Genomic DNA, 57,107 nt, shown 5'->3' on the forward strand with positions numbered 1-57,107 from the left:
GGCGCCTGACCTCGGAAATGGTCATCAAGACCGCCCTCATGGGTATCCCCGCCCTCGCCTCACGCTCCGGCTTCACCGCCTGGGGGGTCGAGATCGCCCGCGAGGTCGGCCTTACCCTCATCGGCCGGATGCGCGGGCGGCGGTTCGTCTGCCTTGCGGGCGAAGAGCGGCTAGTACGCGACGCCGATCCCTCCTCGATTCCGGACGAAGACAAGAAACACCGCCGTAAAGGTCACGAGACTTGAAACAGTCCATTGAACTGAAATACCGGGTTTCGCCCGAGTTGATCCTGGCCGCCGCCTATTCCACCTCGCTCAATCCGAAGGCAAAGCGTAAGGGCGATTCTGGAAAGGCCAAACGCCTTGGTTTGGTTGCACTGTGGACCGCGCTGTTCCTTGTTTTTCTTTACATCTTCAACCTTCAGTTAATCGACGCAACAAGCGGAGCGATCCTCGGCGTTTTTGTCGGCCTGGCCGCCGCCGTAGTCATAGCCTTGATCTACAACGCGCGGTTGAACGCAAGGCTCAGAAGGTTCGCCGCATCGCACGAAGACCTTCGCGGAGAATCCGTGGCAACCTTCGATAAGGACGGCGTCACATATCGTAACAGGCACGAGCGGTTCGAGGCGCGATGGGCAGCGGTGGATCATATCGTTGAACTGCATGAAGGCACCGGGTTGCGGATGGGTATCGGAACCATGCCCGTGCCCGACAGCGCGCTGCCGAAAGACATGTCGCCGGACGCGTTTCGGCACAAGTTGTTCCTTTGGAAAGCATCGCAATGACCAAACCCTTGGGCGTGATCCTCGCGGGCGGCCTCGCCACGCGCATGGGCGGCGGAGACAAGGGCCTTTTGCCCTTGGGCGACGGCACGATACTGGATCAGGTCATTTCGCGCCTCGGGCCGCAGGCTGCAGGCATGACCCTGAACGCGAACGGCGATCCCGACCGCTTCGCGCATCTCGGCCTGCCTGTTTTGCCCGACCCCCTGCCCGATTTCCCCGGGCCGCTGGTGGGCGTGCTGGCCGGTCTCGACTGGGCCGCGACGCAAGGCGCGGACACAATCGTTACCGTCGCCGCAGACACACCGTTTTTTCCCGAAAATCTCGTATCTCACCTGACCGAAACCGCGGCGGACATGGCCCACCCCCTCGTCCTCGCCGCCACCCCGCGCAGCGCGGACGAGAAAACCAAGTCCATGTCCCGCTCCGGCCTGATCCGCCATCCCACCTTCGGCCTCTGGCCCACAGCTCTGCGCGACGACCTGCGCGCGGCCCTGCAGGACGGGCTGCGGAAGGTCGTCCTCTGGACCGAAAAGCATGGCGGCCGCGAGGCGCTGTTTGACATCCCCGGCGATCCGTTCTTCAACGTGAACACGCCCGAGGACCTGGCGCACGCGCAAGAGCTCATGAAAGACCACAGATGAAAATATACGGTGTCGTAGGGTGGAAGAACGCCGGCAAGACCGGCCTGATGGAACGCCTCGTGACCGAGATCACTGGCCGCGGTTTCTCCGTCTCCACCGTAAAGCACGCCCATCACCGCTTTGACGTCGATCATCCCGGCAAGGACAGCCACCGCCACCGCGTCGCCGGCGCGACCGAGGTGCTGCTGGCCTCCCGCGCGCGTTTCGCCCTGATGCACGAGTTGCGCGACGAGGATGAACCCTCACTCGACACGCTTTTGTCCAAGCTCTCGCCGGTCGATCTCGTGCTGGTCGAAGGCTACAAGCGCGACGCCCATCCCAAGGTCGAGGCGCACCGCTCGGTCACCGGCAACCCGCTGATTGCACCGGACGATCCGACGATCCACGCCGTGGCCAGCGACACGCCGCTCGGCCTCGATCGCCCCGTCTTCGACCTCGACCACACAAAGGCCATCGCAGATTTCATTCTAAAAGAGGTGGACCTGTGAGTGCGTTTGACACTTTCGCCGTTGTTGATTGGTCGGCCAGATCCGGTCCTTCGCGCAAGCGCCCCTCGCAAGATGCAATCTGGCTGGGGATTTCGCGCCAAGGGCAGCTTGCCGAGCCACTCTATTTTTGGACCCGAGCCAAGGCCGAGGAACATCTTGCTTGTATGGTAAAGGAAGAAGCTGCCGCTGGTCGGCGAATGCTACTCACATTTGATTTCCCGTTCGGCTACCCGCTTGGATTTGCGAAGGCTCTGACCGGCGAAGATGATCCGTTTGCCGTGTGGGATTGGATCGCAGAACGCATTGAGGACAAACAGGACACTGAAAGGTCAAACAACCGCTTCGAAGTCGCAGAAGAAATGAACCGCAAGTTCTCAGGGCTCGGCCCTTTCTGGGGTAAATCCCACGAGGATCGTTGGCCTGACCTGCCCTATCGGAAGGCTGGAATTTCCTACGATACAATCCCGGAGAAGCGTGAATGCGATAAAGTCGCGCGCACCGCCTCCAGTTGCTTTCAGTTGTTCTACAACCCAACTGTCGGCTCTCAGGTGCTGATGGGCCTTCCAATGTTGAATCGCCTGCGCACCCTGCCCGGCGTGGCAGTCTGGCCTTTTGAAGAACATGATGCCGCCAATGTCGTGCTTGCTGAAATCTGGCCCGGACTGATCGAGGACGCCATTCGAGAAGACACCGGCGGCGTCATCCGCGACGCTTTGCAAGTCACACGGCTTGCACTGGCGCTTTCCCGGCTCGACCCGGCCCGTCTTGAGCACCTGTTGAAAGACCTTCCGTATCAGGCGCGCGAAGAGGCATGGATCCTCGGCGCAGGCGCGACGAAAGATTTGACAGAACTAGCACGCGGGGAAATATCGGTTGTCATACCGGCAAGGCCCAACCAACGTGTCGCAGGCAACAATGAGCCTCTCGCGCCCCCACCCCTGCGCGACGACTGCTTCGCGCTGCCTGCCGGCGTGGACTGGACCCCGGTGGACGATGCCCTCGCCATGCTGCAGGACAGGCTTCACCCGGTCGTTGCGACCCAAACCCTGCCGCTCGACCGCGCACTTGGCCGCACCCTTGCCGCCGATGTCACCGCTAAACGGGCCAATCCCCCCCATGCCAACACCGCCGTCGACGGCTACGGCTTTGCTCATGCCAGCCTGACGGAAGGCGACCAGACCCTGCCGCTGACGCCCGGCCGCGCCGCCGCGGGCAAGGCCTTCGAGGGGGCCGTGCCTCACGGCCATGCCATCCGCATCCTCACCGGCGCCGCCCTGCCACAGGGCGTCGACACCGTGATCCTGCAAGAGGACGTCACCGCCAGCGACACCGCCATCGCCTTTCACCCCGGCATCAAACCCGGCGCCAACACCCGCAAGGCGGGCGAAGACGTCTCGGCCGGCGATACGATCCTGTCGAAGGGCCGCAAGCTCACCCCCACCGACCTCGCGCTCCTGTCCGCCACCGGCAACACAGACCTCACCGTCCACGCCCCCCTGCGCGTCGCGGTCCTGTCCACCGGTGACGAACTGGTCGAACCGGGCGCATCCGCGGCACCCGGCCAGATTTTCGACGCCAACCGCCCAATGCTTCTCGGCCTGACCGAACGCTTCGGCTTCACGCCCATAGACCTCGGCCGCGTCCCCGACAACCGCGAGACCCTCCGCGCCACGCTCGACAGGGGCGCGGCAAAGGCCGACGTCATCCTGACGTCCGGCGGTGCCTCCTCGGGCGACGAAGACCATGTCTCGGCCCTGCTGAACGAGACCGGCGCCATGTCCCAATGGCGCATCGCAGTCAAACCGGGCCGTCCGCTCGCGCTCGGGCTCTGGAAGGGCACACCCGTCTTCGGCCTCCCAGGAAATCCGGTCGCCGCACTTGTCTGCACGCTCGTCTTCGCCCGCCCCGCTATGGGACTTCTGTCGGGTCAGGGCTGGCACCGCCCGCAGAGCTTCACTCTGCCCGCGGCCTTCTCGAAATCCAAGAAGCCCGGCCGCCGTGAATACCTCCGCGCCAGGGTTACCGACGGACAGGCCGAGGTCTTCAAATCCGAAGGCTCCGGGCGCATCAGCGGCCTCAGCTGGGCCGAAGGGTTGGTCGAACTTCCCGACCACGCGGTCACGATCTCGCCCGGCGACCCGGTCTCCTACATCCCCTTCGCCAGCTTTCTCTGAACACCCGCTTTCACTGTTCCCCAAATACTCCCGCCGGAGGCACCGGCCACACGCTCTACGCGCGGTATCAAGGCGTCGCGGCAGACACTGACCCGAGGCGGCGGCCAAAAGGCCGACGCCGAGACAAACCTGCGCGGCGCAGCCGCACCGATTACCTGCCGTCATAGCCCTTTTTCTGCGCCTGGTAGAGCCGCGCATAAAGCCCGTTCTCGGCCAGCAACTCCTCGTGTCGCCCCTGCTCCACCAACTCCCCCGATTCCAGCACGAAGATCCGGTCCGCATCCGCAATCGAGCTCAGCCGGTGCGCCACCACGATCGTCGTCTTTCCCTTGGTCAGCCGCGCCAGCGCCGACTTGATGCGTTCTTCTGTCGCCTGGTCCAGCGCCGAGGTCGCCTCGTCCAGCAGCAATATCGGCGCATCCCGCAGGAAGGCACGCGCAATGGCGATGCGCTGCTTCTGGCCGCCGGACAACTGCGCGCCCTTGGGTCCCACCGGCGTCTCGCCTCGCGCGCGGATCAGCTCGGCGATCTCGGCATCTTCCGCGGCCTGCCAGACCTCCGCCTCGCTCGCCTGGGGGTTCACGTAACGGATATTGTCCCAGATCGACGCGTTGAAGATCACGATATCCTGCGCCACCACGGAAAACGCCCCGCGTAGGGCCGCCACCTGCAACTCCCGGATGGGCGTGCCGCCAAAGGTGATGTCCCCGCCCTTCACATCGTAAAGCCGCGACAACAGCGACAGGATCGTGGTCTTGCCCGACCCCGTGGAGCCGACGATGGCCGAAACCTTGCCCCCTGCGAACTCCATGTTCAGCCCGGCGAAAAGCGGATGATCGGCCGAGTAGGAAAAGTCCACATCCTTCAGAACGATATCGCCGCCAGTGTCGAACTCGGTCTTGGCGCCATCCGCGTCCCTGATGCTGGACTGCTGGTCATAGAGGTTCCGAACCCGGTCCAGCAGCACAAGGTTCGACTGTAACCCGCCAAAGAACTGCGCCAGCAGGCGTGCCGGGTCGAACACCATCACCATCCCCAGAAGGAAGGTGATGATTCCCGCACCGTCCACATCGTAGTCCGGCGACAGGACCATATACCCTCCGCCGCCGATCACCAGCACGTAAACGAAGGCCGAGCTCAGGTCGATCGACGGCAATATCAAGGCCTGCGTCACCTGCACTCGGTTCATCAGCCGCCGGATCGCGTCGGTCCCGGCCATCAGCCGATCCTTCTCGACCTCCTCCTGCCGGGCGATCTTCACGGTGCGCATTCCGTTCACCGTCTCCTCGATCCCGTTCATGTAGCCGCCAAGCGCCTCCTCGGCCTCGCCCTGCGCCTGTTTCACCCGGTCGGAGACGAAATTCATCACCACGATGATGAACGGCAGCACCACGATGGCCGAAACGAACAGGATCGGATTCTTCCAGATGAGATATCCCGACACCACGACGACAGTTACCGCATCGCGCAGAGCCCCGGCGACGCCCAAGCCCACGAAGACCCCGATCTGCTGCGTTTGAGTTACCAGTTTCTGGATGATTTCACCCGATTTCGTGCGCTCGAAATAGGCCAGGTCCAGCGACATCAGGTGCCCGATCAGGTCCCGCCGCATCTCATAGATCGCCTGGTTCGAGACTTTCACCGTGATCATCGGCGCCACGAAAGACACCAAACCGCGCACCGTAAAAAGCACGAAAACCACAATGCAGACCTCTATCAGGTCGCGCATCGCGCCGGATTCGAAGATCACCCGCAAGCCATCCTCGGTCATCGCCAGGAACTGCTGGTAGACCAGCCCTTGCACAAGGATCAGGACCAGCACCAGCAACAGCTTGCCCGAGTGCTTCCGCAGATACTTCTGCCAGAACCACCGCATGTTCCGCTTGTCCGCCGCGCTGTAAAGCGGCTGACGTTTCCTTGCTGAGGTATCGCTCATTTGGGCTGCAATCCGATCGCTTCTCGATTGAGGCCTATAGAGGGTTCAATCCCAAAGGTCAGCCCCCCGCGTGGACGCCCCCTTTTCCTCTGGCCAAAAAAATCCTGGGGGAGGCCCGGGCCTTCCCGGGACGGGGGCAAAGCCCCCAAAACCTTCAGCGCAACCCGTCCTCTCCGGTCACCTCGTCCACCGTCAACCCGCCCATCCGGTCATGGATACGCCCGCCGCGGCTCATGGCCAGCACGAACAACAGCTCATCGGCCCGTGGCCCGTCGGGCAGGCCCACTTCCATGCCGTCGAAATGACTGCGCACATAGGCGGCATTGATATGGCCCAGCGGCACGTCGATCCGGGCACCCGGCCCGCCCTGCTTCATCGACGAAGGCACGATCGCCTTGGCCTCGCCCAGCCGCGCGCGCATCGCGTAACCGCCGGGCACGTGCCAGAGCGCCGTATGCTCCAGCTCCCCGGCCTCACCCGCCATGGCGGCCTTGCCATAGCCGTCGATGCCCCCGATACCGCCCATCGCCTCGATCAGCCGGTCTGTCATCATCAGACCCAGCGGCTTCAGATCCTCCATCGCCGACTGCAGATCCTCGGCGTAGCTGCCCGCAAACGGGTTTTTGACCAAAGCCGACATCGCGGCGCGGCGGCGGGGCAGCTTCGCCGCCGGCCCGCCGTCATGGTGGATCTCCTCGACGAACAGCGCAGTCTTGCGCAGGGTGAATTCAGGCATGTTCAGAGTCCTTTTCTTCGATCATGACAGTCTCGCCAACGGTCACGACAGCGCCCCGCAGGCTCAGGCAGGCGGCCTGAATGATACTGCGTGCGACCAGTCTCGCGGCATAGGAGCGCCCAGCCTCCAACGCCGCCGCGATCTCGCAAGCGGTCAGCGTGCCGACCTCTTGCGTCACCGCGCGCGCGCCAAGATCACTGTCGGGGGACACCTCACAGGCCGGAACGCGGACAATCTCCGGATGCCCCGGCAGGTCCACGGCATTGGCGATCATCGTCGCGGCGGCATCCGCCGTTGCCGCACTTTGCGCCAGCACCGTCACCGCATCCGCGATGCCCAGAGAATGGCTGCGCCCGCCTGCGCCCGAGGTTGCCACGCCACGCACCGGATCGCCTGCCCGCAACATGACAGTACCCGGAACCGGGCTTGCGATAGCCGCCGTCATTTTCTCACACGGCGCGATGTGAAACGCCACGTCCCCGCCGTTGTTGACAAATGCCTTGGACACGTCCGGCCCGTCCAGAATGGCGGCCAGGATCGTCTCCGCTCCTGCACCCGCCACCGCCGCCATCGGCGTGACAAACTCGGGCGCAAAGGGTCGGACTGCCTCGACCATGCGCCGTGCCGTCTCTCCTTCGACGGCCCCGCCACCGGGTCTGCGCAAGCGCGGCAACTCCGCCACCAATTCATCCATCAACGTTCCGAACCGCGCCACCGCTCTATTAAACGCCGCATCGCGTCCCGCGCCCTCGATGCCCACGATCATGTCGATTGGCCCGTGATGCATGTGCAGCCTTTGCCCGTCCGGCAACCAGCTCGCCTGCGCGACCGACATCACTCGCCCTCCACGAAACGCACTGCGCTGCCGTAGTCGCCGCCATGTTCCAGGATATCGCTCACCGTCCGCACAGAAGCGTCATGCCCGCCCAGCGCTCGGTAATCCTCGCGGCTGAGCGTGAACTCCAGCGGCGCCACCAGGGCCGGGGTCGGCACATGCCCAAACGACCCCTCTGGCATCGCCAACACGTCCACCATCAGGGTGATTCCACCCCCGGGCCAAACAAACGCCGGCGCCCCTCCACAGGTCACCCGCGTCTTCAGCGCCTGCACCGACCGGGTCAGCTGCACCGGGTTCTGCGTCACGCCCGACCGCAGCGACCCGCCCGCGCCCGCCTGGAACATCACCGTGCACAGCGCCGGCTCGCAATTTTCGGCGATCAGGTCCGCGGATGGCCGCAAGGCCTCCGGCAACGCCGCCTCTCGCGGCTGCAGATCGTCATCCAACACATAGTACCCGTGATGCTCGCCCGTGGTGCTGACCATCAACAGGGTCAGCCCCGGTCTCGCGCCCTTCTTCTCCAACCACGGGTTCAAAATCGCCAACGGATCGTCCAGGTCCGTCCCGCCCCAGCCCTGCCCCGGCTCGGCCACCTTGAAATACCGCCCCGGCGTCGACCGGCGTCCCTTGATCCGTATCCCCGTATCGGGCCAGCCCAGCACTTTCCCAGCCTGATGTTCGCTGACGACGCCGGTGATATGGTCGTCCACCACCACCACCTCGTCCACCAGCCCGCGCCACTGGCTTGCGAACATCCCGATCGTGGCCGAGCCGCAGCCCACGCGCATCCGTTCCTCGCGCTGGCCGTTGACCACGGGCGCCTGCCCCGCCTGTACCACCACGGTCGCGCCGTCGTCGATCTCCAACTCCACCGCCTCACGGTTGCACAGCCGCAGCAACGCATCGCAGGTCGCACGCCCCTCGGGTTTGCCGCCCCCGGTCAGATGATCCACCCCGCCCAAAGACAACATCTGCGAGCCATATTCGGACGTGGTCACATGCCCCACCGCCTCGCCATTGCTGCGCACGGTCGCGGTCTCGTGCCCGAGGTGCCGGTCGGTGTCGATCTTCACTTTCACACCGCAATAGGAATAGATCGCCTCGGTCACCACGGTGACGAAATCCGCGCCCTTGACGTCGCGGCTCACGATGAACGGCGCTGGCTTGTAATCGGGATAGGTCGTGCCCGCCCCCACGCCGCTGACGAACACCTCCTCGCCGCCCAATATCTCGCCATCCCATTCGGGTCCAAGGAATGGCTTCACCGCATCGCCCTTCGCCACCCTACGGTCAAGTATGGTCAGAGGATCGCACCGCACGATCCGGCCATCCTCGTTGGCATAGCGATCACACGCCCCGATCTTGCCCGGCGCGATATAGCACATCACCGGACACGCATCGCAGCGGATCTTCTCCTCGCGCCCGCGCTCAGCCATTTCCGGCCTCGCGGATCGCCGCCAGCACCCGGTGCGGCAACGCCGGCAGGCGCGTCACCAGCGCCCCGGTGGCATCCCGGATCGCGTTCAATATCGCGGGGGCGGTCGGGATCAGCACATGCTCCCCCAGCCCTTTCGCCCCCATCGGCCCTTCCGGGTCCGGCACCTCCAGAAAGATCGTCTCGATTTCCGGCATATCGCCCGTCGTGGGGATCAGGTAATCATGCAGGTTCTCTGTCCGCCCGGGAATGAATTCCTCCATCAACGCCAGTCCCAACCCCTGCGCGATACCGCCCTCGACCTGCCCTTCGGCCAGTTGCGGGTTGATCACCCGGCCCAGATCATGCGCCGCGGTAATCTTGAGCACCTTCACCGTGCCAAGGCCCATGTCCACCGACAGTTCCACCAGTTGCGCGCCATAGCCATAGACGGCATAAGGAACACCCTGCCCGTCCTCGTCCAAGGGTTGCGTCGGCGGATCATAGCTTTCCTCGGCGCACAGGACATACCCATGCGCTTGCTCGGAAAGCGCTGCCAGATCAATCGCTTGCTCCCGCGCGCCATCGCTCACGCGCAAAATCGAGCCCTCAAGATGCAGAACCGCGTCCGGCCCCATGTTCGTCTGCTTCAGGATCAGCGCCCGCAGCGCCTGCCCGGCCCTCAATGCCGCGCTTCCGGTCACATAGGTCTGGCGCGACCCGGACGTTTTCCCGCAATCCGGCGTCAGCGCGGTATCCGCCCCGATGATCTGCATCTGCGCCAGCGGCAACCCCAACGCATCCGCCGCGATCTGCGGGATCACCGTGTTCGATCCCTGCCCGATATCAACCGCCCCCTGGTGCAAGCACAGATGCCCATCTGACGTCAGCCCGATCCGAATGGTCGACGGATTGGCAATCGCCGTATTCCCGCAGCCATACCAGCAGGACGCGATGCCAACCCCATGCCGGACACTCCCGCCCCCCGCATTGGCCCGCTCGGCCCGTTCCAGCGCATCGGTCCAAGGTCCTTCCAGCACCTCCAGGCAAGCCGCGATCCCCACACCATGAAGCGTCTGACCAAACACCGTCTCCTGCCCGTCGCGCAGCGCGTTCAGCTTGCGAAAGGCCAGCCGGTCGATGCCCAACTTGCCCGCCAGATCATCGAACAGCGTCTCCTGCATGATCGCCGCCTGCGGCACACCGAACCCCCTGAACGCGCCGGAGATCGGCTCGTAGGTGTAATTCGCCCGCGCCTCGGCGTGGTAGTTCGGGATGAAGTACGGCCCCGACGCGTGGACAGGCACGCGCCCTGCCACGGTCGGCCCCCAGCTTGCATACGCTCCCGTATTGAAATCTCCATCGAACTCCATCGCCACGATCCGCCCGTCGGCGTCGGCGCCAAGGGTGCAACGCATGTCGGACGGGTGCCGCTTGGTGGTCGCAGCCATGCTCTCGGCCCGGCTATAGACCATCCGCGCTGGTTGACCGGTTTTCAACGCCACCAGCCCGACCAACGGCTGCAAAGACACATCCAGCTTAGATCCGAACCCCCCGCCCGTGGCCGCCGGAATGTTCCGCACGGCCTCCGGCGGCAGGCCCAGCACGGCCGCGGTATCGTCGCGATCCATGACGGGCGCCTGCGTGCAGGCCCGGATCACCAGCGTCTCACCCTCCATCCATGCGACACCGGCCTCGGGTTCGATATAGGCGTGCTCGACATATCCCGTCTGCATCGCGCCACTGACGGTAAAGGCGGCGTCCTGCATCGCTTGTCGCGCCGCGCCGCGCCGGACCTTGCCGGCGATCAACAGGTTTTGGGGATGCGCGTCATGCACGGGCCGGTCCGCCGGGTCCTCGCGCCACGTGATCGGAAAGTCCGACAGGTCCAGCGCCTCGACCACCGCAGGTTCACCGGCAACCAGCGCCACCGCTTCGCCCGCCAGACGTGCGCGGTCCTCCGCCAGCGCCGGCTGGTCGCGAAAGGCGGGAATCACGCCAAAGCGGTTGGTCCCGGCGATATCCTGCGCGGTGAACACCTGCACGCCCCGCGCTGCGGCCCAGTCCGCGATCTCTCCGAACTGAAAGGATACGGGTGCGTATGGCGCACGTACCGCCCGCACCAGCAAAGCACGATCCGGCACGTGATCCGCGCCATAGGCCTCGGTCCCATCCACCTTCGCGGCACCGTCCAATCTTGCGACGGCCGCGCCTACGGCCTCTCCGGCGTCGGGCATCCTCGCCACGTCGCCGGGGGCGGCATCCAGCACCGCGTCGATGATCTTGGTGTACCCGGTGCACCGGCACAGCACGCCCCCCAAGGCCTCCTCGACCTCGGAGCGCGTTGGCTCCGGCGTGTCGCGCAGTAACGCCTCCGCCGTCATCACCATGCCGGGCGTGCAGATCCCGCATTGCGCCGCCCCATGCCGCAGAAAGGCCTGCTGCAAAGGCGTGTGCGCCTGCCCCTCGATCGTCTCAACTTTGCGCCCTGCCGCCTGGCCCAGCGGCGTCATGCAGGCACAGACCGGCGCGCCGTCCAGCAACACGGTGCAGGCCCCGCAATCGCCCGCGTCACAACCCACCTTCGTGCCGCGCAGGCGAAGGCCGTCGCGCAGGACCTCCGACAAGCGTCGTGCCGGATCGGCGGGCAGCACGTGGCGCTGCCCGTTGACCGTCAGAGTGCAGGTGTCCAACGGACGGTTCACGACCCACCCTCTGCACCGACCGCATCCGTCACCGCCCGGCGCAAAAGCTCCGTCGCCGCGTGCCCGCGATAGCCGGCCGTCGCCCGGATGTCGTCCAGCGGCGACAAGACTGCGCAAACCACATCCTCGGAAATCGCATCCGCCAGCGTATGGTCTGCCGCAAGTCCTGTCAGCGCAGCCTCCACCTGTGGCAATCGCGTGGCCACGGCACTACACGCACCCACGGCCACCGCGGCGTCGCCGACGCGCCCGTCTTCCACCACCAGACGCACAGCGACCATGGCGATGGAAATCACCAGATAGCGCCGCGCGCCGAGTTTGAGAAACCGCGACCGTCCCTCCAGCGCCGATCGCGGCACGTGAACACTTGTCACGATCTCGCCGGGGTTAAGCGCCGTGCGGCGTGGCCCGACAATGAAATCCTCCAGCGGCAATCTCCGCACCCCATGCGCCGAGGCCAGTTCCACCTCTGCATCGAGCGCCAGCAGGCACGGCACCCCGTCCGCCGCGGGCGAGGCGTTGCACAGATTGCCCGCGATCGTTCCCGCGTTCTGTATCTGAATCGAGCCGACCTCCCGCGCCGCCTGTTTCAGCATGTCGCAAGCCGGTGGCAGCTCCGCTTTCAAGATATCTGTCCATGTCGTCGCCGCCCCGATGCGCAACCCGGCATCGGTCAAGGCGACCCCGCGCAAACCGGCCAGCCCGGTGATATCCACCACCGGACCCTGCAAGGCCCGCGCGTCCGTCGCCGGAAAGAGGTCGGTACAGCCTGCCGCCACGCGCCCGCCTGTCTCCGCCAGCAGCGCCAGCGCGTCGTCCAGGGTTTCGGGCCGTGTGTATCCGGTCACGCCGCTCTCCATGTCGGGGTGCGCTTATCGTGCGACGCCATGTTTCACCCTGTCAACTCAAAGCGTTTTGCCTTTGACTTGAGGCATCAGCAAAAGGCGAAACGCGCGCAACGATTGAATGTTGCGCCGCGTTTCACACTCCCACGTAGCGGTCCACGATCGAGTGATCCTGCCGCAGCGCCTCCGCGCTCAGCACCTCGCCGTTGCGTCCGTTCTCGATAAACGCCACCCTGTCTGCCACCGACAGAACCGCATCCACCCGCTGCTCGACCAGCAATATCGCCACGCCCTGCGCGCGCATCTTGACGATCACTTGCCGGATCGCCTCGATCATCGAGGGTTGTAGCCCCTCGGTCGGCTCATCGAGCAGCAGCGCTTTGGGCTGGATACACAACGCCCGCGCCGTGGCCAGCATCTGCTGCTCTCCGCCCGAAAGGGTCTGCGCCGGCTGGTCCATCCGCTCGCGCAGACGCGGGAACAGATCCAGCACCTCTTCCAGAACGTCCTTGCCCGCGCCGCGCACCTGCAACCCAATCTCGAGGTTCTGCGCCACGCTGAGGCCCGCAAACAGCCGCCGCCCCTGCGGGATATAGCCAATCCCCGCGCGCGGCACCTCGTGCGCGGGCAGGCTGCCAACATCCTGCCCGTCCAGCGTGATCCGCCCCGACATCAGCGGCAGCAGACCCATGATCGTCTGCATCGTGGTGGTCTTGCCCGCCCCGTTTCGGCCCAGCAGGCACAGGATCTCTCCCGCCTCGACCCGCAGCGACAGGTCGCGCAGCACTTGCGCCGCGCCATAGCCCGAGTTGACCCCCTGCAATTCCAGCATCATCCGGTCCCCAGATAGGCCGCCTGCACGTCGGCATTCTCGTGGATCTGCTGCGGCGTCCCCTCGGCCAGCATCTCTCCGAAGTTCAGCACGCTCACCATGTCTGCGGTCTCCATCACCACCTTCATGTTGTGCTCGATCAGCAGGATCGTCGTCTCGCCCGCCAAATCCCGGATCAACGCCTTGAACGCGTCGATCTCGCCTTCCGACAGACCCTGCGTCGGCTCGTCCAAGATCAGCAGCCGCGGCGCCTGCACCAACCCCATCGCGATCTCCAGCAGGCGTTGATGCCCATAGCTGAGGTTCCCCGCCTCCTCGTCCGCCTGCCCCTCCAGGCCGACACGGCCTAGCGCCTCCGCCGCAGCGTCACCCACCGCGCGGCCCTGCAACCGCCGCCTAGCGGCCAGCGCCACGTTCTCCTGCACCGGCAGACGCGGAAAGATCGAGGTGATCTGGAATGTATAGGCCATCCCCTTCAGGATGCGCTTGTGTGCCGGCAACCGCGTGATGTCTTCACCGTCGAACGTCACCGTCCCAGAGGTCGGCGGAATACGCCCGCAGATCATCCCCACCAGCGTCGTCTTGCCCGCCCCGTTGGGGCCTATCAAGGCCCGCACCTCGCCTTGCGGCAAATCGAAATCCACGCCGGTCACCGCCTGCAACCCGTCGAACGACTTGGACAGCCCCCGCACCTTCAGCAGCATCACGGCAACCCTTTCCACAGCCGTCGCCGCACTTCCCCGGTCAGGCCCTGCGGCGCGAACAACGTCAGCGCCACCAGCGCCACGCCCGCGATCAGCATATAGGCCGAGGTCACGCCGGAGCTGAGGTCGATCAGGTAGAACATAAAGAGCGTGCCCACGAACGGCCCCAGCACCGTGCCCGCCCCGCCCAACAGAACCCACAACAGCGGAAAGATCGAATACTGCACCGAGCCGAATGTCGCCCCGGCATAACCGAACAGCAGTCCATAGAACGCCCCCGCCGCGGCCGAGATCGTGCCCGACACGACCATCGCCCCCAGCTTGTGCGCATAGGTGTCATACCCCAGCATCCGCACCCGCTCCTCGTTCTCGCGGATGGCAATCAGCGTCCGCCCGAACCGGCTCCGCACCAGCCACAGCGACATGAGGAAGCAGACCGAGAACAGCCCCCACGCCGCGAAATACCGCGCTGTCGGGTCGCTCAGGTCGATCCCCCACAGCACCCTCTGCGCCTGCTGAATGACGAACCCCTCGTCGCCCCGCGTGTACTCCCCGAAATACAGGATCGTCAGGTAGCCCGCCTGCGCGAACATCAGCGTCACGATCATGAACGCCACGCCCGCCGTGCGCAGCGCCAACAGCGCCAGCCCCCCGGCCACCAGCGCGCCCGCCACGATTCCCACGACCAACGCAGGCGCAGGCGTGAATCCGGCATGCTGGATGGTCAGCCCCATCCCGTACATGCCAGCCGCAAAGAACAGCGCATGCCCGAGGCTCAAAAGCCCCGTATAGCCAAAGAGGATGTTATATCCGACAGCGTAAGACGCCAGCACCATGATCCGCGCGATATTCCCGTGATGGTACGCCGGCAGCACGAATTGCAACGCGAACAGGATTACCAGCAGCCCCAGATGCAGGCCCAGAACGCGCCCTCCCATGCTCATGCCGTCCGCGTCCCGAACAGGCCCTGGGGTCTGAACACCAGCACCAACCCCACCAGCAGCGTCGCCAAAATCTTCGCCAGCGTCGGCGAGAAGAAGACCGAGATGATCCCGTCGCTCAACCCGATGAACAGCGCCGCCAACACCGTGCCCGGCAGGCTCCCCAGCCCCCCGATGATCACCACGATGAAGGCCAGCAGCAGCGGCTCGACCCCCATCAGGTAATGCGCCTGCTGGATCGGCACGATCAGCACCGCCCCCAGCGCCGCCAGCCCCGCGCCGATCCCGAACACCAGCGCATAGACCCGCTCCACCGGGATACCGAACGCCAGAGCCATGTCCCGATCCGCCTGCGTCGCCCGCATCAGCAGGCCAATCTTTGTCCGCGCCATCATCGCCCAGACGCCGCAAAGCACCGCGCCCGCGGCAAAGATCACGAACAGCTTGTAGGACGTGATGCTCCACCCCCAGGGCTGCGCCATGCCGAACAGCGTCTCGAACCAGTCGAACCATGGCAGCTCAACTCTTGTATTAAACGGCGCCTCCACGGGCCGCGCCTCGGGGCCATAGGTCATCAACGTCAATTGCTGGATGATATAGAGCAAGCCAATCGTCGCCACGATCGTCCGCTCGGGATCATACTCAATACGCTTGAGTATGGTCACATCCGCCGCCGCGGCAAGCGCCCCCACCACCAGAGGCGCGATCACAAGTGCTGCAACAAACCCCAGCGCCGGATGCCCGCCCACCATCTGCGCCACGTACCAGGCGATGACCGCGCCCAGCATGTAGAACTCGCCATGCGCGATGTTCACCACCCGCATCACGCCGAAGACAAGGCTCAGCCCCACGGCGGTCAGCGCCAGCACTGCCGCCGTCACCGCGCCTTCCAGCGTGGCGAGGATAAGATGAGGTCCGAACTCCATCAGGTCAGGTCACACACCTCACCCAACCGCCGAGATCAAAGCGGCTGCGTGGTATAGTCCACCTCGTCGGGATAAAGCGTGTCGTCAATCGACGTCGTATGCACCCGCACAAGACGCCCGTTCTCGACCCGGCTGATATGCTGATGCCCGAACACCTGGTGCGTCTTGCCGTTGAACCGCTTGGCCCCCTGCGGATGCGCCTGGCTTTCGGGCATCTCGCCCATTGCCTCGACCGCCTCGATAAGCGCGGGCCTGTCCTCCGGCCCGGCATAGCCCGACGCCTCCATCCCGGCCTTGATGACGTGCAGCGTCTCCCAGCAGCCGAACATATGCGCATAGGTCGACACGTCGCTCGGGTCGCTCACCGACGCGCCGTTCTCGTCCACGCCCACCGCCTCGCGATAGAACTTCTCGTGCTCGCTCTGATCCTCCTGCGCATAGCGCGGCATCCCTTCCCAGAAATATGTCCCTTCCAAAAACTCCAGGCCCGGGCTGGAAATATCCACCGCCTCCAGGCTGTCGATAAAGCCGAAAATCTCCGGCCCCTGGTCGCCGAAGAACTCGCCCAGCTCCTTCACGAAGGTCAGCACGGCCGGACCCACCATCACGTGATACAGCACCTCGGTATCGCGCGGGATTTGCGGGAAATACTTGGTAAAGCTCGTCTCGCTCGGCGGAATGGCGATCTGCTCCAGCACCTCGCCCCCCTGTTCCTTGATCGCGGCGGAAAAGAAATCGCGGTGGTCGTGGCCGAATGCGAAATCGGGGAAAATCATCGTGACCTTCTTGCCAAGGTTCTCCGACACGTAAGGCGCCATCGCCTGCACCTGGCTCTTCACATCGGTGATGCCGGGTTGCAGCGTATAGCGGTTCAGCATTCCGCTCGCCACGTGATGCCCTTCCGACACCACGAAATAGGGCAGCTTCAACTCGCCTGCCCGCGGCGCGGACCCGATCACAACATGCGAAAACAGCGTGCCAAAGCCCACGTCACAGCCATGCTGGTTGGCGAACTTCTCCACCACCTCGGCGCCACGCTTGGGGTCCGTGCCGTCGTCCTCGGCGATGATCTCGATCATCCGGCCATTGATGCCGCCGCCCTCGTTGATCAGCTTGACCGCCGCCTCGGTGGTGCGCCCGTACCAGCGGCCATAGGCGGCCCCGATGCCGGTGCTGTGCTGCTGAAACCCGATCTTGATCGGCTCCGCGCTTTGCGCCTGTGCATACCGCGCCCAAAGCGGAAGGCTCGCCGCCCCCGCCGCTGCTCCGGCCAGTGTTTTCAACGCGCCCCGGCGCGAGGTGCCCTTGATCAGCTTGGTCATCGCGAACTCTCCCTGTTTCTCGATACGGATTGGCACGATCCTGCGAAGCCCACCCCGGTTTGTCCAGTGTTTTGACCAACACGCCCTCAGCCGCGCGGCGATGCCAGCAGCCAAAGCCCGAAAAAGGTATAGGCCACCATGAACACCGCCAGTGGTGCTTGCCCCAACACCGCCCGCCTCCGGTCGGCCCGGTCCCGCATGGCCAGCGCGTGCGCCATCAGAATCGCCACGACATGCCCCAACACCACGGCCCCGGCCTGGCTCAGCCAGATCCGCCGCACGGTATCCTGCGTATTGAAAAACCCGGTGGTCACATAAAACCCGTCGAGGCCCAGCAGATGCGCGCCATTGGACAGCGGATCGTCCAGCATCTGCAACACGTACTGCACCTCCACAAGGAACGTCGGCAGGTAATGCGCCACGTGGTAGCCCAGCGCGATTGGCAGGATCGACGGTGCGAAAAGACAGAACGCGGCACGCAAGCTCCGCCCCGTCCCGGCGATCCGCTCCCCCAGCCAAAGGCAAGTCGCGAACACCGCCAAAAGCCCAAGATTCGCCACAGCCAGCCCGATCAGGTTCGGCACCACCACCGCCGACCGCCCGGGAAACTCCAGCGGGTTGACCCCGATCACCCCCATCCACCAGAAGGTCTCGTTCACCCCGTCGAAACTGCCCGTCCCCAGCAGCAGCACCATCAGAACGGCCAAAGCCAAGGGCGGCGCCCGCCGGATCACGCCCTGCCACCCCCACAGGCCCAGAGCCAGCCGCCCGCGCTCCGGGGCAAGCACCCCCATGCGCCCATAGGCCCGCATCATCACCGTCACCATCTCGCCCCGCAGCAGGAACGCAGGCCCGAACAGCAGCACCCCGAACAGCACCGCGTACCAGTAAAGCCCCACGACACTGGCCAATCGCGCCGGATCCGCCGGCGCCGGGTCGCACAGCAGGAACGCCGCGAACGCCAGGAACAGCACGACCGCCGGCCAATACCCCCAGCCGCGCGGATACCGCATCAACGCCCGCATCCCCGTCCACCGGGCCAACACCGCGATCACCCCCGTCCACGGATTCGTCCAGCGCCAGTGATTGCCGACAACCCCCTGCAGGCTCACCAACGCCACCCACCACACCGTCCAGACCAAAAGCGGCATCGGGTTCTCCATCGGCGTGCGCGGCCCGGCAAAGCCCTGCCAAACCGCAACCGCCAGCACCCCCGTCGCCAGCAGGCTCGTCCCATGCCGAAATGCCCAGCGCGGCCGCCGCACCAACGGCACCGGCGCAAACACCGCCTCCCCCGCCCGCGCAGGCAACACCGCCAGCAACAGCACCGTCAGGACGACACTCGCCACCCCCGCCAAGATGTAGACATCCGTCGGCAGCAACAGCACAAAGCCCTGCTCCGACGCATGCGCCCATGCCATCCCGCCCCAGAACAGGACGAGGCAAACCAGCACCCCCCGCATCACGATCTCTTCTTCTGGCCAGAAATATCCCGGGGTGAGCGTTGAAACGCAGTTTCAACGTGAGGGGCTGGCCCCTCCTCACACCAATGGAGCGTGGCGCAGCCACTCATTCAGGTCACCCCGGGTCGCGGATCAGGCTCTGGCACATGCAATGCACGCCGCCACCCCCTTGGGTGATCATGCTCAGGTCCGGATCGTAAATCTCGAATCCCAACGCCCTCAGCTTCTCTTTCAGCGTTTTCGACCCTTCCGGCAACAGCACCCGGTCCTGCCCCAGCGCCACCACGTTGCACCCCAGCGCGATGGTCTCCTGGAACGGCACCTCGACGATCTCGATGTTCTTGGCGCGCAGCCAATCCACGATCTCGGGATCGGTGCAATCGGTGCAGACAGCCGCCAGCTTCGGCGCCAGCATCACCACCATCAGGTCGATATGCACATAGAAAGGGTCGATATCGGCCAGTTTCACTTCCCAGCCCTCGGCCTCCATCCACGACGCCACCTGGCGCGCGCCCTCATGCATCGACCGGCCTTCTTCGCCTTCCCAGCCGATCAGAACACACCCCGGCTCGATCACGTTGAAATCGCCCCCCTCGAAGGTGCCCGCCGTGACGAAATCGTAAATCGGAATGCCAAGGCCCTGATAGGTCTCGATCGCCCGGAAATTCTCGCCCCGGCGCCAGTGTTGCGACATATGCGTGATGATCGCGCCATATGGCGTCATCACCGAACTGTCCCGTGCATAAACCTGGTAGGGCAGTTCCGGATCCGGCACATGGGTATGCACCTCGACGCCCGCGCTTTCATAGGCGCTCACCATCTCGGCATGCTGCTTTTTGGCAATAACAGGGTCGAACTCCACGCCCCGCCGCAACGTCTTCTTGCTCACGGACGATGTCTTCAGCCAGCGGTAATTCTCGACCGGCCCCAGCAGGACCGACCGCAACGTGCCATAGTCGCTATCCGCACCCCAGTCGTTCAGCTTGGGCGTGCCCCCGACCTCGCGCCGCGCGCGCAGGGTAAAGATGTCAGCCGGTTGATCTTTCATGACGGGTCTCCTTTGCGCGAAAGGCTGAGCCGATGCCGCGCCCAAGTCAAGCGCGACCGCGCCACCGCCGCAGTGGCCATTGTCGATTGCGCAAATTGAAGCCGCCACAGCCGTGGAACCTTACGGCTCGTACCGCTCCGCCAGGTCCTCGGTATCCCCGATCGACGCCAGCTTCACCTCCCGGATCAGTTTCAGCGTCGGCTTCAGGCAAAAGAACACCGATCCCACGATAAACAGCCAGATCGCCACGGTTTCCGTCTCTTTCCACAGAAACAGGACCGACCCAATCAGGAACGAGAACGCCGCGATGAAATCCGCGAGCGTGTGCAGCAGCTCGAATATCGCATAAAGCCGCCGCGTCTCGGCGCTCACGTGGCGCTTGTCCTTGAACATCTGCATGGGGTGCCTCCGGGGTTTGACTGTCGCACCCTAGAAAAAGCAAGCTCGCCATTTTGGCAAGACGCAGACCCTAATCCTGCCGAAAAGGCACCACGCCATCCGCTGCCAGCCGATTGAAAAAGCCCAGCACTTCATCCTCGGTCGCCTGCTCGACCGCGCCCGCGCGCACGGCCTCGCGGCTCCAGATCCAGGATTGCGCCGGGTCATCCCGCATCGCCCAGGCGGGGAAGAGGCGCGTCTTTATGCTGCGCGTCATCAGGTTGCGCGGCTCGATATGCCGGTCGTCCCGCTTGATCCGGGCATAGCACGCCTCGACCGCCCGGTCGGGCCCTTCCAGCAATTGCAGGTACAGATCCGCCCGACAGATCAGCGCCCCGGTGATATCATCGCGTTCATTGCATCGCCGCGCATCCAGCAGGATACCGGCCAGCATCGCGTCGTCATATCCGAAGGGTCGAGAGGCATAGATCAACTGGGTGAGCGCCATGGCGGGGCTCCTTTCCGCCTCAGCCTAGGCGACAGCGCCGCAACTGTCCACGCGCCTCACGCGCCGCGCTTCGCCCGAAACACCTCGGCATTGGGAATCTGCCCCGCACCCGCGTTCAGCTTCAGGTCGTCACGCATCTTCACGTTCAACTCGACCAACTTGGCCTCCAGCGCCTGCTTCGCCGCCTCGATCCGCGCCGCGCCTTGGCCTTCGCTCCTGGCATGGTGATACGCCAACACCGCCTCGTAGGCCTCCGTGCTGGCCCGCATCACCGCGAAGGACGCGATCACGTCGATCGCCTTGTCCGCCCCCGGCGCCCGCTCGGGCAGATCCTCCCCGTGGTTCAGCGCATGCGCTATCTCGTGAAGGTGGGTCAAATGCTCGGTATAGAGCCTGATCCGCGCCTCTGTCAGCCGCCCGAACGCCCGCGTCGCCTTGACCGCGATATAGGCCAGCAGCGCGCTGATGACGCCAAGAAGTGCGAGGAGGCCTTGCCCGACGCTCAACGGCTAAGGCCACCATGCAGCGTCGGCACGTCCAGCGCCGCAAAGCCATAGTGCCGAAGCCACCGCAGATCACTGTCAAAGAACGCCCGCAGGTCCGGAATTCCGTATTTCAGCATCGCGATCCGGTCGATCCCCATGCCAAATGCAAAGCCCTGCCATTCATTCGGGTCGATATTCCCGGCCTCCAGCACCTTGGGATGCACCATGCCGGACCCAAGGATCTCCAGCCAGTCGTCGCCTTCCCCGATCTTCAGCGTGCCACCCTCCCACGAACACCGGATATCGACTTCCGCCGACGGTTCCGTGAACGGGAAATGCGACGCGCGGAACCGCAGTTCGACCTCGTCCACTTCGAAAAACGACTTCACGAACTCTTCCAGAACCCATTTCAGGTTCGCCATGCTGATGTCACGGTCGATGGCCAAGCCCTCGACCTGGTGGAACATCGGCGTATGCGTCTGGTCATAGTCGGCGCGGTACACCCGTCCCGGCGCGATCACCCGGATCGGCGCGCCCTGCGCCTGCATCGCGCGGATCTGCACCGGGCTGGTGTGGGTCCGCAGCACATGCGGCGGGCGATTATCGCCTTCCGCGCGGTGGGTATAAAACGTGTCCATTTCTGCCCGCGCCGGGTGGTGGCTGGGGATGTTCAGCGCGTCGAAATTGTACCAGTCGCTTTCGATCTGCGGCCCCTCGGCCACGGCAAAGCCCATATCGGCGAAAATCGCTGTGACTTCCTCGGTCACCTGGCTGATCGGGTGAATGGTGCCCTCCCGCCGCGGCCGCCCCGGCAGGGTCACGTCCAGCCATTCGCCGCGCAGCCGCTCGTCCAGCGCGGCATCCGCCAGCGCCACCTTCTTGGCGGCCAGCGCGCTGTTGATCTCGTCCTTCAGCGCGTTCAGCTTCGGCCCCATTTCCTGCCGCTCTTCGGGCGTCATCTTGCCCAGCTCGCGCATCTTCAGGGCGACCTCGCCCTTCTTGCCGACGGCCTGCACGCGCAAATCCTCCAGCGCGGCCTCGTCACCGGCCTCGGCAATGGCTTTCAGGTACTTGTCTCTCAGGTCATCCATGTCGTCTGTCCGGGCTGTCTCGTTGCGGCGGAGTTACCGCGCCCGGCCCATCAGCGCAAGCGTCAGACCGCTCAGCGCCAAAAGAGTCCCATGAAGCGATCCCACAGGCTTGGGTTTTCCATTCGGCGCGCAATTTGCTCCGCCGCCCGCGCCATCTCTTCGATCTGTGCCAACTCTTCGTCGGTCGGCTCTGGCTGGGTGTCCCGCATCCACTTGGCAAACGGGTCGGTAACAGGCTCGTCCCAAGTACGCGCCGGATAGGGCAGGAAATCGGATGCGCGTGCCGGCGTGTCGATGCCATGCACCTCTTTCAGATAGGTCTGAAAGGCCCGCGGCGGATAGGGCAGCGCATAATACGCGTCCACGACCTCCCCGGCTTCCAATTGATCGGCAAGGTCTTCGGCCAGCTCGTCCCGCTTCTCCCTGAAATCCTCGATGCCGTCGGCGCCCTCGACGCGCTGTTCGGCAATCATCTGCGCCATGTGAAAGATCGAGTCGGCACCATTCGCGGCCAACGCATCTTCCATCGGCGTGCGGTCATGCGCTTCCGAGAAAGCCGGCTCCACATACCCGATCGCCATCAGCCGCAAAAGATCCTTTGGATTGTCGGAAATCAGCCCCCACCAGTCAGAGCCAGACCCGGATCCATGATGCACGATCCACTGCTTGCCAGAGTCATCCAGCCAGAACCCAGCATAGGATCCGTCGCCACCAGTGTTGACGAACAAAAACACCCGCTCGGTTTCGTCAGCCACGGACGGCTGTGGGCCATTCAGCGAAAACGGGCCATAATACCCAAACGCCACAAGCGTTGCCCCGGGTGTCTGCCATTCCTCAACCCGATAAAGGGCCAATGATTGACGCTCGAAGGGCAGCGCCTCTCCCCGCCATGTGGTCTGTCGCCCGCCCAGCGCCTCCAACCAATCCATGACTTCCACGAGGATACGCGGCATTTCCATGCCCGCGGGCATCCTTTCGATTAACTCTTCCGAAAACCGTTTCACCATCGCCTAGACCCGAAAACCCCTTGTGTAGTCTCTGTTGAAGGTGGCATAGCCCTCTGACGTGACCCCGTGATGGCCCTGCATCATCCCATGCAATTCCGGCAGCCGGTGAAACGGCACCTGAGGCAGGGCATGATGCTCGGTGTGATAGGGCATGTTCCACGCCAGGAACCGCACGAGGCGATTTGTGTAGGTCGTCCGCGTGTTCCGGAACATGTCCGCGACGAAGGCACAGCGCCCGTGTTCCGCCAACAGGTAGAGCCGCAGGAACGGCTGCCCCAGCAGCGCCGGCACGATCCAGACCCAGAACAGCACCGCGGTCACCGCAGGACTGGCCAGCGCCACGGCGTAGAGGGTCAGCATCACCCGCGCCTCCCGCACCACGCGCGGCCGCGCGCGCTCGGGCACATAATCGCACGGATCACGTCCCGCTGCATTACGCAGGGTCTGACCGATCATGGCCCACCAGAACGGCAGGCCGGTCACATGCCACAGATAGGCGCGCCAGCCTTCTGGCTTCGCCCCGGCCAAAAGCTCGGGGTCCTTGCCGGGAATGTTGGTGTGTCTGTGATGGCCCAGGTGAAAATACCGGAACCACTCGAATGGCTGCACGATCAGCAGGCCACAGACCCGCCCGACCCATTCATTCAGCCAAGCCGACCGGAACGGTGTCTTGTGAGTCGCCTCATGCTCCAGCGTGAACAGAAAACAGATCGCGATTCCCTGCGGGATCAGCACCGCCCACCACAGAGGCCAGCCCAGCCCGATCCAGATTCCCAGCCCGCCGATCAGCGCGAAATGTCCGGCCAGATGCCACAACCCGGCGGCATCTTCCCTTCGGCTCAGCCGTGCCAGCATGTCGGGCGGTAGGGTCGCGATGAAAGCCTTGTGGTCCATGATGTCGCGACGTTACGGCAACGCCACGTACCGAACCAGTGAGAATCAGGCCTTTTTGGCGGCGCGGAATGCGCGCACTTCGCGGTCATGCGCGGCCAGCAACCGCTGGGCCTTTTCGCTCAGTTCGGATTGCCCGTCCCGGGTTTGCACAATGGTGCGTATCATGTCTCTGCCTCTTGGTTTGCCGTCCTTTTCGGACCGTCGTGTCAAAAGGCTTCGCACCACTTTGCGGGGAGAGTGTGGCGGATTTTAGGAAATTGTTAACGAATGCGGCACAATGAAAAACGCCGCCGGGGGTCCCGACGGCGCTCATTTCTTGTCCCTCGAACGGCAGGCTTACGCGGTCAGCGCGCCCTTTGCCTGTTCCACGATGGCGCCGAATGCGGCGGGTTCGTGCACGGCCAGATCGGCCAGGACCTTGCGGTCCACTTCGACACCGGCCAGCGACAGGCCGTTGATGAAACGCGAATAGGTCAGCGATTCGTCATGGGCGCGCACGGCGGCGTTGATCCGCTGGATCCACAGCGCGCGGAAGTTCCGCTTGCGGTTCTTGCGGTCGCGCGTGGCGTACTGGTTGGCCTTGTCCACGGCCTGTGCCGCCACCTTGAAGGTGTTCTTGCGGCGACCGTAATAGCCTTTCGCGGCTGTGGTAACTTTCTTGTGACGGGCGTGGGTAACGGTCCCACCTTTGACTCTTGCCATGTCTCAAACTCCTCAGCGTGCGTAAGGCATCATCGGCTTGATGATACCTTCATCAGCCTTGCAAAGCGTCGTGGTGCCACGCGCGTTGCGGATGAACTTGTTGGTGCGTTTGATCATGCCGTGGCGCTTGCCGGCCTGGCCCGCCACCACGCGGCCCTTGGCCGTCACCTTGAACCGCTTCTTGCAGCTCGATTTCGTCTTCATCTTGGGCATTTCCGGCTCCTCTTGATGGTCGGTCTTATGCGCGACTCGGCATGCCACTTCGGCCGGCCGCGCGAATGAAAGCGCCGTATAGGACGACAGCGTGCGTAAAGCAAGGGGGTTGGTGGCACCACCAGTCCCGCAATTCAACCCGCGCGACCCTGCCGCCGCACAGCCATTTGCGCGAAACCCGCAATGCTCGTAACATCCCGGACCGGGAGGAGACGCAGACTGGACAAGAAACGCCATATCGACAAGGTCGTGAGCGCCGTCAACTCGCCCAGCGCCGCCGCGCGCTCGGCTCTGGCTGCCTCGTGGCATCGCTCGATGGAACGTCACGGGCTCGACCCCGCCGCCCCCGCACAGGGCCAGCGTGTCGATCACAGCGTGGTCGATGAAAGCCGCGCGCGCCTCGACCGTTTCATGACCATCGCCGCCCCCAAGCTCGACCAGCTTTTCGGCCTCGTCGGGCTCTCGGGCTGCGGTGTCCTACTTACCGACGAAAGCGGCGTCATCCTCGACCAGCGCTGTTCCGACGGCGACCGATCCACCTTCGAGGACTGGGGCCTGACCACCGGCGCCGACTGGAGCGAGGCCGCCGAGGGCACCAACGGCATCGGCACCTGCCTGACCGAGAAACGCCGCATCACCATCCACCGCGACGACCATTTCCTTGCCCGCAACATCGGCATGAGCTGCATGGACGCGCCGATTTTCGGCCCCGATGGCGGGCTTCTGGCCGCGCTCGATGTTTCCTCGGCCCGTGTCGACCAGACCGAGGCCTATAACCGCCTGATCGCCGCCATGGTCGACCAGACCGCCCACGCGATCGAGGCCGATTTCTTCCGCGCGTCCTATCCCAAGGCCCGCATCGTCGTCGCCGATTCGGCCGAGGGCGGCGCGGCGACCCTCTTGGCCATCGATGGCGACGACATCGTCATCGGCGCCACCCGCGAGGCGCGCAAGGCGCTTGGCCTCTCGCCCAGCGGCACCTTCACCCCGCGCCCCGCGTCCGACATCTTCGGGCGCGAGGACGGCCCTCGCGGGTTTGAGAAGGCCGAGCGTGCTGCCGTTGTCCGCGCCCTCACCCGCGCGAACGGCAACGTGTCCGAGGCCGCCCGCGCGCTCGGGATTGGCCGCGCCACCCTCTATCGCCGTATGAAACGGCTCGGTCTGGACGACACCTGACCGCACCTGTCTCAGTTCTGAGACACAAGCACTCCGCCACCGTTTGACCCCCTCCTGACGAATCGCCTCTCGCAGGGCACCCCTGTCCTCACGACTTCGGGCGGAGGACCCGAGGCGACCAGGAGGAACCAACATGAACGAACTCACGCAACTTTCGGCGGAATTCCAATCGCCGTTCAAGACCCGCTACGACAACTTCATCGGCGGCAAATTCACCCCGCCCGCGAACGGCAAGTATTTCGACAACGTGACCCCGATCACCGGGCAAGCGGTCTGCGAAATCGCCCGCTCGGATGCCGCCGACGTGGAGCTTGCGCTCGACGCCGCCCACGCCGCCAAAGACGCGTGGGGCCGCACCTCGGCCACCGAACGCGCCAACATCCTGCTGAAAGTGGCGGATAGGATCGAGGAAAACCTCGACCTGATTGCCGTGGCAGAAACCTGGGACAACGGCAAGCCGATCCGCGAGACCGTCAATGCCGACATCCCGCTCGCCGTCGACCATTTCCGCTATTTCGCCAGCGTCCTGCGCGGGCAGGAAGGCGCGATGTCCGAAATCGACGCCGACACCGTCGCCTATCACTATCACGAACCGCTGGGCGTCGTGGGCCAGATCATTCCGTGGAACTTCTCGGTGCTGATGGCCGCGTGGAAACTCGCCCCGGCGCTGGCCGCCGGCAACTGCATCGTCCTGAAACCGGCGGAACAGACCCCTGCCGCGATCATGGTGCTGATGGAGGTCATCGCCGACCTGCTGCCCGATGGCGTTCTGAACATCGTCAACGGCTACGGCGCCGAGGTGGGCGCGGCGCTGGCGAAATCCAACCGAATCGCCAAGATCGCCTTCACCGGCTCCACCCAGACCGGCCGCACGATCATGCAATACGCGACCGAGAACCTCATTCCGGTCACGCTGGAACTTGGCGGCAAGTCCCCCAACATCTTCTTCTCCGACGTGATGGCCAAGGACGACGCCTTTCTCGACAAGGCGATCGAAGGCTTCGTGCTTTTCGCCTTCAATCAGGGCGAGGTTTGCACCTGCCCCAGCCGCGCGCTGATCCAGGAAGACATCTATGAAGAGTTCATCGCCCGCGCCATCGAACGGGTAAAAGCCATCAAGCAGGGCGACCCGCGCCTGATGGACACGATGGTCGGCGCCCAGGCCAGCCGCGAACAGCAGGACAAAATCCTCAGCTACCTGCAAATCGGTGTCGAGGAAGGCGCCGAGGTGCTCGCCGGCGGTGCGGCGGCGCAGATGGACGGCGAGTTGTCCGAGGGCTACTACATCCAGCCGACCATCCTGAAGGGCCACAACAAGATGCGCGTCTTCCAGGAAGAGATCTTCGGCCCTGTCGTCTCTGTGACCACCTTCAAGGACGAGGCCGAGGCGCTGGCGCTGGCCAACGACACCATCTACGGCCTCGGCGCCGGGGTCTGGTCGCGCGACGCCAACACCTGCTACCGCTTCGGACGCGGCATCCAGGCCGGGCGCGTCTGGATCAACAACTACCACGCCTATCCGGCCCACGCGGCCTTTGGCGGCTACAAGCAGTCCGGCATCGGGCGCGAGAACCACAAGATGATGCTGGACCACTACCAGCAGACCAAGAACATGCTGGTCAGCTACAACCCCAACAAGCTGGGTTTCTTCTAGGAACGGATTGGGGCGGCACAGCGTGTCGCCCCTTTTTCCGTGTCAGGTCAGGTACCGCGCCACGACCTGCACGAACACATTGGGTATCTCGTTAATGTCGTACCCGCCCGGCTTGTTGCTGACCGCCCAGAACACCATCACACCGGACGCTATGATCGTAAACGCCGCAACCCGCGGCGCATGTCCGTCCGACAATGCAGACAGCACCGACGGGATGGAAAAAACGCCCAGAACCAAGCCGATAATGAAAATAAGATCGGGATCCATTTCAAAGACCCTCCATGAACTGCTCTGCGGGACAGTATAGCGCAGTTCAGTCTTGGTCAGTCGAAGAAAGTTCCTTTTGGTTACAAGGCGCTACCCGCAGGATATTGGTGGTCCCCGGCACATTGAACGGCACGCCCGCGGTCACGATCACCTGATCGTTCTCGGTCGCATAGCCCTGTTTCAGCGCGGCGCGCGTGGCGTTCTGCACCGCCATCTTGAACCGGGTCAGCTCGGGCGTCATCACGCAATCCGTCCCCCAGTTCAGGGTCAGGCGCCGCGCGGTTTCGCGCACGTTCGTCATCGCGATGATCGGCACGCGCGGGCGCTCCCGCGCCGTCAAAAGCGCGGTCGTCCCGCTTTGCGTGTAACAACAGATCGCCGCCACCTCGGTCGTCTCCGCGATTTCCCGCGCGGCGGCGACGATGCCGTCGGCCACCGTGGTCCGGTCTGCCTTGCGCGAGGCTTCGATGATCTCGGTATAGGTCGGGTCGTCCTCGACCTCTTGTGCCACGTTGTCCATCGTCTGCACCGCCTCTACAGGATACTCACCCGCCGCCGATTCCGCCGACAGCATGATCGCGTCCGCCCCTTCGTAGATCGCGGTCGCCACGTCGCTGACTTCGGCCCGCGTCGGCATCGGGCTTGCGATCATCGATTCCAGCATCTGCGTGGCGATGATCACCGGCTTGGCCGCCGCGCGGCACTTGCGCACCATGCGCTTTTGCAACGGCGGCACGTTCTGCACCGGCAGCTCCACGCCCAAATCTCCGCGAGCCACCATGATGCCGTCCACCTCGTCCAGGATCTCGTCGAAATCGGTCACCGCAGAGGGTTTTTCCACTTTCACCATGATCGCCGCCCGTCCACGCACCAGCGCGCTGGCCTCGATCACGTCCCGCGCCCGCTGCACGAAACTCAGCGCCAGCCAGTCCACACCCAACTCGCACGCGAACTCCAGGTCGTCGCGGTCTTTGTCTGTCAGCGCCGCCAGCGGCAGCACCACGTCCGGCACGTTCACACCCTTGCGGTCGGAAATCGTGCCGCCGGTAATCACCTCGGTTTCGGCAAAGTCAGTGCCGCATTTCGTCACCTTCAGGCGGATCTTGCCATCGTTCACCAACAGCCGCGCACCGGGCTTCAGCGCCTGGAAGATCTCGGGATGCGGCAGGTTCACACGGTCGATCGTCCCCTTCGCCTCATCCAGGTCCAGCCGGAACGACGCCCCTTCCTCAAGCTCTTCCGATCCGTTCTCGAACGGCCCCACGCGCAGCTTCGGCCCCTGAAGGTCGGCCAGGATGGCGATCGGGCTGTCCATCTCCTCTTCGACACGGCGGATGATCTCGTGCTTGGCGCGGATATCGTCCTGCGTGCCGTGGCTCATGTTCAGCCGGAACACGTCCGCCCCCGCTTCGTGCAACGCGCGGATGGTTTCATAGGTCTCCGATGCCGGGCCCAGCGTGGCCACGATCTTCACGTTGCGATGGCGTCTCATGTGTATCCTTACCTTTATGTTCAGCTTGCGTTAGCGCTAAACTTACACAGGGTTTATTACCCAATTCCCATTTCCTGACAACTGACATAAAAGTGGTGGTCAAGAGATGACATCAGCATGACATATCGACCGTTTTTCACAGAAGGGGCAAATCGTCCCTCCCGCTGGCTCGTCACCTGCGACCATGCCGCCAACACCGTTCCGCCCTTCGTGAACGGCGGCTCGCTCGGGCTCGATCCGGCGGACATGGCCCGCCACATCGCGTATGACCCGGGCGCTGCCGGGGTTGCGCGGGCGCTGGCCCGTGCGCTCGACGCGCCGTGCATCATGACCAACTTTTCCCGTCTCGTGATCGACCCCAACCGGGGCGAGGATGACCCGACCCTCGTGATGAAACTCTATGACGGCACCATCATCCCTGCAAACCGCCATGTCGGCCCGGCCGATATCGAACAGCGCCTGAACGCCTTATATAGACCCTATCACAGCGAATTGGCCCGCATGGCGGCACGGCAGGACGATACTATAATTGTCTCGATCCACTCCTTCACCCGCCAGCTTCAGGGCCGCCCGCCCCGGCCGTGGCATATCGGCGTTCTTTATGCCACGGACGATCGCCTGACCCGCCCGCTGATCAACCGCATGGCGCAAGAAACCGACATCTGCGTGGGCGAGAACGAGCCTTATGGCGGCCACCTGCCCGGCGACGCCATCGCCCGTCACGGCATCGCTTATCAGCGGCTCAACGCCCTGATCGAGCTGCGCAACGACCTGATCGTGACCGAGGACCAGCAAGCCGCCTGGGCCCAGCGCCTGGCCCCCATGCTGGTCGAGGCGGCAGATCATGCCGGCGCTCGCCTCACCCCTGTAGCAGCAGAAAACAATTGAACCCGTCCCCCGCTTCGCGACACTTACCGCAGGAAAAAGGGGACGGTCATGCCGCATATCATCATCGAACATTCCAGCGGACTGGAAAACAGCCACGACCTTCAGGCGCTCTGCGACGACCTGTGGGAAAAATTCGCGAACCACGCCAGCGTAACCGCGCCCGACACGGTGCGCACCCGCACCATCGCCGCCACCGCCTCGCGCATCGGGGTCGAACCCCAAAGCTTCGCCCACGCCACGCTGCTCCTCCTGCCCGGCCGCAGTGACGCGGTGCGCACGGATCTGGCACAATTGACGCTCGACACGCTTCAGGCACACCTGCCGGACGTCGGCAGCCTGACCGTGCGGCTGGACGCCATCGAGCAGCCCTACCTGAAACGCATGCTCTAGGCCAGATGCGCCAGCCCCCGACATATCCTGCGATCGAGGGCCTTCGCGGCACATCCGTCCTGCCACAAGACGCGCAACGCACGATCAGGGAGTTCGGCACGGCCATCGCCAACGGCGACGACCTCTCTGGCCACGCGGCGCGCTACTGCGACGCGGTCGCTGACCTGCCCGCTAACGCAATGCCCCGCGCGGAACAGGACATCATCGCGATGGCCCGCCTTTACACCCAAGAGACACCGACCGGCGATTTCCGCTGGCGCGATGCCATCCGCACGTTATTCAAAGGCCCACGACCGGCGGAAAAAGCCTCTGTTACAGCCCAAAGCGCGCTTCTTTTCCTGCATCACTCGGATGGCCACTTGCGCGAGGCGGCCCTGAACACACTGCAACTCGCCCCACAGAACAGCTTCGACCTCGCCGTGCTGGTCCACCGCCTTCGCGACTGGGTGCCAGAGGTCCGCGCTGCAGCGCAGGCCTATCTCGCGCGCATCGCTGTCGAGCTTGATCCCGACCTTGTCGCGGAAAATGTTCTGTTCCTCCTCGCAAACGGCCACAACATTATCAGTGAACCAGAACATTCGCCCGGCAACCTGATCTCGGCATGCCACCGCGGCGACATCGCACGCGCCCTCACGCGCCATCTGGCCTACGTTCGCACCGGCACTCATGGCTACGCGCTCCAACAGCTCCTGAAGCAGCCTCTACTAGACTCTAGACTGCCTCAACTTGCCCAGGATGCCGCTCATCCCGGCGTCCGTCTGGTGGCTTACCGCACGCTTCTATCCGGCGCCGCGCGCTGGCTCACGGGCCACAGGGTCGACCACTCTCGAACAAACCGCCGGCGGCTGCCGGAATATGCCACTCGGCAAGTCGAAATCGCGGTAGACGCCGACAAAATACTCCGCCAGGCGGCGCAGGACCGGTCCGTCAAGATACGCCGCCTTGCCGCAGACACCTTGATCGAGGCCCGTACCCGTGCCAAATCGATCACAGACGAGTTGGCAAGGACACTCGCGCAGGACAAATACCCGTCGGTCCGGGAGCGGGCCGAAACCTACCTGCGCAAAAGGGAAGGAGATACCTGATGGACGATCAAACCCGCATCGAGCTCGAAGCCGCCGCGTTCCGCACCCTGCGCGAACATCTGATGGAAAAACGCACCGACGTGCAAAACATCGACATGATGAACCTCGCCGGCTTCTGCCGCAACTGCCTCAGCCGCTGGTACCAGGAGGCCGCCAACGAGCGCGGCATCGACATGACCAAGGACGAGGCGCGCGAAACATTCTACGGCATGACGATGGACGAGTGGAAAGCGAATTATCAGACCGACGCCTCGGACGACCAGAAAGCGGCGTTCGACAAGTCCTTCGCCGAAAACGTAGGTTCCAAGACCTAACCCATGACGCTCGACATCGCGCGCCTGCGCGCCGACACCCCCGCCTGCAAGACGCTCCTGCATTTCAACAATGCCGGCGCTGGTCTGATGCCGCTGCCGGTGCAAGAGGCGCTCTTGGAATACCTGTCGCTGGAGTCCCGTATCGGCGGGTACGAGGCAGCGGCCGAGGCGAAACCGGCCATCGACCTTTTCTATACCGAAATGGCGGCGCTTCTGAACGCCAAGCCATCCGAAATCGCCTTTATTGAAAACGCCACCCGCGCCTGGGACATGGCCTTCTTCAGCCTGCCCTTGCAGCCCGGCGACCGCATCCTGACCCATGCCTCGGAATACGTGTCGAACTATCTCGGCCTGCTACTACAGGCGCAGCGGCGCGGACTGGAGATCGACCTCATCCCGTCGGATGACACCGGACAGGTCGACATCGACGCGATTCAGTCTCTGATCCAGCCTAAAACCCGTCTCGTCGCCCTTACGCATGTCCCGACGCAAGGCGGTCTCGTGAACCCCGCAGAGGAGGTTGGGCGCATCGCGAAAGATCACGGTCTTTTCTACCTGCTTGACGCTTGCCAGTCTGCAGGCCAGATCGACCTCGACGTGGGCAAACTCGGCTGCGACATGCTCTCCGGCACGGGCCGGAAATACCTTCGCGGTCCGCGCGGCACCGGGTTTCTCTATGTCCGCGAAGGCCTGATCGACAGTCTCGACCCACCCTTCATTGATCTCTTCTCCGCCACCTGGACGGGCCCCGACACCTTCGAGCTTCAGCCCGACGCCAAGCGGTTCGAGAACTGGGAGCGTTTCGTCGCCGGACAACTCGGGCTTGGTGTCGCGGCAAGCTACGCCCGCGAGATCGGCCTGCCCGCGATCGAGGCCCGCGTGGCCGACCTCGGTGAAACCCTGCGCGACGCGCTGCGCGACATTCCCGGCGTGACAGTCCGCGATCTGGGCAAGCGCAAATGCGGCATCGTGACCTTCACCCATGACGGCCACACGCCCCAGGACATGACCAGCGCGTTGCGGGCACGAAATATCAACATCTCCGTTTCCAACCGCACCAGCGCCCAGCTCGATCTCGGCGCCCGCGGCCTCGACCATCTCGCGCGCGCCTCGGTTCACGCCTACAACACCGAGGACGAGATCGCCCGTTTCACCGCGGCCGTCGCCGCGCTCTGACCGCGGAGCACCGGACGATTGGTCAACGAACACGATTTGCAGATAATACCGACGCGATACCACTCAAATACCGACGCGATACCGACGTGAGTTTCCAGCGTTAACCTTCGATTCGCTCAGACCGCGACTTTCCGGCTTTCCTCGATGTAGATTTCCCGCAACCGCGTCGCCACCGTGCCGGGCGTCCCGTCGCCAAGGGCCACACCGTCGACTTCCACCACCGGCATCACGAAGGCACTGGCCGAGGTGACGAACGCCTCGTCGGCGTCCTTGGCCTCGTCGACGCTGAAATTTCGTTCCTCCACCTGCATTTGCGCCTCTTCGGCAAAGCGCAGCACGGCCGCCCGGGTGATTCCGTGCAGGATGTCGTTCGACAGCGCGCGGGTGATGATCTTTCCATCCTTGACGATATAGGCATTGTTCGACGTGCCTTCGGTCACGAACCCGTCCTGCACCATCCACGCATCGTCGCAACCCGCCTTCTTGGCCATCATCTTGCCCATCGACGGATACAGAAGCTGCGTCGTCTTGATGTCCCGACGACCCCAGCGCATGTCCTCTACAGTGATGATCTTGATGCCTTTTTTCGCCACGGGGTTATCGGCCAACCCGGGCTTGGACTGGGTGAACAAAACCACGGTCGGCGGCGTGTCAGGATCGGGATAGGCAAAGTCCCGATCGCCGGGCGCGCCCCGCGTGATCTGCAGATACACAAGACCGTCCTCGATCTCGTTCACCCGCACCAGCTCGCGGTGGATGTCCAGCAGATCATCCAGCACCGCCGGGTGCGGCAGGTCCAACTCATCCAGCGACCGTTGCAGCCGACGATTGTGACCCTCGAAATCGATCAGCTTGCCGCCCAGCACGCTGGTCACCTCGTACACCCCGTCCCCCATCAAGAATGCGCGATCGAAAATCGAGATTTTCGCTTCGTTCTCAGGCAGGTAATCGCCATTCACATACACGGTCCGCATCGTCATCCCCATAGCTTTGCGGTGGGCGGATGCACCCCGGCCGCGTCGAAAATCAAAGGTTCGTCCCGGTCTTCGGCCAACAGAAGCGGGCCGTCAAGGTCGGTCACCGTCGCACCCTGCGCCACCAGCACCGCAGGCGCCATCGCCAGGCTCGACCCGATCATGCAGCCCACCATCACGTCATACCCTTCGGCCAGCGCGGCAGCGCGCAGCGCCAATGCCTCGGTCAGCCCGCCGGTCTTGTCCAGCTTGATGTTCACCATGTCGTATTTGCCCTTCAGCTTGGGCAGGCTGGCGCGGTCATGACAGCTCTCGTCGGCGCAGACTGGGACTGGTCGCTCCACGCCCAGCAACGCGTCATCTTCCGCCGCCGGCAAGGGTTGCTCCACCAGGGCCACGCCCAAGCGTTGAAGGTGCGGCGCAAGGTCGGCATAGACCTCGGCACTCCAGCCCTCGTTGGCATCCACGATGATTTTCGCATCGGACGCGCCGGCCCGTACGGCCTCCAGCCGCGGCATGTCATCGGGCGTGCCCAGCTTGATCTTCAGCAAGGGTCGATGCGCGTTCCTCGCCGCCTGCTCCCGCATCTTTTCTGGCGCATCCAACGACAGCGTATAGGCCGTGATCTCTGGCCCCGGCGCGGGCAATCCCGCCAACTCCCACGCCCGTTTTCCGGCCTGTTTCGCCTGCAAATCCCACAACGCGCAATCCACCGCGTTCCGCGCCGCGCCCGCCGGTAACAGTTCGTAAAGCTTTTCGCGGGAAACTTCCTCGGGCAGGCTTTCGATCTGCGCCGTCGCGCTGTCCAGCGTCTCGTCATACCGCGCATAGGGCACGCATTCGCCCCACCCGGTGACAGTGCCATCGGTCACGCGCACGGTCAGCACCTTCGCCTCGGTGCGCGAGCCCCGGCTGATGGTGAACACCTGCGCCAGCTTGAACACATCGCGCGTCACGGAAATCTGCATCAATAACGGCCCCTTCTTCTGGCCATAAATATCCCCGCCGGAGGCACCCGTCAGACGCCACTGGCCTTTACGGTTGGATCAAAAAGCTTCCAGCGCGTCCACCAGCTTGGCCGAGCCAAAGCGATAAGGGTCCGTCGCCGGCAGCCCCATCTCGTCCTCGACCTTGGACAAATACTCCTTGGCGTCGTCCTCGTTCATGTGCTGGGTATTCACCGAAACACCGACAACGCGACAGTCCGTATTCGCAATCCGTGCCAGCGACAGCGCGGTGTCCCGCAGCGTCTGCAGGCTGGGCAGGCTGTAATCCGGCAGGCCCCGCATATGCGTGCGCGTCGGCTCGTGACACAGGATCAACGCATCGGGCTGGCCACCATGAATAAGCGCCATGGTCACACCGGAATAGGATACGTGAAACAGGCTGCCCTGCCCCTCGATCAGGTCCCAGTGATCGTCGTCATTGTCCGGCGTCAGGTACTCGACCGACCCGGCCATGAAATCGGCAATGACCGCGTCCAGCGGCACGCCATCGCCGGTGATCAAGATACCCGTCTGCCCGGTGGCACGGAAAGACGCCTTCATGCCGCGCTCGTGCATGTCCCGCTCCATCGCCATCGCCGTGTACATCTTGCCGACCGAACAATCAGTGCCCACGGCAAGGCACCGCTTGCCGCTGCGTTTCTTGCCATCCGCAATCGGATAGCGCACCGAGGGCACCCGCACATCATGCAGGGTGCGGCCATACTTCTCAGCCGCTGCCACAAGGTCCGCCTCGTGCTTCAGCAGGTTGTGCAGGCCCGACGCGATGTCATAGCCCATTGCCAGCGCCTCCAGCAGCACTTCTTTCCACTTGTCGGAGATCACGCCGCCGCGGTTCGCCACGCCGATCACCAGTGTCTTGGCCCCCGCGTCCCGCGCCTCGGCCAGCGACATGTCCGTCAGGCCAAGATCTGAACCGCATCCCGGCAACCGGATCTGACCCTTCGCGTAGTCCGGTCGCCAGTCCCGAATGCCGATGGCCACCTTGGCCGCCAGCATGTCAGGCGCATCGCCGAGAAAAAGCAGGTATGGGGTCTCGATCATCTCGCAATCCTTTCCGGAATCAGGTTCGCCTATGGTGCGCCGAGTCCGGATGTATTTCATTCCAAATTGATCTTGGATAAAGCTAGCGCGACAAGATTTCCTGTCATCCTGCGAATTTTTCAGCAGATTCTTGCACTCGCATTCCGGATGAGCGGGCGGTTCCATGTCTGCGTCGTGGTTCGCTCGGGCGAGAAAGCCGACGCCGTATCCGCCAAGCTCATGTCATCTGCTTGCCAATGGCGGCGCAATTTTATAGCTGGTCTGCGACGTGGTTTCGCAACAATCTGACCAAAGGATCACAATATGAGTTTCCGTCCGCAACCTCCCGCGCCCGCGCGCCCCAACCGCTGCCAGCTGTTCGGCCCGGCCTCCAACCCCAGCCTGTTCGAGAAGATGGCCGCGTCGAAGGCCGACGTCATAAACCTCGACCTTGAGGATGCCGTGGCACCGTCGGACAAGGACAAGGCCCGCAAGAACGCCATCGAGGCAATCAACGACATCGACTGGGGCAAGAAAACCCTCAGCGTACGTATCAACGGTCTTGATACCCAGTATTGGTACAAGGACGTGGTTGATCTGCTGGAGCAGACCAATGGCCGGCTGGACATGATCATGATCCCCAAGGCGGGGTCCGGCGATGACATCTACGCCGTCGACGCGCTGGTCAGTTCGATCGAAGCGGCCATGGGCCACAAGAAGCGCATCGCGTTCGAATGCATCATCGAAACCGCGATGGGCATCTGCCATGTCGAGGATATCGCGCAAGGCAGCCCCCGGATGGAGGCGATGAGCCTCGGCGCCGCCGACTTCGCCGCCTACATGGGGATGCAGACCACCGGCATCGGCGGCACGCAGGAAAACTACTACATGCACCGCAATGGCGAGAACTACTGGGTTGATCCGTGGCACTGGGCGACCGCCAAGATCGTTGCCTGCTGCCGCACCCATGGCCTTCTGCCGGTCGACGGCCCCTTCGGTGACTTCTCGGATCCCGAAGGCTTCCGCGCGCAGGCGCTGCGTGTCCTGACGCAGGGCATGGTCGGCAAATGGGCGATTCACCCCAGCCAGGTCGAGGCGTGCAACGAGATCTTCACCCCCACCGAGGAAGCGGTCACCGAGGCGCGCGAGATCCTCGAGGCAATGGAAGAAGCCAAGAAAAAGGGACTGGGGGCCACCACCTACAAGGGCCGCTTGATCGACATCGCCTCGATCAAGCAAGCCGAGGTCATCGTCAAATCGGCGGAAATGATCGAAGACTGACCTGCTATCTTGCTGGACAGGACGGCCCCCGGCGTTTCGGGGGCCGTTTTTCTTTGCAGATCTCGCTTTCTGACGCATGCGTGAATACAGTTTTGCAAATGTCACGGGACATCCCATTGCGACTGCGGCTAGGCTCCGGCACAGGACCAACCGCTTCAGGGACAGACGATGACGACTCCGCCGCTTCGTGCCGCCGACATTCTTGCTCAGCGACTTTACCAGGCGGGGTGTCGCCACGCGTTCGGTATGCCGGGCGGCGAAGTGCTTACCATCGTTGACGCGCTCGAAAAGGCAGGCATCCGGTTCACGCTGGTCAAACACGAAAACGCCGGCGGGTTCATGGCCGAGGCCGTACACCACCGCGACGGCGCACCTGCGATCCTTGTCGCCACCGTCGGGCCCGGCGCCATGAACGGCGTCAATGTCGTCGCCAATGCCGAGCAGGACCGAGTTCCGATGATCGTGCTTACCGGATGCGTCGACGCGGACGAGGCGCTGACCTACACGCATCAGGTCCTTGACCATCGCGCCGTCTTTGCCCCGATCACCAAGGCGACATTTCAACTGACGGCCGTCGGGGCCGGCATCGTGGCCGACAAGGCGGTGTCGATTGCAACCGAGCCGCGATGCGGTCCGGTCCTGATCGACGTGCCAATCAGCGTGGCGGATACGCCCGTTTCGGCAGATATCCCGCGCCCCGTTCGACCCGCCGCATCGCCGGTTGCCCCCAGTGGTGCCAACGCCGCGCGTGCGCGCACGGCTCTGGCCGAGGCGGAGCAACCTGTCGCCATTGTCGGTCTGGACGTGCTGCAAGACAGGTCACATACCGTTCTGCGCGCCTTTCTGGAACAATTCGGCATTCCCTTCATCACCACCTACAAGGCCAAAGGCGTCCTGCCGGAAGACCACCCGCTCTGTCTTGGCGCCGCAGGCCTGTCGCCATTGGCCGACACGCACCTGCTTCCGCTGGTCGCCCGGGCGGACCTTGTCTTGTGCATCGGCTACGACCCGATCGAGATGCGCACCGGCTGGCGCAACGCCGTCGACCCGACGCGGCAGACGGTGATCGACATCGCCGCTGTTCCAAACACTCATTACATGCATCAGGCAACGCTGAACTTCGTCGGCCATACCGGAGAAACGCTCGAGATGCTGGCCCAGAATACCGCGGTCCGCGAAACCTGGGCGGACGGCGCGCCGGGCAAGTCGCGGGCGGCCTTGGCCGACGCCTTTCCGCATGGCGATGACTGGGGCCCAGCAGGAGTCATCGCCGAAACCCGTGCGGTCATGCCCGATACCACGCTTGCCACCGCCGATAGCGGGGCGCATCGGATTCTCCTCAGCCAGATGTGGCGCTGCAGCGAGCCCCGCGGTTTGATCCAATCCTCGGGTCTTTGCACGATGGGGTGCGCCTTGCCGATGGCCATTGGCCTCAAGATCGCCGAGCCGGAAAGGCCCATCATCAGCTTTTCTGGCGATGCGGGTTTTCTGATGGTCGCGGGCGAGCTCGCGACCGCGTCGGAACTGGGGCTGACACCGATTTTCCTTGTCTTCGTCGATGCCAGCCTTGCGCTGATCGAACTGAAACAGCGTCAGCGACAGATGCAGAACCAAGGCGTCGATTTCGCACGGCACGACTTCGCTGCCATCGGCCGCTCTTTCGGAGGCGCCGGTCACACGGTGCGCAACCGAGCCGAATTGCGCGCGGCGCTGCAGGAGGCACAGTCCTGCAAGACGTTCACCGTGATCGCAGCCGAGATCGAACAGGGCGGGTATGACGGCCGTATCTGACCCTGAAAGCACATGATCTTGTAACATTCGCCCAAAAAACCGGCGAATTCACACCCGTATCGGGGTAATTCCGCCGAGCGGTACGATTTTTAGGCGATTTTTCGCAGTCGCGCCCCAATCTCGATACACGAAGCTTCACCAATACGTTAGCGCGAACGATACCGTTGTGTGTCTGACTTATCTGTTTGTTAAGCAGGTTTAGCGGGGCGGTCCCGCGCGAGTTACGGAAGAGTTTATGAAAACCGATGTCTTCGATCAGCCCGTCAGCCTGACGCATGAAACTGCCGTTGAGGCGTGGAACGATACGATGCTGGGCTTTCTCGCCCATGCCGCTGTCACGCCTGAGCATCTTGGCAAGGTGCTGGAGGTCGAGCCTGACTTCGCGCTCAGCCATGCGGTCAAGGGCATGTTTTACGTCCTTCTTGGCCGCCATGAACTTCTCCAAACCGCGCACGAGGCTCACGCAGCAGCGCTTGCGGCGCTGGAAAACGTCGGAGCGACGGCGCGGGAACGTAAATACGTCGACGCGCTTGGCGTTTGGCTAGATGGCCGGCCAAGCAATGCCATAGCGCTTCTGGAGGAGGTCTTGACGGCGCAGCCTCAAGATGCGCTTGCGATGAAGCTCAGTCACGCCCTGCGCTTTGTTCTTGGCGATGCCAACGGCATGCGTCGGTCCATCGAGAGGGTGCTCCCGGCCTATGGCCCCGATCACGCCGCAAGAGGCTATCTTCTTGGATGCCATGCCTTCGCGCTCGAGGAGACCGGCGACTACGAGAAGGCGGAAATCGCGGGGCGGCAGGCGCTTTGGATGGCACCTGATGACGCGTGGGGGCTTCATGCCGTGGCGCATGTGCATGACATGACGGCAAATGCCGCGAAAGGTCTCGACTGGCTGACAGGCCGAGAAGCTGCCTGGGCGCATTGCAACAATTTCAGGTATCACGTGTGGTGGCACAAGGCGCTGATGCATCTCGATCTGGGCCAAGTGGACGCTGTTCTGAACCTCTATGACACCCAGATCCGCAGCGACCGGACCGATGACTACCGCGACATCTCGAACGCGACTTCTCTGTTGATGCGGCTGGAGCTGGAAGGCGTTAATGTCGGCAACCGGTGGGAGGAGCTGTCCGAAATTTGCGCCAACCGCACCGAGGATGGCTGTCTTATCTTTGCTGACCTGCACTACCTGATGGCATTGACCGGCGACAAGCGGCCCGGCGCGACGTCGCGAATGCTGCAAAGGATCGCACAGGATGCCAAGTCCAACTGCGAGATGGGCAGCCGCATGAGCGACCCCGGCGTCGCCGCTGCACAAGGGCTGGAGGCGTTTGGTGATGCGCGATACGACGCTGCATTCCTCAAACTTGCTCAGGCACGAGACGGGATGCAGCGCGCCGGAGGCAGCCACGCGCAGCGCGACGTGTTCGAGCGTATGACGATCGATGCCGGAATTCGTGCCGGGTACTTGGATCAGGCCGAAGCAATCCTAGATGATCGACAGTCCAAGCGTGCGGGGCGCGAAGACGGATATGCCGCAGCCCGCCGTGCGCTGATCGCGTCGGGTCGTGGCGGGTATGATACAACCTCATTGCCGGCCGAATAGATCACGATCAACTCCCGGTTTATAAAAAGAAAGACCAATACCATGGCGACCATTTCGCCATCATCCGATTACCAAAAAACCGTCGAGTCCCCTGCCGTCAGTGCGACGCCAGTGGCTACCTTGCGCGATCCCAGACTGGATTTCTTTCGCGGCATCGCGATGTTCATCATCCTTCTGGCCCACACGCCCGGCAACCTCTGGACCAGGTGGATTCCCGCGCGCTGGGGGTTTTCCGACGCGACCGAGATGTTCGTCTTCTGCTCTGGCATGGCGTCGGCCATCGCCTTCGGCAAACTGTTCCAGAGCAAGGGCCTCGCCATGGGCTCTGCGCGAATCGCCTTTCGGGTCTGGCAGGTCTACTGGGCGCATATCGGCCTCTTTTTCGTCGTACTGGTCTGCATGCTCGCCCTGCCCTATCTGGGATTTACGCTGCGCGACTATGTCAGCCAGCTGAATTTGCCGCCGTTTCTCAACAATATCGAAGGCAACATGATCGGTCTCATGACGCTGACCTATGTGCCCAATTATTTCGATATCCTGCCCATGTACCTGGTGATCCTCGCGATGATCCCGCTCATGATGGCCCTTTCGCGGCTTCATCCCCTTGCGGTACTGGGCGCCAGCGTCCTCATCTGGTGTACAGCCAACGTCGAGATGCTCGAACTGGTCAGCGATACCGACGTCACGCCGCTGCAACTGCCCGCGCAACTCTGGTTCCCCGAAGGCCAAGATGAGCGCCCATGGTTCTTTAACCCGTTCGGCTGGCAGTTGTGTTTCTTCACGGGTTTCGCGCTGATGATCGGCTGGCTGCCCCGCCCACCTGTCAACCGGATGCTGATCGGTGCCGCCACGGCTTACGTGCTCTTTTCCTTCGTCTTTTCCTCCGTCGGCATGCGCGCCTATGACTGGCAACCGGCATGGTGGGACAGCATCCGCAGTTGGCAATGGGAGACATACCGCGACTTTGGCGCGCTGCGCAGCAAAACGGATTTCGGGCTGTTTCGCTATCTTCACATGCTGGCGCTTGGCTATCTCGGCTGGGTCGCTGTGGGCGAAGGGGGCAAATACCTCCGGGTCGGTCAGGTTTGGTCCTGGGTGGTGAACAACATCATCATGAAGGTCGGTCAGCAATCGCTCGCTGTCTTCGTGTTCTCGATGCTGCTCGCGCGGCTGTTGGGTGTCTGGCTTGACGAAACATCGACGCTGGAAGGTGATGACCTCGTCCGTAACCCATGGACCAACGCAGTCATCAATCTGGTCGGTTTCGGTCTGCTCGTTGCCTGCGCCTACACAGCGGCTTGGTTCAAGTCGACCCCGTGGAAACCGCGCAAACCGACAAGGTCCCCAATATGAACCGCGCTTTCTCGCTTTCGCGCCGCCAACTGCTGGGTGGAGTCGCAGCTTCGGCACTTTGGCCCATTGCCGCGCGGCACGCAGCCGCCACCGACGGGCCCGAGCCTTTCAGCCGTGAGATGGTGATCGAGTTGGCGCGGCAAAGGTCGCGCCAAGAGTACACGCCACGCGACACCGTGCCCGAAGATTGGCGAGCGCTGACCTACGACCAGTATCGCGACATTCGTTTTCCTCGAGACCATGCGCTCTGGGCCGACACGGACCGCTCCTATAATATCGATTTCTTCGCGCCGGGACTCTATTTTCCGCGCGCCATCAAGGTCTTTTCGGTCGAAGACGGCATGGCGCGCCCTGTGACCTTCGACCTTGCGATGTTCGACAAGGGCGACCTCGTGCCGGACCTGACCAAAACCGCCGAAAGCCTCGGGTTTTCCGGGATCCGCCTACGCACCGAACTTGGTCACCCGGAGTATAAAACCGAGTTCTGCGTATTTCAGGGCGCCAGTTACTTCCGCGCCATCGGCATAGGGCAGACCTACGGCTTGTCCGGTCGGGGTCTGGCGCTGAACACCGCCGGCCCCGAGGGCGAGGAGTTTCCAGGGTTCATCCAGTTCTGGCTGGAAGCGCCCGGGCCGGATCAGGAAAGTATGGTCGTGCACGCCCTCATGGACAGTCCAAGCGTGTCCGGCGCCTATCGTTTCGACATAACACCCGGCGCCGCCAGCGTGATGGAGGTCGAGGCAACACTTTTTCCGCGTGTCGAATTGAACAATGTCGGCCTTGGGCCGTTAACGTCCATGTTTCTCTACGATCAGACCAATCGCAGCCGCTTTGACGATTTCCGCCCCGCGGTGCATGACACCGACGGGTTGCAGATGCTCAACGGCAATGGCGAGATGATCTGGCGGCCATTGGCCAACCCGAAAGAACTGCAAGTGTCCAGCTTCGTCGATACCGATCCGCGTGGGTTCGGGCTGATGCAGCGCGCCCGCAAACTGTCTGATTTTGCCGACCTTGAGGCGCTTTACCACAACCGGCCCGGCCTTTGGGTCGAACCGAAAGGCGACTGGGGCCGGGGCACGGTGACGCTGGTGGAAATTCCGACACAGGAAGAGATCTACGATAACATCGTCGCCTATTGGCGACCGGCCGAGCCCATGCCAGCGGGTCAGCAGGTGGATCTGTCCTATCGGCTGACATGGGCGGCGGAGGCACCAGTGCAGGGCGACATGCCCCGCGTGCTGAACACCGCCATGGGCAAACGGGCCTTTGGCGAGGGCCGGGTCGTCGTGATCGATTTCGAGGACAGCCCGCTCTTCGATGACGGACCGGACGAGATCGACGTGCATATCCATTCGCCGCATGTCGAGGTCAGCGATGGCGTCCTGCAACGCAACCCGGCCACTGGCGGGCTACGGCTGGCGTTCAATTTCGACCCCGGCGAACGCGGCCATGTCGAACTGCGTGCGCAACTGCGCAAGGACGGACAGAACGCGTCCGAGGTGTGGCTCTACAGGTGGACGTCATGAGTATGAACGACCTTCGGGTAATGCCGCCACTGGCCCCGCTCGACATGCCCGAGCAGGATCTCGACGCTTGTTATGCAGATCCCAAGGCGCCTCCGGCCCGACCGGAAGAACACGTCACGCTCTGGCGTTGCGTGGTCTTCATACCGGCGATTCTGGCGACCATCGGGTTCATCTGGTTCATGTGGGACTGGTTCGGTGCCGATGGCATCACGTGGGTCGAGGGCACGCTCCTGGGCCTGATGTCGTTCAACGTGTTCTGGCTCTGCCTGACGGTCACCACGGTCTTGCTGGGCATCGGTTCCTTGACGCAGGCGTTGAAGCGTCCCGGCCATCCACGACCCCTGAAGGTGGCGCTGTTGATGCCAATCTACAACGAGGTTCCGTGGTACGTGCTCGGCAACGCCCGTTCCATGCTGGAAGAACTGAGGGCGCGCGGGGGGCCGCATGAATACGCCATGTTCATCCTTAGCGATACGCGGGACGACGCTATCGCCCGTGCGGAACAGGATTCCATCCGCTCGCTTCAGGCCACGCTGTCTCCGGGGCTTCGCATTTACTATCGCAGACGGGCCGAGAATACCGACCGCAAAGTTGGCAACATCACGGACTGGGTTCAGAACTGGGGTGCTGACTGGCCCGCCATGCTGGTGCTGGATGCCGACAGCCTAATGTCCGGCCGCGCAATTGGTCGCCTGACCGATGCGCTGGCACAGGATCCGGGAGCGGGTCTCATTCAAAGCTGTCCGCAACTCATCGGCGCCAACACCGTTTTTTCCCGGATGCAGCAGTTCGCCAACGGCGTCTATGGCACCGCTTTGGCCGAGGGGTTGGCCCGCTGGACCGGGCAGGAAGGCAACTACTGGGGTCACAACGCGATCATCCGCACCGAGGCTTTTGCGGCCAGCGCCGGCCTGCCGCACCTGCGTTCGCTGACGGGCCGCGATCAACTGATCATGAGCCACGATTTTGTCGAGGCCGGTCTATTGCGCCGGGCCGGTTGGGGCGTGCGGGTCCTTCCGCGCATCCGCGGCTCTTACGAGGAAACGCCGCCGACTCTGATCGACCACATTCAACGGGACCGCCGCTGGTGCCAGGGCAACTTGCAACACCTGCGCCTCTTGTCGACGCGCGGCCTGCGGACCGCCTCGCGTTTTCACATGTTCCACGGCGCGATGAGCTATCTCGCCTCGCCGATCTGGTTCGCGCTTCTGGTAATGTGGGCGCTTATGGGCGAGGGCGGCGACAAGTCCGTGCTGACCTATTTCCGTCCCGACAACCCTCTGATGCCGGTCTGGCCCGAGATGACCGAGGCGAAACACGTCCTGATCATCGCGCTTATGTATTCGCTGCTATTGCTGCCGAAACTACTGGGCATCCTGGTGGTCCCGCTGACACGGTCGCGCTTTGCCGAATATGGGGGGCCATGGCGTTTTGCGCTGTCATTCCTGTCCGAACTGGCGCTGTCGGTCGCCTATGCGCCAATCCTGATGGTGCAACAGATGATCGCGGTCTTCCGCACCGTGTTCGGCCTGCAAAGCGGCTGGAGCCCACAACAGCGTGACGGTGGCCGCTACGGCCTTGGGACCTTGCTGATCTGCCATGCGCTGGAAACGGCAAGCGGTGTCCTGTTGGTCGCCGGCATGGCGGCGGGGCTGGTGTCGCTTTGGCTGCTTCCGATCGCGGTCAGTCTTGTTCTGGCCGTTCCCCTGTCGGCCCTCAGCGGCGTGTCGCTGAAGGGCTTGGTGTCCAAGTGGATGGGAACCAAGGAACTATGGCGCGAACCCCCGATCACCCAGGCCGCGCGGCATTACCGCGCCGAACTGAAGCAGGCTCTGGAAGGCAAGCCACCCTCGCGGCAGGCTGCAGAGTAACCAAGGCTCAACTGTCGTAGGCCGTTACCGGCAATCCCGTTTCGATCCAGCCCTGCCCGACGTCGGAACCCAACATGCCTTCGGGTACGTTGATGACCCGGGTATACCCTGCCTCGGTCAGGGCAATGCTCAGCCGTGCGGAACGGACGCCACGCGCGCAGATCAGGGCGATCGGCACATCCTTGCGTGCGCCCGTCAATGCATCGAGTTCGGCAATGAACCCGGCATGCCGCATGTCGATTGGATGGGCGCCTTGGCCAATGCCTGTGCGCGCCCATTCGTCGGGCCGGCGAATATCAACCAGGATGATGTCGCCAGCTTTTGCCGCCTCGAAGGCGTCACGGACCGAGAGCGCAGCACCGTCGAATTGCGGCCTTGACCAGACCGCCCAGCCAACACCGGCCGCCGCGGCAATACCCATGCCGGCCCCCAGCAGGGCGCGGCGAGAAAGGCGCGAGGCGGGTTTTCCTGTCATCTTTTTCGTCCTTAAGGGTCCGCGCTCAACGTATCGCGGCCCTGTGCGCCTGTCATGGTCCAAACCCTCACCGCGCAGCACGTTCGCGTGCGCGGGCAAGCCAGCCAAGCGATATCTCGGTGTCACCCGAGGGCTTGTATTCCGCACCCAGGGGGCGGGTCCAACCAAGCGCGTCGATCTCGCGGAACACCATGTCATAGTCTAGGTCGCCGTGATCCGGCGCACCCCGGTCAGGCACCGCAGCGAACTGAATATGCCCGATAACAGGTAGGACCGCTTGCAGGCGCGCGACCACATCGCCCTCGACCCGCGCCACATGGTAACAATCGAACATCAGCTTCAAGTTCGGCGCGTTCACGTCTGCGATCACCTGCTGCGCATGGTCGGTGGATTGCAGAAAATAGCCGGGCGCGTCGAACGAGTTGATCGGCTCGATCAGGATGGTCCTGTCGAATGCGATGTCACAAGCATAGGCAAGGTTGTCCCGGAAAACCGACTCGGCCTTTGTCCCCTCCGCCCGGCCTGCCATGACATGGATTGCCTCGGCGTCTGCTGCGCAAGCGTAGTCGACAGCTGCATCGATGGCGGCGCGCGCGTCCACCGCACGCCCCGGCAGGGCGGTCAGGCCGAAATCCCCGGCGGATACGTCGCCCCGAGCCGTGTTCAGGCCGAGCAGGGGCAGGCCCGTCTCCTTCAGCGCGTCGCGCAGAGCCTCGGGCGGCGTGTCGTAGGGCCAATGACATTCCACCGCATCGAAACCGGCTCGTGCGGCCGCACAAACGGCCTCCGGCAAATCCAGCCGCGACCAAAGGAAACCCAGATTGGCGGAAAACCTCGGCATGAGAGTTGCTTGACCCGCTTTTGCAGATAGGACGACCCTGCTAAATCATGAACATAGACGATGCATCGATCCAAGGGAAAACACCATGAAGGCCGTGTTGTTCGATCAGTTCGGCGTCACGCCGAAGATCGCAAGTGTTCCGGACCCGACACCGGATGGCAAGGGCGTTGTCATCGAGGTCGGCGCGACGGGTGTTTGCCGCAGCGATTGGCACGGCTGGATGGGCCACGACCCCGACATCTCGCTTCCACATGTTCCCGGGCACGAGCTTGCCGGGCGGGTCGCCGCGGTCGGGCACGAAGTGCGTCGGTGGAAGGTCGGTGACAGGGTGACGGTACCATTCGTCGGCGGGTGCGGTACTTGCCAGGAATGCCATGCAGGCCACCAGCAGGTCTGCCACAACCAGTTTCAGCCCGGATTCACGCACTGGGGGTCCTTCGCGCAATATGTCGCTATCGGACAAGCCGATCTGAACCTCGTGGGCCTTCCTGAAACGATGGCGTTCGAAACCGCCGCCAGCCTTGGCTGCCGGTTTGCCACGGCGTTTCGAGCGGTCGTCGATCAGGGCCGCGTCGGCGCCGGGGAATGGGTGGCGGTGCATGGCTGCGGCGGCGTCGGGCTGTCCGCACTGATGATCGCACGGGCAATCGGGGCAAACACAATCGCCATCGACATTTCGGATGAAAAGCTTGCCCTTGCCCAATCCTGCGGCGCCTCTGCCACGCTAAATGCTACGACGATCGCCGATGTGGTCGACGCGGTGCGCGATATAACCGGCGGCGGCGCGCATGTGTCGCTGGATGCGCTGGGGCATCCCAACACTTTTTTCAATTCCGTCTCCTGCCTGCGCAAGCGGGGGCGTCACGTTCAAGTCGGTTTGCTTCTTGCCGATCAGGCCACGCCGGCCGCGCCGATGGCCAAGGTGATCGGCGACGAGCTTGAAATCCTCGGCAGCCACGGGATGCAGGCACATCGTTACGACGCCATGCTGACGATGATACAATCGGGCGCGCTGTCGCCCGATAAGCTGATCGGCAATCGGATCACGCTCGAGGCATCCATCGACGCGCTGACAAACATGGATAGCTTTGCCGGTATCGGCGCGACAGTGATCACCGAGTTCTAAAAGGCCGGGGGTGTTTTCCGAGCAAAAGGTCTCGGACGACACCTTGATAAGAGCTCTGACGTGCACCGCAATCGAGACCCAGACATGCCATTGCTGGGCGATGGTGGAACTGTGGGCGCTTAGTTGAAAAAATTATGCGCAACCACTTTCAGATAAACCGACTTGAAGGATTTTCTTCAAAAAAATTAAATAATTATGGTGTGCCCGCTGATCGGTTGCACTTCCACCCAAATCACGCGATGGTCTGGAGCAGATTGGTGCGCAAACGGGAAAGTGCACCGGGAATCGCTGAGTGGTCGGTGGGAGGAGACGCCGTGATCGTGCGTGCTATTGACGGTTTGAATGAAGTGGTCGGAAAGATCGTTTCCGTTCTGGCCATCATTTTTGCCGGCATCATCATTTATGACGTCGTCTTGCGCTACGTGTTCAGCGAACCCACACGTTGGGCCTTTGACGTCTCCAAGCAGTTGTTCGGATTCTACTTCATCCTGCTTGGCGGCTACGCGTTGCGTCACAATGCGCATGTGCGCGTTGATATTTTGACCGAAAGGCTGGGCCGGGGTGGTCAACGGATCGCGGACCTTCTGGGTTACGTGATCTTCTTCTTTCCCTTCGCCTGGGTGTTTCTGACCCGGTCTTGGGACTTCGCCTCGACCTCCTGGGCGCAAGGCGAGGTCACCTACGGCGCCATTCAGATGCCTGTCTATCCGCTCAAGATGGCCATGTGCGTGGCTGCGGGGCTCTTGCTGCTGCAAGGGATCGCCGAGGTGCTGAAAATCATCCTCGACCGGCAGGAGATCTCGGAATGAACCCGGAACTGATTGCGGTCCTGATGTTCGGCCTGCTTCTTGTGGGCCTTTTCCTGGGGCACCCGCTGGCCTTCGTCCTCGGCGGCACCGCGGTTCTGACCGCGGTCATTGCCGGAAAGCCGATGGTGCTCGGCATCGTCATCAATCGGATTTTCGGCGATGTTCTCGATAATTACACCCTGATTGCCATTCCGCTTTTCGTGCTGATGGCGCGCTTCCTGTCCGACTCGGGCGTCACGGACCGAATGTTCGAAACGCTGCGCCTCTTGCTCAGCCAGGTGCGCGGCGGGCTGGCTTTGGCGGTCGTCTTCATCTCGATCCTTCTGGCGGCGACGACCGGCATCATCGGCGCTTCGATCACCGTCATGGGGGTTATGGCGCTTCGCCCGATGCTGCAATATGGCTACGCGCCGTCGCTGACCGCCGGCGTGATCGCGGCCTCCGGTTGCCTTGGCATCCTCATTCCGCCGTCAATCATGCTGATCCTGATGGCAAGCTATTCGCCGCTTTCGGTCGGCGAACTGTTCGCCGGTTCGATGATCCCCGGCGTGCTTCTGGGGCTCAGTTATGCGCTCTACGTCTATATCGTCTCGGTAATGCGCCCGGATCTTGCCCCGGCGGTCGAACCCGACGAGAAGGTTGAGCGCGGCACCTTGCTGCGCATGCTCGTGGTTGAAGCGCTGCCGCCGCTGGTGCTGATCTTCGGCATTCTCGGCTCGCTTCTGGCCGGCATCGCCACCGCCACCGAGGCGTCGGCCATCGGTGCCGCGCTGGCTCTGCTGATCGTGATCGCGCGCGGACGGTTTCAGCTCGGCACCTTCTACGGTGCGATGCTGGAAACGGGGCGCACCTCGGCCATGATCCTGTTCATTGTCGTGGGTGCGACAGCCTTTACCGGGGTGTTCAATATCACGGGTGGCTTGCGCGCGACGCAGGAACTGATCCGAATGCTGGACATGGAGCCATGGATGCTGATTGCCATGATGATGGCCATCGTCTTCATTCTTGGGGCTTTTCTGGATTGGACCGGGATTGTCCTGCTGTCCTTTCCGATCTTCCTGCCGATCATCGAGGAAATGCCGGATGTGAACCTTTTGTGGTTCGTCGTCCTGATGGCTGTCGTGCTTCAAACATCGTTCCTGACGCCACCCTTCGGCTATGCGCTGTTCTATCTTCGGGCCATAGCGCCGAAAAGCCTGGCCACTGGCTCTATCATTCGCGGCGTGCTGCCTTTCATCGTGCTGATCGTCGCGATGTGCCTGCTCGTCGCCATCTTTCCGGCACTGGTCACATGGCTGCCGGATGTCCTCTACACCAAGTAACCTCAACCATGAAAAAGGGAGAGACCATGACTACCAAGGCATTCGTTTTCGCGGCCGCAGCCGCGACCGCGCTGGCCAGCCAGGCCACCGCGCAGGAAAATTGGACGATGACCACGACCTGGCCATCCTCTCTGGAACTCATCGAAACCGACAAGCACTTCGTCGATCTGGCGAACAAGCTGACGCAAGGCGAACTGACAATCGAGTTCTTCGACGGCGGGTCGCTCGTCCCGTCAGGCGAAGTCTTCGGAGCCGTCGAATCCGGAACGATCCAGGCAGGCGCGGACTGGCCCGGGTACTGGGCGGGACGCGACGCGGCCTTCTCGCCGCTAGCGACAACACCAAGCCTCTTCAACGCGGTCGATTACGTCAACTGGATTCAACAATGGGGCGGCGCGGAACTCTATAACGAGATCTACGGCCAGTACGGCATGGTATATCTGCCCTACGGCGTCACCAACAACGAATCCGGTTTCCGCACCAACGAGCCGATCGTCACGCTGGAAGATCTTCAGGGTAAGCGCCTGCGGCTTTCCGGTCTTGAACAGGGCAAGCTGTTGGAACGCCTGGGCGGCAATCAGGTGTCCATGGCCGGCGGAGAGATCTATCAGTCTCTGGAGCGTGGCGTGATCGACGGGGCCGAGTTCTCGACGCCCAATGTCGATTGGTCCGGTGGTTTCCAGCAAGTCACCCAATACTGGGCGACACCGGGCTGGCACCAGTCGGCGTCCGTTTTCGGCGTGATGATCAACAAATCCGCGTGGGACGCGCTGAGCCCCGAAACACAGGAAAAACTTCAGATCGCGGCAGACGCCACGCTTCTTTGGTCGCTGGCCTTTACCGAGAAACGGGCGACCGAGGCCTACGCCAAGTTCGACGAGGCGGTCGAGATCAACCGCTATGATGAAGAGACGCTTTCCAAGGTCCAGGAAATGGCCAATGAAGTGATCGTCGAGACGGCTTGTGCTAACCCCAACTCGGCCAAGGTCTATCTTAGCATGGTCGAGTATCTCGAAGACTACGCTCAATGGCGCGATGCCTCGGCACCTTTCAATCTCGGGCGCACACCCGATGGGCCCGATGCGGCGGCTCTGCGGGATTGCGCCGGTTAAAGCGGGGCGACTTTGACAATCAGATGCCCGCCCTCGTGGCGGGCATTTTTTGCGGCTCTCTGCGTTTCATATCCGCGAGTGCCAAACACTCGCAATACCGACGCAGGGCCGCCAGTATGTCGGCGTTGAGCAGACCATCGAACAAACGCGGGGTCACTGTGTTTCAAATAAAGAAGGCGCCCGCGGGTGCCTTTTTTGTCTGGCCGGAGCAAGAGGATACAAACCTCCGGCCCCTGCCTCTCGAAGACAGTTCAGAAATCAAAACTATAGAAAAGCAAGGCGTTTTGATGGCTCATACCTGCGTAGTATCCCCGAAGTCCGTCAGATATCTGGTACGGCACCAAAAACATCGGAACTCCATGCTCAGCATCTTTTTGCCGGCATCCCACGTCAGAAATTCTCGAAATTCGATCACGGAACGATACGCAATCTCTCTCTGAAAACCCAAAATCAGTACGGGTTCAGCCCCAATCTTGACACAAGGTTCCGTAAAAAGAAACGAACCGTTTCCGCGGTTTAGGTGGCAGCTTGTGAGGGGCTAATGAAGAACGAAACAATCTCTGTTGCATTTGTCCTGCCGTGTCTTAACGAGGTTGCGACGCTCGAGAAGTGCATTCTCAGGGCTCAGGTCGCTCTGGCGGAAATCCGGGAGAAGTTTGGCCTTTCCGGCGAAGTGATCGTTGCTGACAACGGCAGCACCGATGGCAGCCAGGACATTGCCAGACGCGCTGGCGCACGGGTCGTGGATGTGCCGGAACGCGGCTACGGTGCGGCGCTGCTCGCCGGGTTCGGCGCGGCGAAATCGCAATATCTTGTTATGGGCGATAGCGATTGCTCCTATGACTTCGTCGAAGCTGTCCCGATGATCGAGGAGCTGTTGAACGGTGCCGACTTGTGCATGGGCAACCGGTTTCGCGGCGGTATCAAGCCCGGCGCGATGCCTTGGAAAAACCGCTACATCGGCAATCCAGCCCTGTCGGGTCTCCTGCGGTTTCTCTTCAAGACCGATATCGGCGACGCCCATTGCGGTCTGCGGGCCCTGACTTCGCCCGCTTTAAAGCGTCTCAACCTGTCGTCCTCCGGAATGGAGTTCGCCTCCGAAATGCTCCTGAAATCCGTTTTGCTGGATTACCGGATCGCGGAAGTGCCGGTCACCCTTTCGCCCGATCAGCGCGGTCGCGATCCGCATCTGAATCCGTGGCGCGATGGGATGCGGCACCTCATCTACATGCTTTTGCTCAGCCCAAGCTGGCTCTTTATGGTTCCGGGCCTCGCGCTTGGCCTGCTCGGTCTTGTGCTAATGACCGCCCTGCTGGCCGCGGGGGGCAATGACTTGGTCCAAATCGGCGGTTTCTTCTTTGGAAGCCACTGGGCTGTCATGGCCAGTGCCGCCATGGTCATCTCCATGCAGACAATCATCATGGGGTTGTTCGCCCAAGTCTACAATTACAAGGCACTGATCCGGCGGCCCAGCAAACGGGCCATAGCCTTTCTCACCGCGTCACGACTCGAATACTGGCTTCTGGCAGGCCTGTTGCTGATTGTCGGCGGTCTGGCATGGATCAGCACCATCACACTCGGCTGGATCGCATCTGATTATGCGGGCCTCAGCGCGATGCGTTCGATGATCGCGGCCGGAACGATGTGCGTGATCGGTGCGCAGGTATTCTTTGCCGGTTTCCTGATGTCGGTGGTCTCCGGCAATCGGTCGCAGCATCTGTATGCAGCAAGTGTCTGACCAAAGCTGGCAGATGCGATGATGAAGCAGGCAAATATCATGGGCGGGGCCGAAGCAATACAAGGCCGGCTCTGGATCGCGCTGGCCATCACGGCCGGCGCGGTTCTGGGGATGGTCGCCCTCTTCATGGCCAGCAAAGCGTCCTTGGCCAGCCTTGCGGCCATGTGCGCCCGCGTTCCCCTTTGGACCTATGGCGTCATTGCCCTTGGCCAGGCCACAATCGTATTGCTAGCTGCTGTCCGCTGGCGCGTGTTGCTGAAAGCCGTGTCGCCACGGGGCGAAACCCTCGCCCTCCGCCATGCAACCGCGGCGACGACATCGGCCGCCATTGCCGGGCAGTTTCTGCCGATCCAGCTTTGCACCCCGGTCATTCGCGCATGGTTCGCTTCGCGTTTCGATATCCCCGTCCTGAGATCCCTCGGCACGTCGGCATTGGAGCAAACATTTCAGCTTCTCGTGCTGGTCGGCGCGGCAGGACTGAGCGTAATGTTCCTGCTGCCAACACCCGGCTGGATGTTCGATGCGAGCGCAGCGATACTGTTCATGACGGCCCTGATCGTCTTCGTCCGGCTTGCAATTCAGCTGGCGTCCAAACTGCTGGTACATGTCGCGGATCACGAAACGCCACTTCTGTCGCGCACCGCCGGCCGCCTGCGTCTGGGTTTCGAAAGAGCCGCGCAGTTGCCCGACGGCATCCTGACATCGATAACCGCGCTGAGTCTGCTTGGGTATGCTGTCCTTGCCGCGCTAAACGTCCTGCTGCTCAACGCCATCGCGGGCGTGGATATCCTGCCCCTTCTGATCGCCTATCCGTTGGTTCTGTTTCTGATGTCGCTGCCCGTTTTACCCGGTGGGCTTGGCGTGGTCGAAGCGACATGGGCGGGCATCCTCGCGCGCGAAGGCTTGCCCTTCGATCAGGCGGTCGAGGCCGCTCTGGCGTTGCGGGTGGTCTCGACCCTGGGCTTCTTCCTGATCGCACCGCTGCTCCTTGCCGACCTCCGATTAAGCAAGCGGAGCGCGCCATGACCCGGCCCTGGCTTTCCGTGATCATGCCGATCTTCAACGGCCATGCGACGCTGGACACCGCGCTGTCATCGCTTGTAGGGCAATGCGACGGGCTCGAGATCATTGCCGTCGATCAAGGGTCAACCGATGGTAGTCGCGATCTGCTACAGGCGGCGCAAACCCGTCTTCCGATCCGGATCATCGACAACCCCGACGGCAGCTCGTGGACCGCGAACACCAATATCGGCCTGCATGAGGCCAGTGCACCGCTTATCACCATGCTGCACCAGGACGATGTCTGGTCGCCCGGGCGCGCCGCGCTTCTCAAGGACATGGCCGGCCGGCATCAAGTGGTCGACATCTGGGTGCATGGCGCTGACCTCATTGACGAACACGAGGCAACGGTCGGTCAAATGTGTCCACCATTCGGGGCGGCGCGCCGTGTTCTGACGTCCGAGGAGGCGATGTCGCATCTGATCGTGCAAAACACTCTGGCTCTGCCTGCTGTCATGTTCCGGCGTGACGCCGCGCTACAAAAGGGCGGTCTTGATGAGGCGCTTTGGTACACTGCGGATTGGGATCTTTGGCTGAGCCTTGCACAAAACGGTTTGGCCTGGGATCCCGGACACGCCTCGGCGTTCAGGATACACGCGAACTCCCTGACCATGACCGGTTCGCGGAACTTGCAGTCCTTCAAACGTCAGTTGGAGATACCGCTCGATCGCCATCTTGAGCATCTGCCGGACCGGCTCAGGCGGCGGGCCCGCAGACGCGCTGAGGCAGCCAACGCGCTCAACGTCTGTTTGGCGGGCCTGCATCATCGCAGTCTTCGCGGCGTTGGTTCAGCCCTTCGAAAAGCTTTCATGCTTGGCCCTAACGAATGGCGCGAATTTTTCACGACAACACAGATCGTGAACAGGTTGGCACCTCGGGTGAAACTGGCAATGAAAAGAGGGACATGAAATGGGATCTATCGGAGCAAGCGTAAGACGTGCCTTTGGCCCTTATGAGAGGCACGTTTCGGAACTTTACCGCCGTGTATTCATCGATCTGGAGAGTCTGGCGGACTGTATCCAGGATTGGGCAGACCCGACCGCCATCTGTGAAATCGGTTGCGGCGAGGGCGCATTGGCCGAACGCCTTTGCCGGGACTTTCCTGATGCGTCCTACCTGGGCATCGACATAATCCCGCAACTGGGGCGCATGTATGACGGGGAACGTGCCGAATTCCGCCAGATCGCCGCGCAGGACCTGGCCGAAGAACGCAGCGGACAGTTCGACCTGGTTGTCATCAACGATGTCATGCACCATGTGCCGGTCGCAATCCGCGCGGACATCCTGCAAGCCGCGAAAAAGCTTTTGATGCCCGGCAGTGTTCTGGTGTTCAAGGACTGGCTCAGACGCAGCACGCCCATTCACGCGGCCTGCTACGTGGCCGATGTATACATAGGTGGCGACAAGAACGTCGCCTACATGGCCATGGAAGAGCAACGGGAGCTGATCGCTTCGGTATTCGGGTCCGAAGCGGTCGCGGCGGAGCAATCGATCAGACCCTGGTCCCAGAACCACGCCTTCAAGGTTGTCAGATAGGCCATTGGGTATGACGGTAACTACGTGCATGCAGCTTCCGGGACTCAGTCAAGAACAAAGGCTCACATTTGCGATAAGGCTGTTCATCCTGGTGAAAGTCGCCGCCCTGTTTGTGCTGGCGATCAACACGCGCTTTGTGATGGATGAGTTTTGGCACTTTACCCAGCCGGTATATCTGTTCGATGGCACCTTCGACACGATATGGCCCAAGAAAGCGGTCGGCTACGCGGTCTTTTACGAACTGTCCCACCTGATCGGCTGGGATGCGACATCCATGCTGATCACGGGCCGGTTGACCACAGCCTGCGTTGCGCTGGCGTTGACCGTTTGCATCTACAAATGCGCCCGCGCCCTAGGCCACGAGCGTATCACTGCGTTACTGGCAGTGGCGCTCCTGCTCAGTTTCAGCAGCTATATCGAGCGCGGATTCCGACTTCGGTCCGAACCGCTCGCCACGCTATTTTCGGCCTCGGCCGTTCTGGTCGTCATCCGATATGAAACCGACCGAGCCAAGACCCTTTTTATCGCGGGGCTACTCAGCGGGCTAGCCTTCGTGACGACGCAGAAGTCGGTTTATTTCAACTTTGCATTGGGGGCCGCCTTGGTGGTTGATGCCCTCTGCATGCGATCTGCCTCGCGCGCGCTCTTTCGTGGAGGGCTGCTCATTTTCGGTTGGGCCGGCGCCATTCTCTTCTACGGCGCCCTGCTGGGCGGCACCGCGATGCCGCAGGTCTTGAAGGTGCTTTTCCTCGGGCCGGTCGAACTCGCCCTCCACGGTGGCAGCTACTATGAAGGGCTGGATGCCTTCGTCCGGCAGACGCTCTTGCGCAACGCTTTGCCCTACGCGCTGGTATGTCTTGGCCTTGTCCTGTCAGCTGCGCGTATTCTCAAATGCGACAGTGCAGCTCGGATATTCCTTGTCCACGCGGTCCTGATCACCGGGCTTGTCTTCTTTCACAATCAGACATGGCCTTACGTGTTCTCAATGGCGCTGCCATTCCTGGCGGTCTTTGGGGCTGTGGCGGTGACTGTCCTGCTGCGGCAGAGGGCAAGCCGATCCGCAATGGCGCTGGTCATCCTGTCTGTGATCGCGGTACAGAGCATTGTTCGCAATGTGCAGTATCTGGGCCACGACAACCGCGC

Annotated in this window: 55 protein-coding genes (2 of these 55 cut by a window edge); 27 read left to right on the plus strand and 28 right to left on the minus strand. The window is 62.8% G+C overall.

All coding sequences use genetic code 11. The features are described 5' to 3' along the window. The 5 genes in view from fdhD to glp are tightly spaced (at most 38 nt apart) and all read left to right on the plus strand, a layout consistent with a single transcriptional unit that may run on beyond the window. Nucleotides 1-245, plus strand: the final stretch of a protein-coding gene (fdhD, locus tag FIU86_RS18220; protein ID WP_254703882.1) for a formate dehydrogenase accessory sulfurtransferase FdhD. It extends 640 nt beyond the left edge of the window; 245 of the gene's 885 nt are visible here — the last part of the coding sequence; its start codon lies beyond the left edge, outside the window; it ends in the stop codon at nt 243-245. 38 nt (nt 246-283) lie between these two features. Further along, nucleotides 284-784: a hypothetical protein gene (locus tag FIU86_RS18225; protein ID WP_152476379.1), complete on the plus strand. Its 501-nt coding sequence runs from the start codon at nt 284-286 to the stop codon at nt 782-784. Next, nucleotides 781-1,425 carry a molybdenum cofactor guanylyltransferase MobA gene (gene mobA / locus FIU86_RS18230; protein ID WP_152476380.1) on the plus strand — a complete coding sequence of 215 codons (645 nt, stop codon included), beginning with the start codon at nt 781-783 and terminating at the stop codon, nt 1,423-1,425. The genes FIU86_RS18225 and mobA overlap by 4 nt, the downstream gene beginning before the upstream one ends. Continuing rightward, nucleotides 1,422-1,913: a molybdopterin-guanine dinucleotide biosynthesis protein B gene (gene mobB, locus FIU86_RS18235; protein ID WP_152476381.1), complete on the plus strand. Its 492-nt coding sequence runs from the start codon at nt 1,422-1,424 to the stop codon at nt 1,911-1,913. The genes mobA and mobB overlap by 4 nt, the downstream gene beginning before the upstream one ends. Then, on the plus strand, nt 1,910-4,087 hold the full coding sequence (gene glp / locus FIU86_RS18240; protein WP_152476382.1) for a gephyrin-like molybdotransferase Glp: 2,178 nt from the start codon (nt 1,910-1,912) through the stop codon (nt 4,085-4,087). The genes mobB and glp overlap by 4 nt, the downstream gene beginning before the upstream one ends. A gap of 151 nt (nt 4,088-4,238) precedes the next feature. On the opposite strand, the gene FIU86_RS18245 is transcribed toward glp, so the two are convergent. The 21 genes from FIU86_RS18245 to rpmI form a co-directional block, all read right to left on the minus strand. Beyond that, the gene (locus FIU86_RS18245; protein ID WP_152476383.1) at nt 4,239-6,023 is read right to left on the minus strand and encodes an ABC transporter ATP-binding protein; all 1,785 of its coding nucleotides are present in this window, start codon (nt 6,021-6,023) and stop codon (nt 4,239-4,241) included. 154 nt (nt 6,024-6,177) lie between these two features. Then, the gene (locus tag FIU86_RS18250) at nt 6,178-6,759 is read right to left on the minus strand and encodes an amino acid synthesis family protein (protein WP_152476384.1); all 582 of its coding nucleotides are present in this window, start codon (nt 6,757-6,759) and stop codon (nt 6,178-6,180) included. Further along, nucleotides 6,752-7,594, minus strand: coding sequence for a UPF0280 family protein (locus tag FIU86_RS18255; RefSeq protein WP_216647187.1), 843 nt, complete (start codon nt 7,592-7,594; stop codon nt 6,752-6,754). The genes FIU86_RS18250 and FIU86_RS18255 overlap by 8 nt, the downstream gene beginning before the upstream one ends. After that, nucleotides 7,594-9,033 (minus strand): 6-hydroxynicotinate reductase, encoded by a 1,440-nt coding sequence (locus FIU86_RS18260; protein ID WP_152476386.1) that lies wholly within the window; start codon nt 9,031-9,033, stop codon nt 7,594-7,596. Before FIU86_RS18260 ends, FIU86_RS18255 begins: the two co-directional genes overlap by 1 nt. Next, a complete protein-coding gene (locus FIU86_RS18265) occupies nt 9,026-11,716 on the minus strand; it encodes a molybdopterin-dependent oxidoreductase (protein WP_216647188.1) in 2,691 nt (896 codons plus the stop codon). Before FIU86_RS18265 ends, FIU86_RS18260 begins: the two co-directional genes overlap by 8 nt. Further along, nucleotides 11,713-12,564, minus strand: coding sequence for a xanthine dehydrogenase family protein subunit M (locus FIU86_RS18270; protein ID WP_152476387.1), 852 nt, complete (start codon nt 12,562-12,564; stop codon nt 11,713-11,715). The genes FIU86_RS18265 and FIU86_RS18270 overlap by 4 nt, the downstream gene beginning before the upstream one ends. A 133-nt stretch (nt 12,565-12,697) precedes the next feature. Beyond that, entirely contained in the window at nt 12,698-13,393 is a 696-nt protein-coding gene (locus FIU86_RS18275; protein ID WP_152476388.1) for an ABC transporter ATP-binding protein, read from the minus strand. Next, on the minus strand, nt 13,393-14,100 hold the full coding sequence (locus tag FIU86_RS18280) for an ABC transporter ATP-binding protein (protein WP_216647190.1): 708 nt from the start codon (nt 14,098-14,100) through the stop codon (nt 13,393-13,395). Before FIU86_RS18280 ends, FIU86_RS18275 begins: the two co-directional genes overlap by 1 nt. Further along, complete coding sequence (locus FIU86_RS18285) at nt 14,097-15,041, minus strand: branched-chain amino acid ABC transporter permease (RefSeq protein WP_152476390.1); 945 nt, start codon at nt 15,039-15,041, stop codon at nt 14,097-14,099. The genes FIU86_RS18280 and FIU86_RS18285 overlap by 4 nt, the downstream gene beginning before the upstream one ends. Continuing rightward, complete coding sequence (locus tag FIU86_RS18290) at nt 15,038-15,964, minus strand: branched-chain amino acid ABC transporter permease (protein ID WP_152476391.1); 927 nt, start codon at nt 15,962-15,964, stop codon at nt 15,038-15,040. The genes FIU86_RS18285 and FIU86_RS18290 overlap by 4 nt, the downstream gene beginning before the upstream one ends. A gap of 35 nt (nt 15,965-15,999) precedes the next feature. Then, entirely contained in the window at nt 16,000-17,286 is a 1,287-nt protein-coding gene (locus FIU86_RS18295; protein WP_152476392.1) for an ABC transporter substrate-binding protein, read from the minus strand. Nucleotides 17,287-17,372: 86 nt separating this feature from the next. After that, nucleotides 17,373-18,749 carry a hypothetical protein gene (locus tag FIU86_RS18300; protein WP_152476393.1) on the minus strand — a complete coding sequence of 459 codons (1,377 nt, stop codon included), beginning with the start codon at nt 18,747-18,749 and terminating at the stop codon, nt 17,373-17,375. 115 nt (nt 18,750-18,864) lie between these two features. Further along, a complete protein-coding gene (locus FIU86_RS18305) occupies nt 18,865-19,797 on the minus strand; it encodes a dimethylarginine dimethylaminohydrolase family protein (protein WP_152476394.1) in 933 nt (310 codons plus the stop codon). Between the two features lie 120 nt (nt 19,798-19,917). Continuing rightward, the gene (locus FIU86_RS18310) at nt 19,918-20,196 is read right to left on the minus strand and encodes a YrhK family protein (RefSeq protein WP_152476395.1); all 279 of its coding nucleotides are present in this window, start codon (nt 20,194-20,196) and stop codon (nt 19,918-19,920) included. A 70-nt stretch (nt 20,197-20,266) separates the two neighbouring features. Continuing rightward, the gene (locus FIU86_RS18315; protein ID WP_152476396.1) at nt 20,267-20,683 is read right to left on the minus strand and encodes a BLUF domain-containing protein; all 417 of its coding nucleotides are present in this window, start codon (nt 20,681-20,683) and stop codon (nt 20,267-20,269) included. A 56-nt stretch (nt 20,684-20,739) separates the two neighbouring features. Further along, nucleotides 20,740-21,189, minus strand: coding sequence for a hypothetical protein (locus FIU86_RS18320; protein WP_152476397.1), 450 nt, complete (start codon nt 21,187-21,189; stop codon nt 20,740-20,742). Then, nucleotides 21,186-22,259, minus strand: a complete 1,074-nt coding sequence (pheS, locus tag FIU86_RS18325; RefSeq protein ID WP_152476398.1) for a phenylalanine--tRNA ligase subunit alpha — start codon at nt 22,257-22,259, stop codon at nt 21,186-21,188. Before pheS ends, FIU86_RS18320 begins: the two co-directional genes overlap by 4 nt. A gap of 71 nt (nt 22,260-22,330) precedes the next feature. Further along, a complete protein-coding gene (locus FIU86_RS18330) occupies nt 22,331-23,218 on the minus strand; it encodes a hypothetical protein (RefSeq protein ID WP_152476399.1) in 888 nt (295 codons plus the stop codon). A gap of 51 nt (nt 23,219-23,269) precedes the next feature. Then, on the minus strand, nt 23,270-24,160 hold the full coding sequence (locus FIU86_RS18335; RefSeq protein ID WP_152476400.1) for a fatty acid desaturase: 891 nt from the start codon (nt 24,158-24,160) through the stop codon (nt 23,270-23,272). A 336-nt stretch (nt 24,161-24,496) separates the two neighbouring features. Continuing rightward, nucleotides 24,497-24,862 (minus strand): 50S ribosomal protein L20, encoded by a 366-nt coding sequence (rplT, locus tag FIU86_RS18340; protein ID WP_103763595.1) that lies wholly within the window; start codon nt 24,860-24,862, stop codon nt 24,497-24,499. Between the two features lie 12 nt (nt 24,863-24,874). After that, a complete protein-coding gene (rpmI, locus tag FIU86_RS18345; RefSeq protein WP_103763596.1) occupies nt 24,875-25,075 on the minus strand; it encodes a 50S ribosomal protein L35 in 201 nt (66 codons plus the stop codon). Between the two features lie 183 nt (nt 25,076-25,258). Between rpmI and FIU86_RS18350 the strand changes: the two genes are divergently transcribed. Together FIU86_RS18350 and adh are read left to right on the plus strand one after the other, a co-directional pair. Beyond that, the gene (locus tag FIU86_RS18350) at nt 25,259-26,251 is read left to right on the plus strand and encodes a GAF domain-containing protein (protein ID WP_254703883.1); all 993 of its coding nucleotides are present in this window, start codon (nt 25,259-25,261) and stop codon (nt 26,249-26,251) included. A 133-nt stretch (nt 26,252-26,384) separates the two neighbouring features. After that, nucleotides 26,385-27,905: an aldehyde dehydrogenase gene (gene adh, locus FIU86_RS18355; RefSeq protein WP_152476401.1), complete on the plus strand. Its 1,521-nt coding sequence runs from the start codon at nt 26,385-26,387 to the stop codon at nt 27,903-27,905. A gap of 42 nt (nt 27,906-27,947) precedes the next feature. On the opposite strand, the gene FIU86_RS18360 is transcribed toward adh, so the two are convergent. Continuing rightward, the gene (locus tag FIU86_RS18360; protein ID WP_152476402.1) at nt 27,948-28,172 is read right to left on the minus strand and encodes a hypothetical protein; all 225 of its coding nucleotides are present in this window, start codon (nt 28,170-28,172) and stop codon (nt 27,948-27,950) included. Between the two features lie 46 nt (nt 28,173-28,218). Then, nucleotides 28,219-29,664, minus strand: coding sequence for a pyruvate kinase (gene pyk / locus FIU86_RS18365; protein WP_152476403.1), 1,446 nt, complete (start codon nt 29,662-29,664; stop codon nt 28,219-28,221). Nucleotides 29,665-29,781: 117 nt separating this feature from the next. Between pyk and FIU86_RS18370 the strand changes: the two genes are divergently transcribed. The 5 genes from FIU86_RS18370 to FIU86_RS18390 are packed head-to-tail and all read left to right on the plus strand — an operon-like array spanning nt 29,782 to nt 33,517. Beyond that, on the plus strand, nt 29,782-30,552 hold the full coding sequence (locus tag FIU86_RS18370; protein WP_152476404.1) for an N-formylglutamate amidohydrolase: 771 nt from the start codon (nt 29,782-29,784) through the stop codon (nt 30,550-30,552). 48 nt (nt 30,553-30,600) lie between these two features. Then, on the plus strand, nt 30,601-30,942 hold the full coding sequence (locus tag FIU86_RS18375) for a 5-carboxymethyl-2-hydroxymuconate isomerase (protein ID WP_152476405.1): 342 nt from the start codon (nt 30,601-30,603) through the stop codon (nt 30,940-30,942). 5 nt (nt 30,943-30,947) lie between these two features. Then, nucleotides 30,948-32,027: a hypothetical protein gene (locus tag FIU86_RS18380; protein ID WP_152476406.1), complete on the plus strand. Its 1,080-nt coding sequence runs from the start codon at nt 30,948-30,950 to the stop codon at nt 32,025-32,027. After that, nucleotides 32,027-32,341 carry a DUF1244 domain-containing protein gene (locus FIU86_RS18385; protein WP_152476407.1) on the plus strand — a complete coding sequence of 105 codons (315 nt, stop codon included), beginning with the start codon at nt 32,027-32,029 and terminating at the stop codon, nt 32,339-32,341. The genes FIU86_RS18380 and FIU86_RS18385 overlap by 1 nt, the downstream gene beginning before the upstream one ends. Nucleotides 32,342-32,344: 3 nt before the next feature. Continuing rightward, entirely contained in the window at nt 32,345-33,517 is a 1,173-nt protein-coding gene (locus tag FIU86_RS18390; RefSeq protein WP_152476408.1) for an aminotransferase class V-fold PLP-dependent enzyme, read from the plus strand. A gap of 116 nt (nt 33,518-33,633) precedes the next feature. On the opposite strand, the gene FIU86_RS18395 is transcribed toward FIU86_RS18390, so the two are convergent. From FIU86_RS18395 to dgcN, 3 genes are all read right to left on the minus strand, one after another. Then, a complete protein-coding gene (locus FIU86_RS18395; protein ID WP_152476409.1) occupies nt 33,634-34,497 on the minus strand; it encodes a D-amino-acid transaminase in 864 nt (287 codons plus the stop codon). Next, nucleotides 34,494-35,459, minus strand: coding sequence for an N-acetyl-D-Glu racemase DgcA (gene dgcA, locus FIU86_RS18400; protein WP_152476410.1), 966 nt, complete (start codon nt 35,457-35,459; stop codon nt 34,494-34,496). Before dgcA ends, FIU86_RS18395 begins: the two co-directional genes overlap by 4 nt. 78 nt (nt 35,460-35,537) lie before the next feature. Continuing rightward, nucleotides 35,538-36,539 carry an N-acetyltransferase DgcN gene (gene dgcN, locus FIU86_RS18405; protein WP_152476411.1) on the minus strand — a complete coding sequence of 334 codons (1,002 nt, stop codon included), beginning with the start codon at nt 36,537-36,539 and terminating at the stop codon, nt 35,538-35,540. A 303-nt stretch (nt 36,540-36,842) separates the two neighbouring features. Between dgcN and FIU86_RS18410 the strand changes: the two genes are divergently transcribed. From FIU86_RS18410 to mdoH, 6 genes are all read left to right on the plus strand, one after another. After that, on the plus strand, nt 36,843-37,799 hold the full coding sequence (locus tag FIU86_RS18410; RefSeq protein ID WP_152476412.1) for a CoA ester lyase: 957 nt from the start codon (nt 36,843-36,845) through the stop codon (nt 37,797-37,799). A gap of 168 nt (nt 37,800-37,967) precedes the next feature. Then, nucleotides 37,968-39,590 (plus strand): thiamine pyrophosphate-binding protein, encoded by a 1,623-nt coding sequence (locus FIU86_RS18415; protein ID WP_152476413.1) that lies wholly within the window; start codon nt 37,968-37,970, stop codon nt 39,588-39,590. A gap of 235 nt (nt 39,591-39,825) precedes the next feature. Beyond that, on the plus strand, nt 39,826-41,193 hold the full coding sequence (locus tag FIU86_RS18420) for a tetratricopeptide repeat protein (protein WP_152476414.1): 1,368 nt from the start codon (nt 39,826-39,828) through the stop codon (nt 41,191-41,193). A 42-nt stretch (nt 41,194-41,235) separates the two neighbouring features. Continuing rightward, on the plus strand, nt 41,236-42,546 hold the full coding sequence (locus tag FIU86_RS18425; protein ID WP_152476415.1) for an OpgC family protein: 1,311 nt from the start codon (nt 41,236-41,238) through the stop codon (nt 42,544-42,546). Beyond that, nucleotides 42,543-44,075, plus strand: coding sequence for a glucan biosynthesis protein (locus FIU86_RS18430; protein WP_152476416.1), 1,533 nt, complete (start codon nt 42,543-42,545; stop codon nt 44,073-44,075). Before FIU86_RS18425 ends, FIU86_RS18430 begins: the two co-directional genes overlap by 4 nt. Nucleotides 44,076-44,077: 2 nt before the next feature. Next, nucleotides 44,078-45,946 (plus strand): glucans biosynthesis glucosyltransferase MdoH, encoded by a 1,869-nt coding sequence (mdoH, locus tag FIU86_RS18435; protein ID WP_152477229.1) that lies wholly within the window; start codon nt 44,078-44,080, stop codon nt 45,944-45,946. Between the two features lie 7 nt (nt 45,947-45,953). On the opposite strand, the gene FIU86_RS18440 is transcribed toward mdoH, so the two are convergent. Next, nucleotides 45,954-46,421 (minus strand): rhodanese-like domain-containing protein, encoded by a 468-nt coding sequence (locus FIU86_RS18440; protein ID WP_152476417.1) that lies wholly within the window; start codon nt 46,419-46,421, stop codon nt 45,954-45,956. Between the two features lie 67 nt (nt 46,422-46,488). Further along, nucleotides 46,489-47,262, minus strand: coding sequence for a hydroxypyruvate isomerase family protein (locus FIU86_RS18445; RefSeq protein ID WP_152476418.1), 774 nt, complete (start codon nt 47,260-47,262; stop codon nt 46,489-46,491). 85 nt (nt 47,263-47,347) lie between these two features. Here FIU86_RS18445 and FIU86_RS18450 point away from each other — a divergent pair, with 85 nt between their 5' ends. The 9 genes from FIU86_RS18450 to FIU86_RS18490 form a co-directional block, all read left to right on the plus strand. Further along, nucleotides 47,348-48,388: a zinc-dependent alcohol dehydrogenase family protein gene (locus tag FIU86_RS18450; protein ID WP_152476419.1), complete on the plus strand. Its 1,041-nt coding sequence runs from the start codon at nt 47,348-47,350 to the stop codon at nt 48,386-48,388. Nucleotides 48,389-48,522: 134 nt separating this feature from the next. Then, nucleotides 48,523-49,197: a TRAP transporter small permease subunit gene (locus FIU86_RS18455; RefSeq protein WP_254703884.1), complete on the plus strand. Its 675-nt coding sequence runs from the start codon at nt 48,523-48,525 to the stop codon at nt 49,195-49,197. Then, nucleotides 49,194-50,519, plus strand: a complete 1,326-nt coding sequence (locus tag FIU86_RS18460; protein WP_172977552.1) for a TRAP transporter large permease subunit — start codon at nt 49,194-49,196, stop codon at nt 50,517-50,519. Before FIU86_RS18455 ends, FIU86_RS18460 begins: the two co-directional genes overlap by 4 nt. Nucleotides 50,520-50,545: 26 nt before the next feature. Next, nucleotides 50,546-51,631, plus strand: a complete 1,086-nt coding sequence (dctP, locus tag FIU86_RS18465) for a TRAP transporter substrate-binding protein DctP (RefSeq protein WP_152476420.1) — start codon at nt 50,546-50,548, stop codon at nt 51,629-51,631. A 541-nt stretch (nt 51,632-52,172) separates the two neighbouring features. Beyond that, a complete protein-coding gene (locus FIU86_RS18470; RefSeq protein ID WP_152476421.1) occupies nt 52,173-53,369 on the plus strand; it encodes a glycosyltransferase family 2 protein in 1,197 nt (398 codons plus the stop codon). An 18-nt stretch (nt 53,370-53,387) separates the two neighbouring features. Beyond that, nucleotides 53,388-54,395 (plus strand): lysylphosphatidylglycerol synthase transmembrane domain-containing protein, encoded by a 1,008-nt coding sequence (locus tag FIU86_RS18475; protein ID WP_152476422.1) that lies wholly within the window; start codon nt 53,388-53,390, stop codon nt 54,393-54,395. After that, nucleotides 54,392-55,336: a glycosyltransferase gene (locus FIU86_RS18480; RefSeq protein WP_172977553.1), complete on the plus strand. Its 945-nt coding sequence runs from the start codon at nt 54,392-54,394 to the stop codon at nt 55,334-55,336. Before FIU86_RS18475 ends, FIU86_RS18480 begins: the two co-directional genes overlap by 4 nt. A gap of 1 nt (nt 55,337) precedes the next feature. After that, nucleotides 55,338-55,964 carry a bifunctional 2-polyprenyl-6-hydroxyphenol methylase/3-demethylubiquinol 3-O-methyltransferase UbiG gene (locus tag FIU86_RS18485; RefSeq protein WP_152476424.1) on the plus strand — a complete coding sequence of 209 codons (627 nt, stop codon included), beginning with the start codon at nt 55,338-55,340 and terminating at the stop codon, nt 55,962-55,964. A 28-nt stretch (nt 55,965-55,992) separates the two neighbouring features. After that, nucleotides 55,993-57,107, plus strand: the 5' portion of a protein-coding gene (locus tag FIU86_RS18490; RefSeq protein WP_172977554.1) for a glycosyltransferase family 39 protein. Its footprint extends 364 nt past the window's final position; 1,115 of the gene's 1,479 nt are visible here — the first part of the coding sequence; it begins with the start codon at nt 55,993-55,995; the stop codon falls past the right edge of the window.

This window comes from Roseovarius sp. THAF9 (genome assembly GCF_009363715.1).
Lineage (GTDB): Bacteria > Pseudomonadota > Alphaproteobacteria > Rhodobacterales > Rhodobacteraceae > Roseovarius.

What these genes read in the sequence shown, in the direction of transcription:
- FIU86_RS18420 (WP_152476414.1), top strand. Translation starts at nt 39,826, where the DNA reads ATGAAAACCGATGTCTTCGATCAGCCCGTCAGCCTGACGCATGAAACT.
- FIU86_RS18430 (WP_152476416.1), top strand. Translation starts at nt 42,543, where the DNA reads ATGAACCGCGCTTTCTCGCTTTCGCGCCGCCAACTGCTGGGTGGAGTC.
- FIU86_RS18250 (WP_152476384.1), bottom strand. Translation starts at nt 6,759, where the DNA reads ATGCCTGAATTCACCCTGCGCAAGACTGCGCTGTTCGTCGAGGAGATC.
- FIU86_RS18275 (WP_152476388.1), bottom strand. Translation starts at nt 13,393, where the DNA reads ATGCTGGAATTGCAGGGGGTCAACTCGGGCTATGGCGCGGCGCAAGTG.
- FIU86_RS18470 (WP_152476421.1), top strand. Translation starts at nt 52,173, where the DNA reads ATGAAGAACGAAACAATCTCTGTTGCATTTGTCCTGCCGTGTCTTAAC.
- FIU86_RS18245 (WP_152476383.1), bottom strand. Translation starts at nt 6,023, where the DNA reads ATGAGCGATACCTCAGCAAGGAAACGTCAGCCGCTTTACAGCGCGGCG.
- pyk (WP_152476403.1), bottom strand. Translation starts at nt 29,664, where the DNA reads ATGAGACGCCATCGCAACGTGAAGATCGTGGCCACGCTGGGCCCGGCA.
- FIU86_RS18335 (WP_152476400.1), bottom strand. Translation starts at nt 24,160, where the DNA reads ATGGACCACAAGGCTTTCATCGCGACCCTACCGCCCGACATGCTGGCA.
- FIU86_RS18425 (WP_152476415.1), top strand. Translation starts at nt 41,236, where the DNA reads ATGGCGACCATTTCGCCATCATCCGATTACCAAAAAACCGTCGAGTCC.
- FIU86_RS18440 (WP_152476417.1), bottom strand. Translation starts at nt 46,421, where the DNA reads ATGACAGGAAAACCCGCCTCGCGCCTTTCTCGCCGCGCCCTGCTGGGG.
- FIU86_RS18305 (WP_152476394.1), bottom strand. Translation starts at nt 19,797, where the DNA reads ATGAAAGATCAACCGGCTGACATCTTTACCCTGCGCGCGCGGCGCGAG.
- FIU86_RS18450 (WP_152476419.1), top strand. Translation starts at nt 47,348, where the DNA reads ATGAAGGCCGTGTTGTTCGATCAGTTCGGCGTCACGCCGAAGATCGCA.
- FIU86_RS18460 (WP_172977552.1), top strand. Translation starts at nt 49,194, where the DNA reads ATGAACCCGGAACTGATTGCGGTCCTGATGTTCGGCCTGCTTCTTGTG.
- adh (WP_152476401.1), top strand. Translation starts at nt 26,385, where the DNA reads ATGAACGAACTCACGCAACTTTCGGCGGAATTCCAATCGCCGTTCAAG.
- dgcA (WP_152476410.1), bottom strand. Translation starts at nt 35,459, where the DNA reads ATGCAGATTTCCGTGACGCGCGATGTGTTCAAGCTGGCGCAGGTGTTC.
- FIU86_RS18485 (WP_152476424.1), top strand. Translation starts at nt 55,338, where the DNA reads ATGGGATCTATCGGAGCAAGCGTAAGACGTGCCTTTGGCCCTTATGAG.
- FIU86_RS18330 (WP_152476399.1), bottom strand. Translation starts at nt 23,218, where the DNA reads ATGGAAATGCCGCGTATCCTCGTGGAAGTCATGGATTGGTTGGAGGCG.
- FIU86_RS18290 (WP_152476391.1), bottom strand. Translation starts at nt 15,964, where the DNA reads ATGGAGTTCGGACCTCATCTTATCCTCGCCACGCTGGAAGGCGCGGTG.
- FIU86_RS18285 (WP_152476390.1), bottom strand. Translation starts at nt 15,041, where the DNA reads ATGAGCATGGGAGGGCGCGTTCTGGGCCTGCATCTGGGGCTGCTGGTA.
- FIU86_RS18380 (WP_152476406.1), top strand. Translation starts at nt 30,948, where the DNA reads ATGCGCCAGCCCCCGACATATCCTGCGATCGAGGGCCTTCGCGGCACA.
- FIU86_RS18300 (WP_152476393.1), bottom strand. Translation starts at nt 18,749, where the DNA reads ATGCGGGGGGTGCTGGTTTGCCTCGTCCTGTTCTGGGGCGGGATGGCA.
- dgcN (WP_152476411.1), bottom strand. Translation starts at nt 36,539, where the DNA reads ATGATCGAGACCCCATACCTGCTTTTTCTCGGCGATGCGCCTGACATG.
- rplT (WP_103763595.1), bottom strand. Translation starts at nt 24,862, where the DNA reads ATGGCAAGAGTCAAAGGTGGGACCGTTACCCACGCCCGTCACAAGAAA.
- pheS (WP_152476398.1), bottom strand. Translation starts at nt 22,259, where the DNA reads ATGGATGACCTGAGAGACAAGTACCTGAAAGCCATTGCCGAGGCCGGT.
- mobA (WP_152476380.1), top strand. Translation starts at nt 781, where the DNA reads ATGACCAAACCCTTGGGCGTGATCCTCGCGGGCGGCCTCGCCACGCGC.
- FIU86_RS18445 (WP_152476418.1), bottom strand. Translation starts at nt 47,262, where the DNA reads ATGCCGAGGTTTTCCGCCAATCTGGGTTTCCTTTGGTCGCGGCTGGAT.
- FIU86_RS18295 (WP_152476392.1), bottom strand. Translation starts at nt 17,286, where the DNA reads ATGACCAAGCTGATCAAGGGCACCTCGCGCCGGGGCGCGTTGAAAACA.
- rpmI (WP_103763596.1), bottom strand. Translation starts at nt 25,075, where the DNA reads ATGCCCAAGATGAAGACGAAATCGAGCTGCAAGAAGCGGTTCAAGGTG.
- FIU86_RS18385 (WP_152476407.1), top strand. Translation starts at nt 32,027, where the DNA reads ATGGACGATCAAACCCGCATCGAGCTCGAAGCCGCCGCGTTCCGCACC.
- FIU86_RS18350 (WP_254703883.1), top strand. Translation starts at nt 25,259, where the DNA reads ATGCTCGTAACATCCCGGACCGGGAGGAGACGCAGACTGGACAAGAAA.
- FIU86_RS18360 (WP_152476402.1), bottom strand. Translation starts at nt 28,172, where the DNA reads ATGGATCCCGATCTTATTTTCATTATCGGCTTGGTTCTGGGCGTTTTT.
- dctP (WP_152476420.1), top strand. Translation starts at nt 50,546, where the DNA reads ATGACTACCAAGGCATTCGTTTTCGCGGCCGCAGCCGCGACCGCGCTG.
- FIU86_RS18390 (WP_152476408.1), top strand. Translation starts at nt 32,345, where the DNA reads ATGACGCTCGACATCGCGCGCCTGCGCGCCGACACCCCCGCCTGCAAG.
- mdoH (WP_152477229.1), top strand. Translation starts at nt 44,078, where the DNA reads ATGAACGACCTTCGGGTAATGCCGCCACTGGCCCCGCTCGACATGCCC.
- FIU86_RS18375 (WP_152476405.1), top strand. Translation starts at nt 30,601, where the DNA reads ATGCCGCATATCATCATCGAACATTCCAGCGGACTGGAAAACAGCCAC.
- FIU86_RS18480 (WP_172977553.1), top strand. Translation starts at nt 54,392, where the DNA reads ATGACCCGGCCCTGGCTTTCCGTGATCATGCCGATCTTCAACGGCCAT.
- FIU86_RS18310 (WP_152476395.1), bottom strand. Translation starts at nt 20,196, where the DNA reads ATGCAGATGTTCAAGGACAAGCGCCACGTGAGCGCCGAGACGCGGCGG.
- FIU86_RS18455 (WP_254703884.1), top strand. Translation starts at nt 48,523, where the DNA reads ATGCGCAACCACTTTCAGATAAACCGACTTGAAGGATTTTCTTCAAAA.
- FIU86_RS18415 (WP_152476413.1), top strand. Translation starts at nt 37,968, where the DNA reads ATGACGACTCCGCCGCTTCGTGCCGCCGACATTCTTGCTCAGCGACTT.
- FIU86_RS18475 (WP_152476422.1), top strand. Translation starts at nt 53,388, where the DNA reads ATGATGAAGCAGGCAAATATCATGGGCGGGGCCGAAGCAATACAAGGC.
- FIU86_RS18395 (WP_152476409.1), bottom strand. Translation starts at nt 34,497, where the DNA reads ATGACGATGCGGACCGTGTATGTGAATGGCGATTACCTGCCTGAGAAC.
- FIU86_RS18370 (WP_152476404.1), top strand. Translation starts at nt 29,782, where the DNA reads ATGACATATCGACCGTTTTTCACAGAAGGGGCAAATCGTCCCTCCCGC.
- mobB (WP_152476381.1), top strand. Translation starts at nt 1,422, where the DNA reads ATGAAAATATACGGTGTCGTAGGGTGGAAGAACGCCGGCAAGACCGGC.
- FIU86_RS18315 (WP_152476396.1), bottom strand. Translation starts at nt 20,683, where the DNA reads ATGGCGCTCACCCAGTTGATCTATGCCTCTCGACCCTTCGGATATGAC.
- FIU86_RS18260 (WP_152476386.1), bottom strand. Translation starts at nt 9,033, where the DNA reads ATGGCTGAGCGCGGGCGCGAGGAGAAGATCCGCTGCGATGCGTGTCCG.
- FIU86_RS18255 (WP_216647187.1), bottom strand. Translation starts at nt 7,594, where the DNA reads ATGTCGGTCGCGCAGGCGAGCTGGTTGCCGGACGGGCAAAGGCTGCAC.
- FIU86_RS18410 (WP_152476412.1), top strand. Translation starts at nt 36,843, where the DNA reads ATGAGTTTCCGTCCGCAACCTCCCGCGCCCGCGCGCCCCAACCGCTGC.